The organism is Kribbella sp. NPDC050241 (assembly GCF_044459685.1).
Classification (GTDB): domain Bacteria; phylum Actinomycetota; class Actinomycetes; order Propionibacteriales; family Kribbellaceae; genus Kribbella.
Genome location: NZ_JBITJE010000007.1, coordinates 223944 through 280172 on the forward strand (window position 1 = coordinate 223944; position 56229 = coordinate 280172).

The window sequence follows — 56229 nt, forward strand, 5'->3', positions numbered from 1 at the left end:
ACGTACTCCTTGCGGTGCTGGATGTTGGGCAGCTCCTCGGGTGATCCGTACTCCGCCCAGGCGACGGCCCGGTCGTCGTCGTACACCAGCGCCGCGTGCGCGATCCCGTCGGCCACCAGACGTTGCTTGAGCGCCCGGTTCCCCTCGGCGGTCTGACCCTTCTCCGCGCAGTCGGGATGGAAATGCGTACACCAGCAACTGGCGAACATGCCCTTGTTCCGCTCGACGAGAGCGGCGAAGTCGTCGAACGTCTTCGGCGTGAGCGCCTTGATCCTGAAGTCGGACATGCCGACAACGTACCCCCGATTGCGGACGTTCTGCGTCCGGTAGCGCTGGACGAAATCCTGGGCCTCCCGTACTGGCGGCTCCGACTCACTCGCCTCCTGCCGGACTGACATCTGACGGATCGAGGGCCCCGTATTTCCGCACGGTCTCCGGCCATGCAAGTGACCACTATCGCGAACCTGAAAGGCGGCACCGGGAAGAGCACGACGCCTCGCCGGAGGCTCGGGGTAACCTCCGAGTTCGACATGTGCAGGGTCAAACCGGAAGGAGCCGATAGACGTCCGTGAAGCGGATGCCGACATTCCGGTCTTGTCGCTCTCGGATGGCGTGGTCACTCTCCGACCTTGGTCGAAAGATGACGCCGGGTTCATGGCGGAAGCGTTCGCCGATCCAGCGATCCGACGCTACAACGGGGCCCACGACCGACTCGGACGACCGGCTCCGCCGCTCTCGATCGAGGACGCTGAATCGATCATCGACGAGTTCGTGTCGAGCTGGCGGGCGTTCGGCGCGGCGGAGCCACCATCTGGTGTTGCCTTCGCGATCACGGACGCAGCCTCCGGTGACCTGGTCGGCTGCTGCGGCGTCGATGACTGGTCGAAGGAAGACGTAGCGCAGTTCGGCTACTGGATCGGGCCGAGCGCGCGAGGGCGTGGGTACGCGACGCGGGCGGTGGTTCTGCTCACACGGTGGTTGTTCGGGCTCGGCGCAGCTCGTGCCTTCCTGACGGTTGAGGCGGACAATGCAGCGTCAGCTGCGGTGGCGCGCCGAGCGGGGTTCGTGCACGAGGGAACGATGCGCGCACACAGCGTGTGGCAGGGCGAGCGCATCGACGTGATGTGGTTCGCGGCGCTGCCGCACGAATGGACGATGCGCGAGCCGGACGAACCAACGTGATGCGCAAGGCGATCGGAGCCGATGGCCAGCCACTCCGGACGCTGGGATACTCCGATCTACATCAAGAACTGGACTGGATGAACGGCAGCGTATGAGAACCGTGTTGCGTCGAGTCGCGAAGAGGTTCGGCGGGTCCTTCGGGCTGGCTGTGGAGCATCCACTGCCGGACCAGATCAAGGATGTGCCGCCGGCTGAGCTGTCGCGCCTGATCGACAGGCGTATCGGTGATGGCCTGGGGACGGTTGGGCGGCCGCAGTGGGTTGCTGACAACTTCGCATCGATCGAGTACGTGCTACTGGTGCCGTACAGCTGGAACCGGGGCAGGATGTTGCGATGCAATGCAGTGGTCTTCCTGCCCGGGACGACCGTCGGACGATTTCCGATCGATCTCTCGCAGGAGGAGTACCGGGACTTGCCAACTCTGTCCGGGCGATCCGCGACGACCCGCCTGGGTGACGTCCTTCTCCACTACCCGATGCTGCCGCTGGACGAGGCAATCCGCTGAAGGCAGTCACTCAGGTCATGCGAGAGGCCGGTCTCCCAAGGGGAAACCGGCCTCTGATCTGCGGTGGAGCTTAGGGGATTCGAACCCCTGACCTCTTCCATGCCATGGAAGCGCGCTACCAACTGCGCCAAAGCCCCGCGGTGTCTTGCGACTCCGGAAGTTTAGCGGATACCGGGTGCCAAAGAAAAATCGGATAGCCCTCGCTCGCGGGCACCCCGGAAGCAGGCTGTACACAGGCGGATCCGGCCCGCAGGCGGCGGCTGAACCGCCTCAGGTCGCCGCCGGGCGGAGCCTCAAGTCTTCCAATTCGTACGCCGAGTCGGCAAGCCTGGCGCGGCCCGCGACAGTCGTCCATGCCAGCGGCGGGAGCAGCCCGAGTCCTTTTCAACTGACTACGACGAACTCGTTGACTGCGCTACGCCGGAGCGCCTGAGCGACACCGCTGCGGGCGGCCAGCAGGTGGCCGCCCGCAGCGGTATCAACTGACCGCGTTAGCTGGCCCGAGCGCAGTACGCCGAGGCACGCTGTCGGACCATCGGAGGCCGCTGAGACGAGTACCGCCGAGCAGCGACGTCCGACTGCCAGTCACCGGAGTCACCCGCCGAGTGTCCTACGCCGGAGGGCATCCCGCGGCGCCGACGAAGGCGGCCGACAAGGCAGCCGCCGCGGAGCGGTGTCCGATTTGCGTGTTCCAGACCTGATCAGCGTTGGGGGTCGTCGCTCATGACTGGTTCGGGGAGGGAGCCGGCGTTCCATTCCTCGATGCGCCAGCCGTTGTTGCGGCTCGGCAGAAGCGAGATCCAGTTGCAGTTGGCGAGGCCGCCGAACGCTGACCAGTGCGCCTGTGGGATGCCGAGGAACTGGCAGATGCCGACGCGGGCGGCGAAGCCGTGGGTGGTGATGACGATGGTGTCTTCCGAGGTGCCTTCGGCGGAGATCCGGGCCACGGCGGCGGAGAAGCGGTCGGCGACCTCTTCGCTGGTTTCGCCGGCGGTACCGCGGCGCTGGGTTTGGCCGGCGCGGACGCGGGCGAGGGCTTCGGGCTGGGTGGCGGCGATTTCGGCCGAGGTTTTGCCGGCCCAGTCGTCGACGTGGATCTCGCGGAGGGCTTCGTCGTACTCGATTTTGAGGCCGGTCAGCGCTGCCAGTTCGCCGGCGGTGGCGGCGGCGCGCTGGAGGTCGCTGGCGAAGAGGCGGGTCGGTGCGAGGGAGGCGAGCCGTGCGGCTGCCACGCGGGCCTGTTCGATGCCGACCTCATCGAGAGGGATGTCGGCCTGGCCTTGCATCTTGTCCTGCAGGTTCCACTCGGTCCGGCCGTGGCGCCAGACGATCAGTCGCCCCGCGCTCATTCAGCCGAAGGGATCGGGGACGGCAGCGGGATGGCGGGGCAGTCGCGCCAGAGACGCTCGAGGGAGTAGAAGCTGCGCTCTTCGTCGTGCTGGACGTGGATGACGATCTCGAGGTAGTCGAGCAGCACCCAGCGGCCTTCCCGGGCGCCTTCGCGGCGGACCGGCTTGGCGTCGAAGTCGACCCGCAGCTTCTCCTCGACCGCGTCGACGATGGCCCGCACCTGGCGGTCGTTGGACGCGGACGCGACCAGGAACGCGTCGGTGATGGCGAGTTGTTCCGACACGTCGAAGGCGAGGACGTTCTCGGCCTTCTTGTCGTGGGCGGCCTCGGCGGCCGCGGTGAGCAGCTCGATGGCACGATCGCTTGCTGGCATAGGTTCCTTCTAACGGTTGGTGTAGAGCTCGCGCTTGGCGATGTACTGGACGATGCCGTCCGGGACGAGGTACCAGGTCGGGTTGCCCTTGGCGACCCGGGCCCGGCATTCGGTCGAGGAGATCGCCAGCGCCGGCACCTCGAGCAGTGTGATCCGATCCATCGGGAGCTTGTCCAGGGGCAGCTCGAGGCTTTCGGTCCCGGGCCGGGTGCAGCCGACGAACTGCGCCAGCTTGAACATCTCGTCCACGTCGCGCCAGGTGAGGATCTGGGCGAGCGCGTCGGCACCGGTGATGAAGAACAGCTCCGCGTCCGGGTACAGCGCCGACAGGTCGCGCAGGGTGTCGATCGTGTACGTCGGCCCCGGCCGGTCGATGTCGACCCGGCTGACCGAGAACCGCGGGTTCGACGCCGTCGCGATGACCGTCATCAGGTACCGGTCCTCGGCCGGGGAGACCGCCCGGTCGGTCTTCTGCCACGGCTGGCCGGTCGGGACGAAGATCACCTCGTCCAGGTCGAAGTACGCCTGCACCTCGCTGGCCGCGACCAGGTGGCCATGATGGATCGGGTCGAACGTGCCACCCATCACGCCCAGGCGACGGACCCGCTCGACGGAAGCCATATCAGCCAGTTCTCAGCCGCTCAGGAGTGCGGCCGGCCCTTGCCCATGATGACGGTGACGAGGAGCAGCAGGACCAGTACGAACAGGGCGAACCCGCCGTACCACCACTGCGAGATGTGCTTGGCCTCGGAGCCGGCCTCTTCGACGGCCGCCAGCAGCGGCAGGATGTGCGATTGCATGCCCCAGAGCCTATCTCGTGGCCGGACACAGAAGCGCGACCGGTGGCCCCATCGGCCGGCCGGTCGCGCGGAGGACGTCAGCTGTGGCGGATGTGACGGGTCAGCAGCCGGCGCCACGTGGACGGTACGGCGTGCGCACGCCGAGCCCGCGCGGCGGCGCGCTGGCGCTCGTCGATGTGGGCACGGGCAACTTCGGGGGTGATCATGATTCCTTCACTGGGTTGTACGGCGGGGTCGTGGCGGGCTGGCCTCGACACTTCAAATTGTACGGCGTGAGTTACGCTCACACAAACGAATTAAAGGCAGATCAAGTGATGTGCCTACGAATCTGCGGTGAACGGGAGGTTCGCGCCATGGACGCGATCGATCGGCAGCTGATCGAGGCACTCCGCCTGAACGGCCGGTCCAGCTGGGCCGAGCTGGGCCGCGTGGTCGGTCTGTCCGGCCCGAGCGTGCAGGAACGGGTCCGGCGGCTGGAGGAACGCGGCGTACTGCTCGGGTACCGCGCAGTGGTCGCCCCCGAGCACGTCGGGCTCGGGACGAGCGCGCTGATCGGGCTGTTCCAGCGCGACGACGTGGAGACCGACGACATCGTCGACCAGGTCCGGGAGATCGAGGCGGTCGAGGACTGCTGGTTCGTCGCAGGCGACCAGGAGCTGGTGGTGAAGGTCCGGGTCGCCGATGTCACCCACCTCGAGGCGGTCGTGGGCACGCTGCGCCGAGTGAACGGCGTGGTCAGGACCCGGACGACTGTCGTGCTGTCGACCCGATGGGAAGGGCGTCCCGCGCCGCTGCCCGAGTGAGCAGCAGTACGACGGCCGCACCCAAGGCAAGCGCCGCCGCGACCGGGTAGAGCAGGTCGGGAACGTGCTGATAGGCCGCACCACCGAGAGCGGGCGCCAGGAACATGCCACTGATGGACGCGGCAGCGTACAGGCTGGAGTAGCGCCCGACCATGCCTTCCGGAGCCGCATCGGCGACGTGAGCCGTGGCAGTCGGCTTGTAGAGCATCTCCCCCGCTGTGATGACCACCATCGCAAGCGTCGCCCCGACCAGCGCCGGCCAGACGCCCAGCACTGCCAGCCCCAGACCCACGAGCGCGAAGCCGACTGCGATCACCCGAGTCGACCGATGTGCGCGTAGACGTACGGCGAGCGGCGCCTCGCAGCACACGATGACGGCAGAGCTCAAGCCGATCAGCAGTCCGTAGGCGACTGCCGGCGTACCAGCGTCCCGGAGCAGCAGCGGCATGGTGGCGAACAACTGCCGATACACGGTGTCGATGACGACGATCGCCGCCAGCAGAATCAGCACCTGCCTGTCCCGAAGCAGGACCCGCCAAAGTCCACGAGCGACAGCCGAACCAGCACGCGACGCCTGCGGCACCCAGCGCCAGATGACCGCCGCCAGCACGAGACTGGTGACGGCGTCGATCACGAACACCAGCGAGAAGTTGTACGCCGCCAGCAACCCTCCCAGTGGAGGCCCGATCGTGAACCCGGCGTTGCTCGCCGTCCGCGACAACGCGATCCCCTCGCGCCGACGCTCAGCCGGAAGCGCGGTCGCGACCAGCGCACTCATGTTGGGCCGACCCGCTCCACCGAAGAGGCCAGCCAGCATCCCAACCACGATCAGCAGCGCGCCTGGCACGAACGGCATGGCCAAGCAACAGATCGACCAGGCCAGCTGGCTGCCCACCGCGGCCCGGCGGAGGCCGAAGCGGTCGCCGAACCAGCCACCGCCCAGATTGCCACCGAGCAACCCCACGCCGTACGCCGCCGCGGCGAAGCCGGCCTGCTGCGCGGACATGCCGCGATCCTCGACCAGGTACAGCGTCAGGTAGATCCACGCCAGCGCGCCCGCCGCGCTGACCAGTTGCCCGACCATCACAGCCTTGAGCCACGCCGGCAGCTCAGCGATCCGACGCCAGTACATGCTGCCCCCAGGTAGCACAGGTAGAGTGAGTTCCTAACGGGAACTTAGTCGGCCAGCTAGCGTGGTGGCAACCGGATTGGGGGTCGACGTGCGGCGGAGCAGCTTCTCTCCCGAGCCCGACTGTGCGATCGCGCAGTCCCTCGGTGTGATCGGCGACGGCTGGGAGCTGCTGATCGTGCGCGACCTCGCTCGCGGCCTCGACCGCTTCGACCAACTCGCCGACTCGCTGCACATCTCCCGTAAGGTCCTGACCGAGCGGCTCACCGGCCTGCTCGAGAGCGGGATCGTCGAGCGAACGGCGTACCAGGACCGCCCGACGCGCTACGCCTACCGCCTTACCCCGCGCGGCCGCGCGCTGCTGCCGGTGCTGGTTGCGCTGCAGGACTGGGGTGACCGCTGGCTGCTCGGGGACGGTTCGCTCACCGGCACGAACGACGCCGACGAGCCTCCCGCGCACCGGATCCACGAACTGGTGGGCCGGCGCGTCCCCGAGATCGCTCTGCCCTCTGTTAGCGGTACGACGATCGACGTGGTGGACACGGATGCCCGCGCGACTGTGCTGTTCGGCTACCCGGCGACCGGTCGGCCGACTCCGTTGCCGGAAGGCTGGGGCGATATCGCCGGTGCGAACGGCTGCACGCTGGAGAACCGCCTCTTCGCCGCCCGGTACGACGAATTCGTCGCGAGGGGAATCACTGTGCGCGGAGTCAGCACCCAACGCACCGACGAACAGCAGGCGTTCGCCAAGGCCGAGGAGATCCAGCACGTTCTGCTGTCCGACCTGGAGCTGGAATTGACCGCGGCCCTCCGGCTGCCGACCTTCCGCGCGGGCGGGTACGAGCGACTCAAGCGCGTCGTACTCGTGATCGGAGCCGACCGCGTGGTGACAGCCGCGCGATACCCGGTGACGGACATCGCCGACGCGGTCGATTGGGCCTTCAGGACCGCTTGAAGAACGTCTTCAGCTCGTCGGCCACGCGACCGACCGCCTGAGCACTGCCGCCTGGGTTGATCCCACCCGGGTCACTGGACCCACCATGGTCGAGGCCGTCGAACTCGACTCGCCGGCAGTGTGGAAGAACCTTCTCCAGCGTGTCCCGCCAAGGCTTCAACGCAGCGAGCCCCTTGCTGCCACCCATCAGCAGCACGTCCGCCGACACCTCGCGGAACGCCTCGAACGTCCCAGCCAACTCGGCGATCAGCGCGCCTTCGTAGTGAATGGTCGGCGCGAGCTTGCGCATCGTGATGGCGTCCGCCCCAGCCTGCCGCTCGTCCTTGACCAGCATCTTCTCGGTGATCCGCGTCATCAGCCGCCGCGGCACGACCTTCAGGAATGCCGGCGCCAACTGCAACCCGTACATGCTCGTCACCATCGCACCGGCAAGATTGCCCTCAGCAACCTCTCGGTCGAAGCGGATCAGCCACTCCCGATGCGGCGTGGGATTGTCGACAATCGCAGGCTCATACAATGCGACCTTCCGCAGGCCCGGCAGCGTGCGCGCCGCCTCCAGCACAACGGCGCCGCCGGCGCTGACACCAAAGGCGAACTCGGCACCCGCCGCGGTCAGGACCGCCTCAAGATCCTCGACCTCGGTACGGACGGTGTGGTCCGGCCGATGCGGACCGGACAACCCTCGTCCGCGGCGATCCGGGAGGTAGACCGTGAAGTCGCCGGCCAACGCCCCGGCGAGCAACGTGTGACTACGGGCGGACTCCATGCTGCCGTGCAGTACGACGACCGCCGGTCCCTGCCCGGTCTTCCAGTAGCCGATCTCGGTGCCGTCGCGGGACTCGACCGCGCCTTGGGTCAGTTCTGCTGTTCTCATGACTCGATAGTCACATATTCTCTAGTTTCATTGCAACTAGTATCTCTGACCCCGTAAGCTGACGGCGTGACCTTCCGACGCTCCCCCCTCGCGCTCGCGATCCTCGGCCTGCTGGAGAACGGCCCACTGCACCCGTACGGGATCCAGCGGCTGATCAAGCAGTGGGGCAAAGACCAGGTCGTCAACGTCGGCCAACGGACCAGCCTCTACCGGATGATCGTCCGGCTGGAGGACGCCGGACTGATCACGGCCGGCGCGACCGAGCGGGACGAGCGCTATCCCGAGCGGACCGTCTACCACCTCACCGAGGACGGGCGGACAGTCTGCCGGGAGTGGCTGGCCGAGATCCTGACCACGCCGCGCAACGAGTTCCCCGAGTTCCCGGCGGGACTGTCGTTCGTGATGCTGGTGCCGCCGGAGACCGCCGGCGAGCTGCTGGCGCAACGGCGGGACCACCTGACCAAGCGTGTGGCGGAGCTCGACGCCGAGCTGACCCTGGAGGTCGAGGGCGCGCCGATCCCCCGGTTCGCGCTGCTCGAGACCGAGTACCAGCGGGCCGTCACGGTGGCCGAGGCGGACTGGATCGACGGGATCCTCGAGGACCTGCGCAGCGGGAGCCTGACCTGGACGCCCGGACCGGCATGACGGTCGACGTCTGGTGGGCCCGGATCGACCAGGCCCGCGACGAGTTCGCCGCAGATCTGGACGAGGTCGAGCGGGAGCGGCTGGCGGCGTACACACAGCCGGACGCACGGGCCCGGTTCCTGCTCGGGTGCACGATGGTACGGCGGTTGCTCGCGGCACGGTTCTCGATGCCTGCAGCAAATATCCGGCTGGACCGCACCTGCCCGCGCTGCGGCAAGCCGCACGGAAAGGTACGCGCCGACGGCGTCGAGCTGTCCGTCACCCACGCCGGCGACCTGGTCGGTGTTGCGATCGGTGACCGGCCGGTCGGGATCGATGTGGAGAAGGTCGACCCGCACCTGGACATCGACGGTCTCGCGCAGGTGGCGCTGACTCCTGACGAGATTCACGAACTGAGCGGCGTCGATGGACGCGAGAAGGTGCACGCATTCCTCACGTACTGGACGCGCAGGGAGGCTGCGGTGAAGGCGACCGGTGAGGGATTGCCAGCCAAGCCGCGCAAGATCACAGCGGGAATCCAACTCGAGGAGCTGGACGTGGATCCCGACCACGTGGCGGCTCTGGCGGTGGTGTCCGCCGAGCCGCCCGTCGTGAGGACGTTCAGGTTCGGATCTGACCCTCGCCGGTGACGACGTACTTGGTCGAGGTCATCTCGGGCAGGCCCATCGGGCCTCGGGCGTGCAGCTTCTGGGTGGAGATGCCGATCTCGGCGCCGAAGCCGAACTCGGCGCCGTCGGTGAACCGCGTGCTGGCGTTGACCACGACCGCGGCCGAGTCGACCGCCTGCACGAACCGGCGCGCGGCGGCCTGCGAACGCGTGATGATCGCATCGGTGTGGCCGGAGCTGTAGCGGCGGATGTGCTGCACCGCGGACTCGAGCGAGTCGACCACCGCGGCGGACAGGTCGAGCGAGTTGTACTCCGCGCCGAAGTCCTCCTCCGTCGCCGCGACAACATCCTTGCCCGCAGCAACCACAGCGGGATCGCCGTGCACGGTCACGCCCGCTTCGGCCAGCGCAGGCAGGGCTTGCGCCAGGAAGTCCGAGGCCACCGCCGAGTGCACCAGCAGGGATTCGGCCGCGTTGCAGACACTCGGACGCTGAGTCTTCGCGTTGAGCAGGATCGTCAGCGCCAGGTCGAGGTCGGCGTCGGAGTCCACATAGACGTGGCAGTTGCCGACTCCAGTCTCGATCACCGGCACGGTCGACTCGCTGACCACGGTCTGGATCAGGCCGGCGCCACCGCGCGGAATCAGCACGTCGACCAGCCCACGCGCCTGCATGAGCTCCTTCACCGCGGCCCGCTCAGTCGGCACACCCTGGACCACGTCCGCGGGTAATCCGGCCGAAGCGGCGGCGGACCGCAGTACGGCGATGATCGCGTCGTTGGACGCGGCGGCCGAGGACGAACCGCGCAGCAGCACCGCGTTGCCCGACTTGAGGCAGATGCCGGCCGCGTCGGCGGTCACGTTCGGGCGCGCCTCGTAGATGATCCCGACGACGCCGAACGGCACGCGGACCTGGCGAAGCTCCAACCCGTTCGGCAGTGTGTAGCCGCGGACGACCTCACCGACCGGGTCGGTCAGTCCGGCAAGCTGCTCCAGCCCCGCGGCCATCGCGTCCACCCGGCCCGGGTCCAGCGCCAGCCGATCCACCGTGGACTCCGGCGTACCAGCCTCACGGGCCGACGCGACGTCCTTCGCGTTCGCCGCGACGATCACATCCGTGTTCGCCCGCAACGCCGCCGCCATCGCCTGCAGCGCCGCATCCTTCGTCGCCCGCGAAGCCTCGGCCAACGCGTACGACGCTTCCCGCGCCCGCCTGGCCAGCTCGATGATCTCGCTCATGGTTCATCCTAGATTGATCGGTTCACAGGAGGACCAGGTCGTCTCGGTGGACGACCTCGCGTTCGTAGGCCGCTCCGAGTTCCCGCGCGAGGTCGCGCGTCGATCGGCCCAGCAGGTCAGGGAGTTCGGCCGCGTCGTAGTTGACCAGGCCGCGCGCGATGACCGCCCCGGAAGGCGACACGAGGTCGACCGGATCGCCGGCCGAGAACGTGCCTTCGACCTTCGAGATGCCGGCCGGCAGGAGCGACGTACGGCGCTCTGTCACCGCTCGTACGGCGCCCTCGTCCAGGTGGAGCCGGCCCTGACCCGAGGTGGCGTGGGCGAGCCAGAGCAGACGGGTCTTGCGACGACGGCCGGTGGGGTGGAAGAGGGTTCCGACGGGCAGGCCCTTCAGCGCCTCCCCCACGCGACCGGCAGACGTGAGGACGACCGGAATCCCTGCCTCCGTGGCGATCGCGGCCGCCTCGACCTTCGTCTGCATGCCACCGGTGCCCACACTCGACGACCCGGTACGACCGATCCGCAACGGCGCCAGGTCAGCGGGACCACGAACGTCGGTGACCATCGACGTCCCCGGCTTGCGCGGATCCCCGTCGTACAACCCGTCGACGTCGGACAACAGCAGCAGCAGATTGGCGTGCACGAGGTGACTGGTCAGCGCGGCGAGCCGGTCGTTGTCGCCGAACCGGATCTCCGTGGTGGCGACTGTGTCGTTCTCGTTGACGATCGGTACGACGCCCAGCTCGAGCAGCCGCGCGAACGTCCGGTAGGCGTTGCGGTAGTGGCTCCGCCGGGTCACGTCGTCGACCGTGAGCAGCACCTGGCCGACCCGCAGGCCATGCGCCGCGAAAGCGTCGCTGTAGCGGGCCATCAGCAGCCCCTGCCCGACCGATGCCGCCGCCTGCTGCGTCGCCAGGTCACGCGGTCGCGACCGCAGGCCCATCGGGGTCAGGCCCGCGGCGATCGCGCCGGACGAGACAAGTACGACCTCGGTCCCCTCCACCCGTCGCGCCGCGATGGCGTCGACGAGCAGCCGGAGCCGTTCGAGGTCGATCTTGCCGCGCTGGGTCAGCGACGACGAGCCGACCTTCACGACGATCCGCGTGGCCTCGACGACCTCCGCGCGTTCCTTCATGAAATCAACCGTTCTGGTCGAGTTCCTTCTGCAGTTCGAGCTCGCGCGCTTCCTTGCGCGCCAGCTTCGCCGCAGCTTCAGCTGCTCGTTTGGACTCGGCCGGGGACAGGTCCACCTCGTCCTCGACCCAGCCCGCGCCGTACTCCGACAGGTCGGTCGTCGACTCCCCCGCCCGGTGGGCGTGGTACTCGGTGTCCTTCGTCCGCCGCCGTTGGACCGCGGGACGCGGCTCCTCCAGCCGGTGGTCCTCGCCGCGCCGGGCCAGAATCTCGGCGCCGGCCTGGACCTCGGGCGCGAAGTCGAACACGATCGCGTTCGGCCCGTCGCCGATGACGACCGCGTCGCCCTCCATCGCGCCGCGCTCCAGGAGTTCCTTCTCCACTCCGAGCCGGTTCAGCCGGTCGGCCAGGTAGCCGGTCGCCTCCGCGTTCGCGAAGTCGGTCTGCTTGACCCAGCGCTCGGGCTTCTCGCCCTGCACCAGCCAGCCACCGTCGTCCGGCAACTTCTTCACCTTGAACTCGGGCCCGCCCTGCACCTGCGGCCGGATCACGATCCGCGTGGTGTCTGGCTTCTCCTCCTCGGCACGCCGCCGCATGACGATCTCCGCCATCGCGAACTTCAGGGCTTCCAGACCCTCGTGCGAAGCGGTCGAGATCGGGAACACCCGCAGCCCGCGCTGCTCCAGCTCGGCCTGCACCATCTCCGCGATCTCGCGGGCGTCCGGTACGTCGATCTTGTTCAGGGCAACGAGTCGCGGCCGGTCCTCCAGACCGCCGTGCGCCTGCAGCTCCGCCTCGATCGTGTCCAGGTCACTCAGCGGGTCCCGGCCAGGCTCGTACGTCGCACAGTCGATGACGTGCACGAGCGCCGCACACCGCTCCACGTGCCGCAGGAAGTCGTGGCCGAGTCCGCGGCCCTCGCTCGCACCCTCGATCAGCCCGGGTACGTCGGCCACGGTGAACGTCGTGTCGCCCGCGACGACGACCCCCAGGTTCGGGATCAGGGTGGTGAACGGGTAGTCGGCGATCTTCGGCCGGGCTCGGCTGATCGACGCGACCAGCGACGACTTGCCGGCGCTCGGGAACCCGACCAGGCCGATGTCCGCGACCACCTTGAGCTCGAGGACGAGCGTCCGCTCCTCGCCGTCCTCACCGAGCAACGCGAAACCGGGCGCCTTGCGGGCGCTGCTGGCGAGCGCCGCGTTGCCGAGACCACCCTTGCCACCCTGCGCCGCGACGAACTCCGCACCGGGCCCGACGAGATCCGCGAGTACGACGCCGTCCGCCGTACTGATGACCGTGCCGTCGGGGACGCCGAGAACCACGTCGCCGCCGTTGCTGCCGGCCTGGTGGTCACCCTTGCCCTGGGCACCGTTCGTCGCGGTGCGGTGGCTGGAGCGGTGGTAGTCGACCAGCGTGGTCACGTCCTGGTCGACGCGCAGGATCACGCTGCCGCCGTCACCGCCGTTGCCGCCGTCCGGACCGCCGAGGGGTTTGAACTTCTCCCGGTGCACCGAGGCGCAGCCGTTTCCGCCGCGGCCCGCGGTGACATGCACCGTGACCCGGTCGACAAAGCTGGGAATCGCCATCGGTGTTCTCTACTTCCTATTGGGTGTTACTTACACAGCAGAAGGGCGGGTCCGCGGTATTCCGCGACCCGCCCTTCTCAGAGCTCGTGAAACGTCCGGGTGGCGGTGTTACTCCGCCGGGGCCGGGACGATGTTGACGACGCGGCGACCGCGCCGGGTGCCGAACTCCACCTTGCCCTCGGCCAGCGCGAACAGCGTGTCGTCGCCGCCACGGCCGACCAGGTTGCCCGGGTGGAAGTGCGTGCCCCGCTGGCGGACGATGATCTCGCCGGCGTTGACCAGCTGACCGCCGTACCGCTTCACACCGAGGCGCTGCGCGTTGGAGTCGCGACCGTTGCGGGTCGACGCCGCTCCCTTTTTGTGTGCCATGTCTGGATCAGCTCACTTCTTCTTAGCGTCGATCGCGGTGACCTTGACCTGGGTGTAGTGCTGACGGTGCCCCTGGCGCTTGCGGTAACCGGTCTTGTTCTTGTACTTGAGGATGTGGATCTTGGGACCCTTGGTACGACCCAGGACCTCGGCCGAAACGGCCACCTTGGCCAGCGCCGCGGCATCGGTCGTCACGGTGTCGCCGTCAACGACCATGACCGCCGGGAGGGACACGGTGTCGCCCACCTCGTCCGTCAGGCTGTCGATCTCGATGACATCGCCGACGGCGACCTTCTGCTGGGTGCCGCCACTGCGCACGATCGCGTACACCGTGGATCTCACTCTCTGCTGGTTCGGAAAACTTACGGGGGCCTGCACAGACCTCTAGCGGCCCACACAAACATGGCACGCGGAACGCGCGCCGAAGCTCAAGTTTACGGCTCGGCTCACAGACGGGTCAAACCGGGTCAACTCCCCGTGGAGACGAGCTCCGTGGCGTCGCTGGTCGCACCGGCCTCGGTGTTACCAGCATCACCCTCGGTCGCTGCCTTGCCACGGCCCCGGCTGCTCCGCCGGCGCCTGCTGCTCCCGTTCTTCGCAACCTCAGCCGGAGCCGCCTCAGCCGAAGCCGCCTCGGCGCCCACCGTCGTGGTCGACTCAGCCGTCTCGGTCGGGAATCCGGTCGCCTCCGGGCTCACCGGTACGTCGTCCGCTCCGGAGGCCGGGTAGCCGGTCGGAGTCTCCGTCGTACCGCCCTCGTCGGCCTTCTTCGCGTCGAGCGCTGAAGCAGCGGCGATCTGGGCCAGTCGCTGGGCGGCGTCGGCGTTGTGCTGCGAGGTGTCCTCGGCCGGCTGCTCGTCCTCGGCGCGGCCCTTGCCCCGCCTGCGGCGCGAGCTCTTGCGGCCACCGTCGTCAGCCTGCGCGGCCGCGGGCTTGTTGTTGTCCTGGCCGTTGCCGTTGCGGCTGTCCCGGCGACGGGACTCCTTCGGCTCGTCGTGCAGGATCAGGCCGCGGCCACCGCAGTGGTCACAGTTCTCGCTGAACGCCTCGAGCAGACCGGTGCCGATCCGCTTCCGGGTCATCTGGACCAGGCCGAGCGAGGTGACCTCGGCCACCTGGTGCTTGGTCCGGTCCCGGCCCAGGCACTCGACCAGTCGGCGCAGCACCAGGTCGCGGTTCGACTCCAGCACCATGTCGATGAAGTCGATCACGATGATGCCGCCGATGTCGCGGAGCCGGAGCTGCCGGACGATCTCCTCGGCCGCCTCCAGGTTGTTCTTGGTGACGGTCTCCTCGAGGTTGCCGCCGGAGCCGGTGAACTTGCCGGTGTTCACGTCGACGACCGTCATCGCCTCGGTCCGGTCGATGATCAGCGAACCACCGGACGGCAGCCACACCTTGCGGTCCAGCGCCTTCTTGATCTGCTCGTCGATCCGGAAGTTCGAGAAGACGTCGCCGTCGCCGGTCCACTTCTCCACCCGGTCGGCCAGATGCGGGGCGACGTCGGAGACGTACTCGCGCACCTGGTCGTAGGCGTCGTCACCGGAGATCACCAGCTTGGTGAAGTCCTCGGTGAACAGGTCGCGGACGACCCGGATCAGCAGGTCCGGCTCACCGTGCAGCAACTGCGGGGCCTGGCCGCTCTTCGACTTCTTGTCGATGTCGTTCCAGTACTTCTGCAGGCGGCTGACGTCAGCGGTCAGCTCCTCCTCGGACGCGCCCTCGGCCGCGGTCCGGACGATCACGCCCGCCTCGTCGGGGACGATGTCCTTGAGGATGGTCTTCAGGCGGTTCCGCTCGGTGTCGGGCAGTTTGCGGCTGATGCCGCCGTTGCCGCCACGCGGTACGTAGACGACGTACCGGCCGGGCAGGCTGATCTGGTTGGTCAGCCGGGCGCCCTTGTGACCGATCGGGTCCTTGGTCACCTGGACCAGGACCGCCTGGCCGGACTTGAGCACCTGCTCGATCTTGCGCGGGCCATTGGCCCCGCCGAGCGTGGCCCAGTCGACCTCACCGGCGTACAGGACGGCGTTGCGGCCCTTGCCGATATCGATGAACGCGGCCTCCATGCTGGGCAGCACGTTCTGCACCCGGCCGAGGTACACGTTGCCGATCAGCGAGACCTGCTCCTCCTGGGCGACGTAGTGCTCGACCAGGACGTTGTCCTCGGAGACGGCGATCTGGGTCAGGTCACCCCGGGCGCGGATCACCATGGTCCGCTCGACCGACTCGCGCCGGGCCAGGAACTCGGCCTCGGTGACGATCGGCGCGCGGCGGCGGCCGGCCGCCCGGCCCTCGCGGCGGCGCTGCTTCTTCGCCTCCAGCCGGGTCGAGCCCTCGACCGCGGTGATCTCGTTCGCGGTGTTCTTGCTGCGCGGCTCGCGCACCCGGACGACGGTCTCGTCGGGGTCGTCGGGCGACGTGGCGCCCTCCTCGCCCTTGCGGCGGCGACGGCGACGACGGCGCCGGGACGAACTGCCCGAGCCTTCCTCCTCGCCGTCGGCGGAGGCGTCCTGCTCGTCGTCGGAGCCGGACTCGGCGTCCTGCTCGTCGGCTTCGTCGTCGTCGGACTGCTCGTCCGAGCTGTCCTCGGCGCCATCGGCGTCACCGGACTTGCGGCGACGACGGCCACCGCGGCGACGACGGCGACGACGCGTGCCCTCGCCACCTTCCTCGCCGTCCTCGGACTGCGCGTCCGACTCCGGCTGGGCGTCCGCGGACTCGTCCCCGGCTGCCTTGTCCACCGGAACAGCGGTCTGCTCGGTGCTGGTCTCTTCGGCGGTGGCCTCACGCGCCTCCGCGTCACGACCGCGACGGCTGCGGCGGCGCCGCGTGGTCGTCGGCTGCTCGTCGGCACCCGACTCCGGAGTCGCCTCCGCGGCCTCCGGGGTCGCCTTGGCAGTCTCCTGAGTCGTCTTGGCAGTCTCCGGAGTGGTCTCAGGGGTCGCCTTGGCTGTCGCCTCCACCGGGCTGGTCGCCGCGGCCTGCGCGGGAGCCTGAGCCGGTACGTCGGTGGGCGCCTGGAACAGCACTGCCGCAGCGGCCGGAGCACGCCGGCGGGTACGACGCGTGGTCGGCTCCTCAACCGGGGTCTCGGCCTCTTCCTCAGCCTTCGGGAAGATCGTGCTGGGCGCCTCGTCGGAGGCAGTGGTCGTGGTCGCTGTCGTGGTCTTGGCACCGCGGCGGCGAGACGACCGCGTCGCGGCCGGCGCAGCATCGGCCGCGGCGCCGGACGGGTCCACGGCGTCGGCGACAGGGCCGTCGGTGACGGGCGAATCCGTGCTGGTCAGGTCGGTCGCGGCAGCCTTCCTCGAGGTGCGCTTCCGGGTGGTCTTCTTCGCCGGCGCCGGGGCGTTCTCCACGACCGGGCCCGCGTCGGCGGTGGTCGTGTCGGGCGCGGCGTTCTCGCTCTGCTCCGGGAACGTGTCCTGGGCAGCGGTCTTCTTCGCCGGGCGCTTGGCGGTGGTCTTCTTCGCGGCGGTCTTGGCCGCGGCCTTCTTCACCGGGGTCTTCTTGGCGGCAGCCTTCTTGGCGGCCGCCTTCTTCACCGGAGCCGGGTCGGCGGTCTCGCCGTCGGACTGGGTGGGAACCACCTCGGCGGCGGCCGTCTTGGCCGTGCGCTTGCGGGTGGTCGTCTTCTTCGCGGCAGCTTTCTTGGCGGTCCTGCCGGTGCTGGGCTGCTGGGCGGTGGCAGCCGTCTCGGCTGCCTCGGTAGTCGGCTCGTTGTCGAGCATGCGGTACGGGTCTCCTCAAGCCTTCCGGCGCAGCCTGCGACCCTGTTACGGGTCCGGCGCAGCCACTCCGAAAGACGGTCACGGTTCGCCGTGCGGCACATCGTCGGTGCCGGCGCGGCGGAAGCCTGCTGGATCCGCTCCGCCCGCGCTCAGGGCACAGAGGGAGCGGCGGCGTCGCCCTCCGCTGGATGCGTCTGGTGGGGACCTACCTGGCCGGTCGCGGTCGCCTGGGTGGCGTCGCGGTCACGAGCGAGCGGGTCGTCCACCGTGCCGGTGGCCGCGATGAGCGGGCCCTGGGCGAGCCTGGTCAGAAGAGCCGGGCCCGTCACCGGGAGCGTCGCTACCTCTAGCACGCCGGCGAGAACGTCGTCGGGTCTCACGGCCGGGGTTCCGTGCCGTAACACCACTTGCAGTATCGCACACGTCGCAACCGGCGCCGGTTCGTGCGCGACGGTGAGTCGCAGAACGGCACCCCGACAGTCGAACGAGCGAAGACCCCGTTTGGTCATGCGCTCGACCAGAACTTCCTCCCGGGCCAGGAACGCCTCCACCGCCTCGGCGGCTACCTCGGGATCCACCCCAGGCAACGCGATCCGCCACTCGCTCGCCTCCAGCCGCTCGGCCAGCGCTCCGGGGCCGGCGACAACCACCTCGAGTACGTCGAGCCCGGGCGGCAGCGCTTCGTCCAGCGCGGCCCGGACCTGCTCGGCGTCCCGCTCGTGTGTGAGCGAGATCTCCAGGTACTCCGCCTCGGACGCGGCTCCGGTCGGCGCGGCACCGGCGTACGAGATCTTCGGATGCGGGCTGAAGCCGTGCGAGAACGCCACCGGGAGCTCGGCGCGGCGGACGGCGCGCTCGAACGCCCGCTGGAAGTCGCGGTGTGAGGTGAATCGCAGCCGCCCGCGCTTGGCGAACCGGACCCGCAGTTTCTGGACCGCGGGAAGTTGCTGCGACGGCGGAGCTTGAACAGGTGTCACGCCCGCCATCCTCTCAGGACCCGATGGCGGGTTGTTTCACCGCTGACGGGTTAGAACCGGTCAGCGGTGAAACAACCCGCCAGACACCACCAGGGAATGCGCTTTCCGGGCTAGGGCTGGGCGGCGGACTTGCCGGTGAGGTAGAGGGCCCAGCCGAGGAGGCCGAAGGAGACCAGCATCAGCACGGTGCGTAGCAGGTTGAACGCGCGCCAGCGGGCCTCGTCGAAGGCTGCGCGGGCGGCGGCGACGTCGATGGTGGCCGGGTCACCGGCCGCCTTGAGGGCGTCGTTGAGCGGGACGTTGACCGCGATCGTCACGATGATCGTGATCAGGTTGAGGGCGAAGGCCACCGCGAGCCACGGCAGCGCCGGCTCCTTCAGGTTGAGCAGACCGGCCAGCAGCGTGAACACCGCCGAGCCGACGAAGCCGAGGAGCAGGAAGACCGGGTTGAGGATGGCCCGGTCGACCGCCTGGAACGCGCCGACGAAGGTCTTGTCGTCGGTCGTGGCCAGGCCGGGCATGAAGGCGTTCGAGTAGATCGCGTACACGCCCGCCATCAGCCCGGTGGTGATCGTGGCCGCCATCAGCGCCGCCACCCGCAGTCCGTTCATCTCTCTCCTCCAGTACGGCGGGAAGGCCCCGCACCGGAAAGCTATGGCACCGCGCAGCCCACGGACATGTCAGCGAATCTCACGTCCATGTCCGGGCAACTCACAACCGCGCGCACTGCCCGGAACGCGGCCCCGAGACCTGGTTGGGCGCCTGCAGATTCACCGGCGCCGGCGCGTTCCCCGAGCAACTCAGCGGCCCCTCGACCGTGTTCCCAGCCAGTACGGCGGCCTCCGTCGTACCTCCCCTGGTCACCGACACCGACCCGTTGACCGAGGACCCGACCGCGACCACGCTCCGGGTAACGCCGTCGGCGGTCACCGGTCCGGCCCCCGTGCTCCGCAGCAACTGGAGGTCGGCCGCCCTGTCGGCCCGGACCGGACCCGCGATGCGAGTGCCGGTGGCAACCAACGACGCGCCTGACTGGACCAGCACCGGGCCGTCGATCGTGGCATCGACCAGGCAGGTGACGCCGGATCCCACCACCAGTGGACCGTCGTGGACTCCGGTCACGGTCGACGTGCAGGCCGGTGCGGGCCGAAGGAGCGTGACCGCGAACTGGCGCGGCGTCCCGATGTTGCCGGTGGCATCGATGGCGCGGTACTCGACCTGGTGCCGGCCGTACCCGGGCGGTACGTCGTCCCACGGCACCACCCGCGGTACCCCGAGCTTGCCGTAGACGAGCTGGTCGATCTCCGTCCCCTCGGCGGTGAACCGGAACGGCGCGGACGCGTCCGTCGGCCAGCCGAAGTAGTTGTACCAACCGTCCCCGTCGACCCGGAACTCAGGAACGACGTACCCCGCGCTGTCGTCCGTGGCGGCCAGACCCATGGTGAACGCGTCGTTGTAGATGTACTCCGGGCCGGTCGGCTTCTGCACGGTCAGCAACGGCTTCGACAGCGTGGACTTCACCACCGGCTCGACCCCGTCGACAGACCAGGTCAGCGTCTCGTCGCCGACGCTCGCGGTCAGCGTGTGCCGCCCGGTCAGGTGTAGCGGCTCGAGGTCGAAGTCCCGGTCATTGCCCGGGTTCGCGACCGACGTACCGTCGAGCCGCCACGTGATCGACGGCTGCTCGGTCGAAGGCTGCGTCGTCTCGGCGTACACCACCTCGTCGGCGCTCACCGGATGCTCGGTCGACGTCGACCCGGTGAACGTCACCGGCTCCGCCGCCGGGGACGCCGTCATCGTGGTGTTCACGCTCCAGGAGCGGGTCGCAGTCGGTCGTACGGCGGGATCCCGGATGTACTCGGTGGGGTCGACGACCTTCGCGGTCAGCGTGTGCCGACCGGGCGTGAGGTCGAGGGCCGCGAGGTCGACGGCACGGGCGTTCGCGGTCGGGAGCGCCGTACCGTCCAAGGTCCAGGTGACGTCGAGCTCGTGGCTCAGCGGGTGCAGGGTCTGCAGCCAGACGACCTGGTCACCGGCCACCTGACCGACCGGCGTGCTGTCCTGGAAGAGGTTGGTCCGGGACGAGATCCGCTGCGTCATCCGCTCCCGGGAGACCTGGTCGAAGTAGTAGCCGAGCGCCTTCATCATCGAGTGCCTGCTGGGTCGCCAGACTCCGGACCCGGCGTACATGCCGCCCTCGTACCGGCCGATCGTGCCGCCGGACTCTGACGGCTCACCGAGCCAGCGGTACCACTTCTTCTGCTGGTCCCGCAGCTGCTGCTCGGTCAGCAAGGTGTGGTGGATCGAGGACGGCTCCGGTCCTTCGTACGGCGCACCACGCTCACCGCGGGCGTAGTAGTCGTACTCGTCCTGGAGGCCGCCGAGCGAGTGGCCGAGCTCGTGCGGAGTGATCAGTGCGGAGAGCGCGTTGCCGCCGGACGCGGTCGCGTAGGTGCCACCGGCGCCGCCGTAAGTGGCACTGTTGCCGATAGCAAGGATCTGGCGGTTGGCGCCGGTCGTGCCGGGGACCAGGTCGGCGTACTGGGTCGCGGCGTCGGAGTCGACGGTGAGCAGGCGCTGGACGCTGCCCGGGTTGCAGCCGCCCCAGAAGCCCATCTGCAGTGGGGTGTCGACCTGCGGTGAGGTGAGGTCCGGGTCGCAGTCGACGCCGCTCTCGGGCGAGGTGATCTCGACGGCGTACACGTTGAAGTAGTCGCGGTACGACTTGAACGGCTCGATGCTCCACAGGATGTTGAGGTGCTTGTCCACCTGCTCGCGGAACTTCGGCAGCTCGGCGGCGGTGTAGCCGTCGCCCATCACCACCAGGTTGAACCGGGACGTCGCCGGACCGGTGACCTGGATCGGGACGACGGTCGCCGAGGCCTCCGTCGTACTGGCTCCGGCCGCCGTCGGCAGGCCCGCGAACACCGACGCGACCACGCCGAGAACTGCCACGAATCGTCTGGTCCGCATGACCCCTCCCAGTGTGGGCGACACTGCCGTCAGCAGCTTACGAACCGGCGGCGATCCGTGTCAGGAGTTCCCGCGCGGCGACTTGCGGGCCAACCGGGCCGCGGTGCGGCATCATGAGGGGTCGGGGAACTGTGAGGAAAGGACATCGATGACGGAACCGGCGCAGGCGCCGCGGTCCGAGCCGGACCGCGGACCACACGCGGTCGACGCCGGTGACGGTGACGGCAAGGGCATCTACTGGGTGCTGAAGAACGTGCTGGTCGGTCCGCCGGTCAGGCGGATCTTCCGGCCGATCGTCGTCGGCGCCGAGAACATCCCGGACCTCGGTCCGGCGATCATCGCCAGCAACCACCTCTCGTACTCCGACTGGATCTTCATGCCGCTGGTGCTTCGCCGGCGGGTCACCTTCGTCGCGAAGTCCGACTACTTCACCGGCGCCGGGATCAAGGGCCGGTTCCAGCGCGGCTTCTTCAAGGGCACCGGCCAGGTGCCGATCGACCGGTCCGGCGGGTCCGCGTCCGAGGGCGCGATGCGGGCCGGGATGAAGGTGCTGGAGCGCGGCGAGGTGTTCGGCATCTACCCCGAGGGCACCCGCTCCCACGACGGCCGGCTGTACAAGGGCCGCACCGGCGTCGCCCGGCTGGCGCTGGAGGCCAAGGTTCCGGTGATCCCGTGTGGCGTGATCGGCACCGACGTGGTCGCCCCGCCCGGCAAGGTGGTCGCCTCGTTCGCCTCCCCCACGATCAAGTTCGGCCATCCGCTGGACTTCTCCCGCTACGAGGGGATGGAGAGCGACCGGCTGATCCTGCGCGCGGTCACCGACGAGATCATGTACAAGATCATGGAGTTGTCCGGCCAGGAGTACATCGACATGTACGCCACGAAGGCCAAGCAACTGGAGGGCCGCGCGACGACCGGCGCACCGAAGAAGGTCCGCAAGTCGGACACCTGATCCGCTTGCTGAGATGACCTGGGTCTAGGCTGGTAGACCGTGGACGGACCGATCGCATACCAGGGTGAGCCAGGCGCCAACTCGGCGATGGCGTGCACCGAGATGTTCCCCGACCGCGAGCAGCTGCCCTGTACGACGTTCGAGGACGCGCTCGAGGCGGTCAGCAGCGGCCGGGCCGGGCTGGCGATGATCCCGGTGGACAACTCGATCGCCGGCCGGGTGGCAGACATCCACCACCTGCTGCCGGAGTCCGGGCTGCACATCGTCGGCGAGCACTTCCTGCCGATCCACTTCCAGTTGCTCGCCGTCCCCGGGGCGTCGATCGACGGGATCCGGACGGTTCGAAGCCACGTGCACGCGCTCGGCCAGTGCCGCAAGATCATCCGCGAGCACGGCTGGTCCACCGTGGTCGCCGACGACACCGCCGGCGCCGCCCGCGAGGTCGCCGAACTGGCCGATCCGACGGTCGCCGCGCTGTCCCCGCGGGCAGCAGCCGACCTCTACGACCTGGCGACGTTGGCGAGCGACGTCGAGGACGAGCACCACAACACCACCCGGTTCCTGGTGCTCTCCCGGGAGCCCGAGGTACCTCCGGTCGGCTCCGGGCCGATCATCACCAGCTTCGTCTACCGGGTCCGGAACGTCTCGGCCGCGCTCTACAAGGCGCTCGGCGGGTTCGCCACCAACAACGTCAACATGACGAAGCTGGAGTCCTACCAGCTCGGTGGGATGTTCTTCGCGACCCAGTTCTACGCCGACATCGAGGGCCACCCGGACGACCCGAACGTCGCTCTGGCGCTCGAGGAGCTCGCGTTCTTCTCGGTCGAGGTCCGCATCCTCGGCGTCTACCCCTCGCACCCGTTCCGCGCCCAGATCGCCGAACCGGCCGCGAACCGGGCACTGCGTCCGCACCACTAGTCGGCGCTCCGGCCACCCGGCGGCTCCCGTAGGGTTCCCAGGTGCGCATCGTGACGGTCGACGGCCGGGACCCAGACATCTTCAAGCAGTTCTTCGCGGTGAAGGACGCCGTACGCCGCGAGGAGCTCGAGTTCCCCGTGGGTCTCGGGATGGAGGAGGCCCGGGTCCTGATGACCGGCGACCACTCCGACCTCCGGGCGGACGGCCTGGCGCTGGTGGACGGTGACGCCTGGCTGGGGATCGCGTGGCTCGACTGGTGGCTGCTCGACAACACCGACACGGTCGACGTGGAGTTCGCGGTCGATCCGGCGTACCGGCGGCGCGGGGTCGCGTCGCGCCTGTTGGAGGCAGTGATCGAACGGGCCCAGGCCGAAGGCCGGCGGATGCTGACCGGGATCAACGTGGCCGGCGATCCGGTGACCGGTGAGAGCCCTGGTACGGCGTTCGCCTCGGCGCGCGGGTTCGTCCGCAAGCACGCGGAGCTGCACCAGGTCCTCGAGCTGCCGCTGTCCGAGGCGCAGTTGGCCTCGGTGGAGCGGCCGGTCCCCGGTTACGAGATCGTGCAATGGGGTGAGCACACGCCTGACGAGTGGCTCGAGCAGTTCGCCGAGCTGATCAGCGGGATGTACGCCGACGTACCGCACGGCGACCGTACGGTCGAGGCGACCCGGTGGACGCCCGAGCTCGTCCGCGAGGCCGAGGCCCGCCGCGTAGCTCAAGGCCGCTTCACCTACACCACTGCCGCCGTCCACACCGACTCAGGCGCGTTGGCGGCGTACACCCAGATGGGCGGCACGCCCGAGCGACCCGACCGCCTCAGCCAGTACGACACGTACGTCCACCCGCCGCACCGCGGCCGCCGCCTTGGCATCGCCGTCAAACTCCCCAACCTCCGCTCCCTCCAGTCTCGCCTGACCCACCCGGCCGTCCTGCACACCTGGAACGCCCCGGAGAACACCCCGATGATCACCGTCAACGAGAAACTGGGCTTCCGCCCCACCGCCCAGCGAACCGCCTGGGAACGCCGGCTCTAGCTGAACTCGGCCGGGAGTTGACAGCGGCGGATGGCCCGAGATGTGCGGACCTGCAGGCCATCACAATGGGCGGCAGCGACGTCGCTTCAGCCGCTGGACGTCCTGGTCCGAGCCATTGTGATGGCCTGGCGGTCCGCAATCTGCGACCACCTCATGCCCGACGGCGGCTGATCACCAGGGCGTTCAGGCGCCAGTGCTTGGCCGCGTCGCCCGACAGTTCGAGATCGGTCACGCCACCTGGCACAGTGAAGTTCAGCCAGGTGAACTCGCCGGTGCCGAGCGTCGGGCTGGCCGCCAGCCGGGTGGAGCCCGATCCGACGTACGTCGGATCGGAGGGTTGGGTGGCGTCGCCGACGAGGAGCCAGATGTCGTGCTCGCCCTCCGGCACTGCGATCCGGAGGACCCGGGGACTCGTGTCGTTGACGAAATCGCGTCGAAGGTCGTCGAGGACGGCACGATCGCGGGACATCGGGCCCGTGCCGACCCAGCCGAAGCGGGCCGTTGCGTCCCACGCCGATGCTTGGGACAGACGCTGATATCCAGGCTGCAAGGGACTCGCATCCGTCCCTGCATCCAGCGCCAGCACCGCGGTGTCGCCTGGTGGCGCTGTCAACACCACGTCGGTGCGGCTGCGGTCGGTCACCTCACCACCCACTGCGGCCTCGACGTCCAGCGCGAGCACGGCGGGGTCCGGGCCGGCGACGACGATCACGGCGAGCTGCGCGATCGTGTCGGCCGCCAGGGACGCAGTGGTCTCCTGGGAGGTCCATCCGGCCGGGACCGCCACTCGGGCGGTCGCCTCCACGGGTGCATCGGTGGTGTTGGCCAGCGTGACCGTCACGGTGTTCTCCTGGCCGCAGAGCATCGGCGAAGGAGCCGCGACGTCTGTCACCACCAGCGGCGGCAACTCGGCTGCCAGGTCCGGGATCACCAACGCGACCAGATGCCAGTGCTGATTGGGTACGCCGCTCAGCTCCAGGTCGACGTCTCGCCCGGCCGACCCACCGTCGAGGGTCACGCGAATCCAGCCATACAGCCCGCCCAGCAGGAACTCGCTCTGCGCCAGCAGCTTGCCGTCGGAGCGGATGAACGTCGGCCAGCAGTCCGCGTTCGGGTCACCGATCAGCAGGTAGGCATCCGACTGGCCGGGCGGGACGCTCAGCCGAAGTACCCGAGCAGCGGTGTCGTTGACGAAATCGCGCCGGAGTACGTCGAGCCGAGCACGATCGCGCGACTGCGGCGCCGTACCGATCCAGCCGAAGCCTTTGCCCGCATCCCACAGATCCGAAGGCGACAACCGTTGGTAGCCCGCGAGGACCGGACTCGACGCCGCACCCGCATCCAGCGCCAGCCGGCACCGAGCCCCGACCGGTGCCACCAGGACCTGCGTCCTCGTCCCGAGCACCGGCATACTCCCAACCGAGGCATCGAGATCAATCGTCGCGATCTGCGGCGTCAGCGGCGGAGTGACGGGCACCGAGAACGACGCGAACTCGCGCGGAGGCAGCGCAACGGTCCCCTCACTGCTGGTCCAGCCGCTCGCCGGGGCGACCCGAGCGGAAAGCTCCACCGAACGAGGCGACGCGTTGCCGGCACTCAGCGCCAGCAGATTGGGCCAGCCACCCAGCAGCAAACCGTCGCCGTCCTGCCGTAACTGCGCCCAGGACCGCGACTTGTCGAGCACTCGACCGGCCTCGAAGTAGTAGCTGACGATCGAGTCCCGCCACAGCCGGGCTTGCAGCACCTGCTGGTTGAACCGCTCCAGCGTCGTGGCGAAGCGGCTCCGATCCACCCGCGACTGCAGCGATCGCCACGCCGTACGGAGGCGACCCGCGTCCTCCATCCCGTCGAAGTGCGAGTCGTAGATGTGCTGGATCACCGTCTTCCCGGAGTGCAGGCGGTGGCTGTACGAGACGTGGTGCAAGAACAGCAGCAGCTCATCGGGACACTCGGCCAGCGACTCGTACTGCTGCGACACAGGCGGGTGGTAGAGCCCGGTGAAACCGACGCCGGTCGCCACGGTGCGGTCGAACCCGGTCCCCTCGCGATCGGCCTTGTTCCATGGCGCATTCCCCGCCGGGCTCGGCGTGAAGTGATCCCCGGCGATCATGAACCCGACCCCGAGCGGCGAGGTGTAGTCCTCGTAGATCTCGCGAGACTCCAGCAGCATCGAGGTCAGCGTCCGGACCACCCGATCGTCCGACCCGAACGTCATCCGCACCCACTCCTCGGCGACGTCCTCCGCAGCGAGAGCGGGATTCCACACCAGCCGCGCATACCCGTGGGTGTTGGCCGCCGCCAGTGGATGCCTGGTCCAGTTGCGATCCGACCCGAAGTTCATCACCCCCGCCGCACCCTCGACGATGCGGGCAACCGTCGTACCGCGGCCGGCCGCGTAGGTGTCGAAGCCGTAGACCTCCTTCCACTCCGGCACCAGGTAGCACAGATGCGTCGACTGCCCGGTGTACTCCTGCGTGATCTGCAACTCGGCCATCGTCCGCGTCCGTGGCATCGCACCGAACAGCGGATGCACCGGCTCCCGCACCTGGAAGTCGATCGGCCCGTTCTTGATCTGTACGACGACATTGGCCGCGAACTGCCCGTCGAGCGGCTGGAACGTCAGGTACGACTTGCTCGCCCATGTCACCGGGTCGAAGTCGTGGATGAACGCCCGCCACATCACGATCCCGCCGTACGGGCGAACGGCCTCGGCGAGCTGGTTGGCGCCGTCGGCATGGGTCCGGCCGTACGTGATCGGACCGGGCTGCCCCTCAGAGTCGGCCTTGACCAGGAAACCACCGAGGTCCGGGATCACGTCGTAGATCTCACGAGCCTTGTCCCGCCACCAGGCCTTCACGCCGTCGTCGAACGGATCGGCCGTGGCCAGCCCGCCGAGCACGATCGGGGCGGCGAAGTTCGCGGACAGGTAGAGGCTGACGCCCCACGACCGCAGCACCGCCGCCAGTCCGGCCAGCTTCGGCAGCATCTCGGTCGACAGGAACGCCGGGTCCGCGTTGACGTTGTTGACCACGGTGCCGTTGAGTCCGACCGATGCAAGGATCCGTGCGTAGTCGAGATCCCGCGGCCCGGTCTCGGGCAGCTTGTCCCATTCGAAGATCGACTCTCCGGCGTACCCGCGTTCCACACTGCGGTCGAGGTTGTCCCAGTGATTGACCAGACGCAGTGTGTTGACCGGGCGTTCCTGGAGGTCCAGATGGGTGAAGCGGCGTTCGGTCTGCAGCAGTCGCAAGAGGTGGAAGGCGCCGTACAGGACGCCTCGCTCGCCCTCGCTCGCGACGATGGTGGCGTTGCCGCGGGTGCGAACGACGTACCCCTCGGGACCGAGGCGGCGGAGTTCGGCCCGGTCGACGGACGCGGCGATGTACTCCGAGGTGCTGGGCGTGCCGATGACGACTGCGCCGTCGTGCTTCGGTGCCGCGAGGCGAGGGACTGCGCGCGCCGTGACGGCCGAAAGTCCTTGGACCAGTTCAGTTGCCGCCGAGTCGAGTACGTCGTGGCTGGGTGCCACGACATGAGTGAACGCACGGCGGTACTCCGGCAGCCGGGACGGGCCTGCCTTGCGATAGCGCAGCCAGAGCTCGCGGCCGTCCTCGTCGGGAAGACCGGTGGCGGCGGACGCGATCGCCGGATCGATCAAGCCGGCGGCGACGAGTGCTCCGCCGGTCAGCAACACCTGTCGACGCGTGAACTCCATGCTCGATGTCCTTCCGGGGCGGGCGGTCAGGAACCGGTTCCTGACCGTAGGTTCGGCGTCGGCCCCAGTCAAGGGTGGAGGATCATGAAACACCTTTCATGGCAAGGATTCCTGGGCCAGGAGCTGTCCCATACCCAGCTGGCGCGGTAGGTTTTCAGGAACCGGTTCCTGATCATGAGGAGGATGGGTGCGCCGGACCAGGCAGGTGACGATCCTGAGCGTCGCGGCGGCTGCGGGCGTCTCGAAGTCGACCGTGTCCAGGGTCATGAACGGCACCCCCACCGTCGATCCGGAGATCGTCACCCGGGTCCGCGACGTCGCCACCCGGCTGGGCTACCGCCCGAGCGGGACCGCGCAGAACCTCTCCCGCGGCCGGACCGGCATCGTCGGCGTCTTGGTCCCCGACCTGGCCAACCCACTGTTCGCCGCCATCCTCAAGGGCATCTCGGCCGAGGCCGAGAAGGCCGGCTACCGCACCCTGGTCGCCGACGCCAACGAGCAGCCCGGCGAAGAGATCCGCCACCTGCACGAGCTCGCCCGCCAGAGCGACGGCCTCATCCTCTGCGGTCCCCGGATGAGTACGCCGGACCTGGCCGGACTGGCCGAGCTCGACGAACCGATCGTGGTGGTCAACCGCAAGCCGGCCCGCAGCCTGTTCCCCTCGGTCACCGTCGACAGTCAGGAGGCGGTCGATGCGCTCTGCCGTCATCTCGACGCTCTCGGTCACACCCGGCTCTGCTACCTCGCCGGTCCCGCCGAGGCCGCGGCGGAGACCGATCGCTGGTCAGCCTTGCAGTCGTCGATCCGGAGCCGGACCAAACTCCTCCGGATCCCTGCCGGCGCCATGCTGGACGACGGCCACGCCGCCGCCGACGAGGCCCTCGCCACGGGTGCCACCTGCCTGATCGGCTTCAACGACCTGGTCGCGCTCGGCGCACTCGCCCGGCTGCAGGAGCTCGGGTTCGCGGTCCCTGACCGGGTGTCCGTGGCCGGTTTCGACGACATCGTCTACGCCCGCTACACCTCCCCCGGCCTGACCACGATCGCGATGCCCCAGACCGAGTTCGGCCAGGAGGCGTGGCGCCTGCTCTCCCCCTTCCTGCAGGGCCGCAAAGGCCGTCGTACCCGGACCCTCCAGGCCCGGCTCGTCATCCGGCCCAGCACGGGTCCCGCTCCGATGCGGGGATAGCCGGTCACCGGCGTTAGGCTGGTAGGCGCTCTGACCCCGACCGGAAGTACTCGATGAGCGTCGAATCCCTGTTCCCGCGCCTGGAGGCGCTGCTGCCCAGCGTGCAGAAGCCGATCCAGTACGTCGGAGGCGAGCTGAACTCGGTCAGCAAGGACTGGGACTCGGTCAGCGTCCGGTGGGCCCTGATGTACCCGGACGCCTACGAGGTCGGCCTGCCCAACCAGGGCGTCCAGATCCTCTACGAGGTGCTGAACGAGCGCGACCACATCCTGGCCGAGCGGACGTACTCCGTCTGGCCGGACATGGAGAAGGTGATGCGGGACAACGACATCCCGCAGTTCACTCTGGACAGCCACCGCCCGGTCCGGGCCTTCGATGTGTTCGGGCTGTCGTTCTCCACCGAGCTCGGCTACACCAACATGCTGACCGCGCTCGACCTGGCCGGGATCCCGCTGTACGCCGCGGACCGGACCGACGAGGACCCGATCGTGCTGGCCGGCGGGCACGCCGCGTTCAACCCGGAGCCGATCGCGGACTTCATCGACGCCGCCGTACTCGGTGACGGCGAGGAGATCGTGCTGGCGATCTCGGACGTGATCCGGGAGTGGAAGGACGAGGGCAGCCCGGGCGGGCGCGACGAGGTGCTGATGCGCCTGGCCGCCTCCGGTGGCGTCTACATCCCGAAGTTCTTCACGGTCGAGTACCTCGCCGACGGCCGGATCAAGCGCGTCGCGCCGAACCGTCCGGGCGTCCCGTGGCGGACGGCCAAGCACACCGTGATGGACCTGGACGCCTGGCCGTACCCGAAGAAGCCGCTGGTCCCGCTGGCCGAGACCGTGCACGAGCGTTACTCGGTGGAGATCTTCCGCGGCTGCACCCGCGGCTGCCGGTTCTGCCAGGCGGGCATGATCACCCGGCCCGTGCGTGAGCGCAGCATCACCACGATCGGGGACATGGTCGAGAACGGGCTGAAGCAGTCCGGGTTCGAGGAGGTCGGGCTGCTCAGCCTCTCGTCGGCAGACCACAGCGAGATCGCCGACGTGGCCAAGGGCCTCGGCGACCGGTACGAGGGCAGCAACGTCTCGCTTTCGTTGCCTTCGACAAGGGTCGACGCGTTCAACATCACGCTGGCCAACGAGTTCTCCCGCAACGGCCGGCGCAGCGGCCTGACGTTCGCCCCGGAAGGCGGGTCGGACCGGATGCGCAAGGTGATCAACAAGATGGTCACCGAGGAGGACCTGATCCGTACCGTGGCAGCGGCGTACGGGCACGGCTGGAGGCAGGTGAAGCTGTACTTCATGTGCGGCCTCCCGACCGAGACCGACGAGGACGTGCTGGCGATCGCCGACCTGGCCAAGAAGGTGATCGCGACCGGGCGCGAGGTGTCCGGCCGGCGCGACATCCGGTGCACGGTGTCGATCGGCGGGTTCGTGCCAAAGCCGCACACGCCGTTCCAGTGGGCCTCGCAGCTAGGCGCCGAGGAGACCGACGCGCGGCTGTCCAAGCTCGCCGCCGCGATCCGCTCCGACAAGGGCTACGCCAAGGCGATCGGCTTCCGGTACCACGACGGCAAGCCCGGCATCATCGAGGGCCTGCTGTCCCGCGGCGACCGCCGGGTCGGCCGCATCATCGAGCAGGTCTGGCGCGACGGCGGCCGGTTCGACGGTTGGAGCGAGCACTTCTCCTACGACCGCTGGGTCGAGTCCGCCGACAAGGCGCTGGCCGGCGAGCCGGTCGACCTCGCCTGGTACACCACCCGCGAGCGCGAGTACGCCGAAGTCCTGCCCTGGGATCACCTGGACTCGGGCCTGGACCGCGACTGGCTGTGGGAGGACTGGCAGGACTCGCTCGAGGAGGACGGCGCGATCGAGGTCGAGGACTGCCGCTGGACCCCCTGCTTCGACTGCGGCGTCTGCCCCCAGATGGGCACCGAAATCCAGGTCGGCCCAACCGGCAAGAAGCTCCTACCGCTCTCGGTGCTCTAGTGTCCTGCTAGCGGCATGATCGTCGTACGGCGGTGATGCTCGAAGACGACCGAACTGCGGATGTCGGCGATCTCCTGGCGCTTGGCCAGAGCGAGGACGAGGTCACGCAGTGCCTGGGTGTCCTTGACGGCGACGTGAGCAAGGAAGTCGGAGCCGCCGGAGACCATGAACATCGCCAGGGTCTCGGGCAACTGGTTCACGTAGTCCTGGAAGGCGGTGGCGACGGCCATTGCCTGTGGGCGGAGCTTGATCGAGATGATCGCCTGGGTGGAGCGGTCGATGGCCTTCAGGTCGACCTCGGCGTGGTAGCCGATGATCACGCCGCGGTCGCGCAGGCCGCGGATCCGCTCCAGGCAGGTGGACGGGGCGATGCCGAGCTCGGCCGCCATGTCGCGGTTGGTCCGGCGGGCATCGTTCTGCAGCATCCGCAGGAGCGCCGTATCAAGTTCGTCCATGACAGGCAGTTTCGCAGATCTGCCGAACGACGTTCGGAACCGATCGCGAACAGCCGCACACGAAGCTAGGTTTGCCGCCGTGCTGACGAACAAGATGGTCGTGGTCATCGCGGCCGAGGCGCCGATCGGCGTCGCCCTGAACACCGCTGCCCTGCTCGGCGTCGGACTCGGCCACCACCACGATCAGGTGGTCGGCCCGGACACCGAGGATGCCGCCGGCAACCCGCACACAGGCATGTGCGCCTACCCGATCCCGGTACTGCGGGCCTCCGCCGAGCAACTGCACGACCTCCGGACCGCGGCGGCCGCGCGGGACGACGTCACCGTGCACGACATGCACCAGATCGCCCAGCGGGCACGGACCTACGAGCAGATGTCCACCACGCTCAGCGGCACCAAGCCCGACGACGTCGAATACCTCGGCCTCGCCCTCTTCGGCCCCCGCCAAACCGTCGACTCACTCACCGGTGCCCTGGCGTTGTACCGCTGACGACCTTGAGCACCGAGCAACCACTAACGACCCGCCGATGTGGTCGACCCGCGCACAAGGTCGCATCGTGCGGTCGCGTCCGTAGTGTGGGGGCATGCGACTCAACTACGAGGTGACGGGTCCCGACGACGCGCCGGTGGTCCTGCTGGGATCGTCGCTCGGGGCGACGCAGGCGATGTGGGCGCCGCAGCTCGAGGTCCTGGCGCAGCGGTTCCGGGTGGTGACCTTCGACCACCGCGGCCACGGCGGGTCCGACGTACCGCTCGGGCCGTACACGATCGACGACCTCGGCGGTGACGTGGTCGAGCTGCTCAACACGCTCCTCGTGGAGCAGGCGTCGTACGTCGGTATCTCACTCGGCGGCGCGGTGGGGCTGTGGCTGGCCCAGAACGCGCCGGACCGGTTCAATCGCTTCGCGCTGATCTGCCCGCCGGCCAACCCGGCCGAGAACAAGCAGATGTGGGCCGACCGCGCGGCTCAGGTCCGTGCCGAAGGCACCCAGGCGATCGCCGACGCGACGCTCAGCCGCTGGTTCCTGCCGGAGTTCACCGCGACTGCTCCGGTCCGCCAGATGCTGCTCGACAGTCCTGACGAGGGGTACGCCGCCTGCTGCGAGGCACTCGGCAGCACCAACCTGGTCCCCGGCCTGTCGGACATCACCGCGCCGGTGCTCCTCGTCACCGCCGAGTCGGACACCTCGATCCCGCCGGAGACCGTCGTACCCCTGGCCGGTCAGATCCCCGGCGCGCACCTCGAAATCATCCAGAACGCGGCCCACCTGGTGACCTACTCCCACCCGGAGGTCATCAATCCGCTGCTGCTGACGCACCTGACCTGACGCCTGGGCTCGTCGCCGAGCCCAGGCGCCGCTGGATTCAGTTGCAGTAGTACGCCGGGTTGGGCGATGTCTCGGTCTGGTCCTGCCAATGGGCGACACCGACGTAGTAGCCGCAGCCGGTGCCCTCGTCGAACCAGGCGCCTCCGCCGGAGTACGCGTACGTCTCGGCGACCGTGGTGAACGGTCCGGACGCGCTCGGGCCCTTCTGCAACTCGACCCTGACCTCAGTGACGCTGGTCGAACAACCCTCCAGGCCGACGGCGACGTACAGCATCAGCGCGCTGTAGCCGACGCTCGGCGCGGTCACCAGGTCGCAGGCCTGCGTCCCAGTGGTCGATGCTTGGGCCGGCGTCCCGGCCATCAGACCCGCCACAACCGCCCCCGACATCACGGCAGCACCAAGAAGCTTCCGCATCTGCGTTCCCTCCGGTTGGAAATTACAGAGGGTCAGCAGACTAGGTCACTCGGTTACCGAGGTCGACCCTTTCGACGCCGCTGAAAGAAGCAGCTCACTGAGCAGGAGTTGGTCAGCGCTGCTCAGAACGAGGTCCGCAGCCGAGACCGCGGCCGGCGTGACGTACGGGTTGGGGATGGCGACCGCGAACATGCCGGCCAGCTGCGCCGCCGCGACACCATGCGCGGTGTCCTCGACCGCGATCGCTTCCGCCCCCGGTACGCCGAGGCGCCGCAGGGCCAGCTCGTAGATCGCCGGATCGGGCTTGTGGGTGCTGACCTCGTCTCCGGTGACGATCAGGTCGAAGAGGTCGATCGCTCCGACCCGCTCCAGATGACCGCGCACCCACGGGCTCGGTGAGCTGCTGGCGATCCCGACCCGCAGGCCGAACTCGCGCGCCGTCGTCACCCAGTCGAGGATCCCCGGCCGGAAGTCGAGCTCGGAGTGCATCCGCTCGCGATGCGCCATCCTCCGGGCGTGACTGGCCTCCCGGTCGAATCCGGCGCCGACGGCCGCGGCGAGCAGCGCGTACCGGGTCTCGGAGGTGTCGCCACCGTGGCCCGGCCAGAAGTCCTCGAGATCCAGCTCGAGCCCGTGGTGCGCCCATTCGGCCTGCCAGCTCTGCACCGACGTGGACTCGGTGTCCATCAGCAGACCGTCGAAGTCGAACACCACGGCGCGCACGCCGACCGGCACGAGGCGCGCCGCCAGGCGGTGAATCTGCAGCTGGCTCAACCCGAGGCCGGAGAGGTACGCACGGATGCCGCCGAGGCGGGAGTCAAGGTGGTCGAGTGATCCGAGAATGGTCTCCGGCCTGGTCCGCGACCGCTCAGGACCGTCCTGCAGGCCCAGCAGGACCTCACTGATGGCGTAGTCCTCGGCGATCACGTCGCGAGGTACGCCGACCAGCTCGAGCAGCAGCGCGGCGAGCTGTCCGGTGCGATCCTTGCCCGCCTGGCAGTGCACGACCACCGGTCGGTCCGCCGGGGCATCCGCGACCGCCCGGAAGATCTTGCCGATGTGGGCGGAGTTGCGACTCAGGCCGTTGGAGTAGACATCGACGAGCCGCGACTCAGCGGCCGGATTCCGCGACTCATCGGCGACCGGGTCGATCCAGGGGATCCGCCGGTACGCCGGGGTGCCGTCGAGCGGATGTGGTCTCGTCAGCTCGCGGTCGCTGCGCACGTCGAGGACCAAGCCGGCTCCGACCGAGTCCAACGCGCTCCGGCCCGCGGAGTCCAGATCGTCGGGTGACTCCGACCGGAACACTGCCCGCTCGCGAGTCGCAACGCCGTACCTCGTCGGCAGTCCACCTAGATCACGCGCGTTCGGGCTCCACACGGGCGTCAGTTTAGGACAACGCCTCCTAGGGACTCGAAGTCGTGCCAGGTGCCGTCGAAAGCCTTGTGGTGCAGGGCGGAGTCCATGCCGACCGCGAAGACGTCCAGCCGGCCCGGGCCCCATGAGACCACCGAACCGGCTGGTCTTGGCCGGGCGAGCGTGGTCGCGGGTTCGAGCCAACCGGCCAGGGCGGCGATGTTCATGCGGAGGATCTCGGCCGCCAACGACCAGTTCAGGAAGTTGAGCGTGTCGTTCGCCGAGTGGATGTGGCCGTTCGCGCTGTCCGCGCCCTCGATCGACAACACCGCCGGGATCCCGGCGTCGATGAACGGCACATGATCGCTCGCGAACGGGTTGAGCGACGTCTCGACCTTCAGCCCGGTGTACGTCGCTGCCGCCGTCGCCAGGTCCGCGATCTGGCTCGACGAAACCGGAGCGCCTTCGAGCAGGACTGTCGGCACGACCGTGTTCTTGCTCGCGATCATGTCCATGTTGAGGACGGCCCGGATCCGGGCTCGTTCGGCCGGCGGCAGCGCGGCGACGTACTGCTTGCTGCCGAACAGCCCCTCCTCCTCACCGCCGAACAGGATCAGCCGTACGTCGTGCCGCCAGGACCGGGTCGACAGCAACCGGCCGAGTTCGAGCACGCCCGCGGAACCACTCCCGTTGTCGTCCGCACCGGGTGCGGTGGCGGCCGGCCCGCCGGCGATGTTGATCGAGTCGAGGTGTGCCGTGATCAGGACCAGGCCACCACCGCCGGTGCCGGGCCGGTCGCCGATCAGGTTCTGCGAGTGTCCGGCGCCGACCGTGATCTGGGTCCGGGTCACTCCGTAGCCGAGGGCAACCATTTTCGCGGCGGCGAAGTCCACCGCGGTGGTGAACGACGTACTCAGCGAGTGCCGCGTCGGCAGACTCGCCAGCCAGGTCAGATCGTCCTGGTACGACGCCGGTGACAGTTGCGCGACCAGGTCCACGATCGATGGATCCACCCTCGCCGCAGCCGGCGTCGGATTGTCGACAACCGTCGTACCGGCGCGGAGTGGTTCGATCCGCCAGCAGTTGTTGGAGCGGCGGCGCGGTCTGTCGGCGGACGAGATCACCAGGTGCCGGCCGTGGTCGAGCAACGGCGCGACGTCCGGGTAGTCGTCCTGGAAACTCCGGCCCACCTGGGTGACGAGCAGCAGGCCGGGTGCGGTCCGGGAGGCCCGGCCGAGGCGTTGGCCGGCCGGAACCCAGAGGAGAGTCTTGTCGCCGAACCGGGCCGAGTGCGCGCCATCGGCGGCATCGACGGTCGGTACGACGAGATAACGCACGGGTGCAGTGGTCATGTCAGTCCTGCCAGATGATCTCGAGACGATCGGGCTCGGCCGCGATGATCCGGGCGGTCCCGCCGGCGGAGCGGGTGATCAGTCCGTCGGCGCTCCAGTGCCCGCCCGGTCTGGGCTCGGGCGCGTCGCCGCGGCCGAACGCGTACTCCACCATCGTGCCGTCCGGCCGGAACTCCACCCCCCGCCGGCCGCGGGCCGGCGGGAAGGCGAAGTCGTCCCGGCGGTAGACGCTGATCCCGTCGTGGTCCTCCTCGAACGAGTGCGTCCACCGCCCCTTGCTGTGTCCGGTCAGCGCAGCACCGCCTGTTCGATGGTTGCCCCTGGCATCGTTCCGGACGGCGGCATCGACTCGGGCACGGTCGAAGGGACCGTCACCCGGAAGTCGCTGATCACGCCGCCGAGCGGCTCGTAGCTGGTGACGCCCGGTCCCCAGTTCGAGCCGTCCCACCACTTGTGGTAAAGCTGCTTGTCGGTGCCGGTGACGAACACGTCGAGCCGGTTCGGGGCCCACGAGACGACGCGCGGCTCGTCGGTGCACAGGCCGCCCATGTACTCGTAGCCGGTGACCGACGGTCCCCAGGCGGACCCGTCCCACCACTTGTGGTATAGCGCGGAGTCCGTACCGAGCACGAACACGTCCAGCCGGTTCGCGTCCCACGAGACCACGGTCGGGGCCGTCATACAGACGCCGCCCATGTACTCCCAGCCCGACCAGGCCGAGCCGTCCCACCACTTGTGGTACAGCGCCGAGTCGGTGCTGATGACGAACATGTCCAGGCGGTTCTCGCCCCAGGCGACGACCCGCGGCGGTGAAGCGCAGACACCACCGAGGTACTCGTAGCTGGTGGCCGACGGTCCCCAGTTCGAGCCGTCCCACCACTTGTGGTAGACCGCGTTGTCGGTGCCGAGCACGAACACGTCCAGCCGATCGCTGCCCCAGGCAACGACTTCGGGCGGGCTCATGCAGACGCCGCCGAGATACTCGTAATCGGTGACACTCGGTCCCCAGTTCGAGCCGTCCCACCACTTGTGGTAGAGCGCGCGGTCGGTGCCGAGGACGAAGGCATCCAGCCGGTTCGGCCCCCAGGTCGCCAACCGCGGCGGGCTCATGCAGACGCCGCCGAGGTACTCGTAACCGGTGACACTCGGTCCCCAGTTCGAGCCGTCCCACCACTTGTGGTGCAGCGCGTGATCGGTACTGAGGACGAACGCGTCCAGCCGGTCCGGGCTCCAGGACGCGACTTCAGGAGCACTCATGCAGACACCACCCATGTATTCGTAACCGGCGACGGACGGTCCCCAGGACGATCCGTCCCACCACTTGTGATACATCGCCAGATCGGTGCCGAGCACGAACGCGTCCAGCCGGTTCGCGCCCCACGACACCACCGAGCCGGCGGGTTCCGGCGTACCGGAGGCGCCGGCATAGACCGGCAGGTTCATCCGGACGGTGTCGAGGCAGGCTTCCATCCGGGTGGCCTGGTCGTTGGTGAACATGACCATGCCGCGGTCGTCGGTGTAGTCCATGTAGTCGTAGAACAGATCCCCGTTCGGACCGTTGCTGCACGTCACGTGCGGGAACGTCGGTACGCCGAAGTTCGGGCCGGCCGCGTTCGGGGTGTCGGCGCACTCGTCGCTGCCGCTGCAGCCACTGCCGTCGTCGCCCCAGATGTGGAACAGGTTCAGGTAGTGCCCGACCTCGTGGGTCGTGGTCCGGCCCAGATCGAACGGTGCGGCCGCCGTACCGTTGGTGCCGAACCCGCTGTGCAGGATGACCACGCCGTCGGTGTTCGCCGGGCCGCCCGGGAACTGGGCGTACCCGAGCAGGCCGCCGCCGAGCTGGCAGACCCAGATGTTCAGGTACCGGTCCGTCGGCCACGGGTCGATGCCGCCGGTCGACGACTTCTTCACCTTGTCGTCGGTGCCGAAGGACGCCGTACTCGTCTGGGTCCGGGTGACACCGGTGGTCGGGTTGCCGTTCGGGTCCACGGTGGCGAGGTAGAACTCGATCCGGGAGTCCGCGATCAGGCCGGTGAACGCGGCCGGAACGATGCCGATGTCGGAGTTCGTCGCCCGGAAGTCCCGGTTCAGTACGTCGATCTGGCTGTCGACCTGGGCTTGCGAAATGTTCTGCGCGGCGGTGTTCCAGACCACGTGCACCACGCACGGGATCCGCGCTATACCGGTGAACCGCTGCGGACCGGCGACGTACAGCGACGTCGCGTTCTCGATCGCCGACCGGGCGGCGGCGTACTCGGGTGAGGTCGACAGCAGCCGCCGGTGCACGTCCATCACACCGCACTGCCGTCGAGTCGGGGATTCGGTCCGCCCGTCCGTGCCGCTCATACCGGCACCACCGGCTGAACCGCCACCACTCATGCCCGCGCCACCGGGTGCACCGGTGCCACCGCTCATGCCCACTCCACCGGCCTGGCCGCCACCGCTCATACCGGCACCGCCCGCCGATCCGCCACTGCCCATGCCTCCGGCTCCCGCCGAACCCGGCGCAGAGTCCATACCCGTCATCGGCATTCCGCTCGCCGGCTGGCCGTTGGCACCCTGACCGGCTGCTGCCTCGCCCGGCATCCGGTAGTCGTCGTCGCGGTGCTTACCCGCTCGACCGTTGGCCTTCCTCGGCATCTCTCCCCCTTCCAACGGGGGCGCACGAGCAGGTCGGGACCGCACACGATCCCGGACCGAGAAGGTCTTCCCCCAGCCCGCCCTCCGATCGAAGGCGGTCTGTCCCGCCTTCCCCCACCGAACAGTCGGCCCCCAAGTCTCTGTTCTGGATTCACCTTGCTCCCCTCACCGCCCGCGCACAAGCCTTCGCCCGCCGGGTAGTGAACTCCACCGGAAACCCAGCGCTTGTTGGAGAATTGCTTGAAGCCTCAAGAGGGGAACACCATGCGCCGAGAGCTGTCCATCCCGTTCGACGTCCGGGGTCACCGCGGCCTGATCTCGGTCCGCATCGTGCCCAACGACGACCCGTGGGCGTCGGGCCATCAACTCGTCGTGCCGGACCTGAATGCCGAGGCGTTCCGCGGCTTTCCTTTGTGTACGGCGAGTCTGCGGTACCACGGCTCCGGCATCAAAGCGATCATGGGCTGGATCCAGCTGATCACCCGGGACTTCGACGGCGACATCTCGGTCGACCGCGCCCCGAACCTCAACCCGGCCGATCCGTTCTACGCCTACGGCTACCTGCCGACGTTCTTCGATGCCCCGGCCAATCCGGACCACCCGGACGGCACGTGGCGCGCCGACACCTTCCTCGTTGTCGTGCCCGACGTGATCCACTCGCGCACCGTCGCCCCGGTCGCCGCGTTCACGTGGGGCTACCGGCTCGAATCCGGTCGCCCGACGCTGCTCGACGTCACTCCGCTCGCTTCGGCGAGGTGGTCAGGCCATCGGTCCGTCCTCGAGGCCGCCCACCCGACCTGGACCTTCGGCTGAGTGCGCCGTCCGGTCCTGCAAGTCGGCCGGCATCCAGGTCCGCCGGCCATCGGGCCAGCCGGCCTCTCCGGGTCAGCCGGCCTCTCGGCCAGTCGACCTCTCCGGGTCAGCCGGCCTCTCGGCCAGCCGGCCTCTCAGGTCAGCTGGCTTTGAGGACCTGCTGGGCTTTGGTGACGGCGGCTTCGGTGGCGGCCTCGAACTCCAAGCCCTGTCCGGCCAGCACGCCGACCGAGACGATGACGTCCTTCACGCCGGTGATCGCGGCCGTGTACTCCAAGCCGCGCTTCGGGCCGCTCGTGCCGGTCAGGCGGAATGCGAACGGGCCGGTGCCGGCCTTCGGCGCGGAGATCTCCTCGACCTTCATCGACGTGCTGCTCTCGCCCTCGACCTTGAGCGAGACCTTCGAGCAGGACGAGACCGCGTCCTCGTAGGTCTCGCGCAGGTCCGCGACCTTCGCCGCCGTACCCATCGAGTCCAGGCCGAAGTCGATGTACGGACCCTCCTGGCCGCCGGAGAACGAGCGGGTGACGCTCGTCTTCGCACCAGGCGCCTTGGTGGCGTTGAGGTACTTCACCAGCGTCTTGCACTTGCTCGTCGGCGACGAGAACGGCTTCGAGGTGTCCTCGGGGTCTTCCTTCTCCTGCGAGAACCCGGTCGGCAGGTCGCTCAGCGCGAGCAGGGCCCGGGTCAGCTCGGCGGACGAGCGGGTGACCGGACCGGTCGGTTTCCCACTCGGTGCCGAGGGAGTCACGCTCGGTGCCGGTGTGGTCCCGGCGGGAGTCGAGGATGCTGCTGCGTTCTTCTTGTCGTCTCCACCGCAGGCGGTGAGCGACAGGCTGAGGGCAGCGGCGAGGGCAAGCGGGAGCGACACGAACCTGGTCATGGACCTTCCAAACCCTGTCAGAACCGTGGGCCGAGCGCGCCCACCGGTGGCCGAGCAGGCAGCAGCGTACCTGACGCGTCAGCCCGGTCGGTGCCGTGTCAGGTCGTGTCTGGGCGGGTCGTGTCTGGGCGGGTCGATCAGAACCGGTGCGAGCGGAGGTGGATGTTCTCCAGCAGCCCGACCGCGAGCAGGCCGGCGAACATCGACGATCCGCCGTAGGAGACGAACGGCAGCGGCAGACCCGTGACCGGCATGATCCCGAGCGTCATCCCGATGTTCTCGAACGCCTGGAACGCGAACCAGCAGACGATGCCGGTCGCCACCAGCCGGCCGAACGCGTCCCGCGCGTTGATCGCGATCCGCAGCCCGCGGAACAGCACCAGCGCGAACAGCGCGATGATCGCACCGGCCCCGATCAGGCCGAGCTCCTCCCCCGCCACGGTGAAGACGAAGTCGGTGTGCTGCTCGGGCACGAACGCGTTCTGGGTCTGGCTGCCGTGGAACAGCCCTTGGCCGAAGACCCCGCCGTTGCCGATCGCGATCCGGGCCTGGTTGACGTTGTAGCCGATGCCCTGCGGATCCTGCGACGGGTCCGCGAACGCGACGAACCGGGCCAGCTGGTAGTCCTTCAGCACCTGCAGCTTGATCGCCACCGAGGCCACCACGACGCCCGCGGTGATCAGCCCGAGCATCCAGCGCTTCGGTACGCCGGACACCGCGATGATCCCGAACACGATCGCCCCCAGCACCATCACCGTGCCGAGGTCGGGCTGCAGCATGACCAGGATCACGGGTATGCAGGCGACCGCGACCGCCTGCGCGACGTCGATGGTCCGGGCGGTCTCGTTGTGGTCGGTCTCGCCCTTCTCCGCGATCAGCAGGGCCATTCCGACGATCACCGCGAGCTTGGCGAACTCGCTCGGCTGGATCGACATCCACGGCAGCTGGATCCATGACCGCGAGCCGTTGATCACCGCGCCGACCCCGGGCACCAGGACCAGGATCAGCCCGACGATCGAGGCGGCGTACAGGACCGGGGCGAGGATGCGGACTCGGCGATGGTCGGTGACAGCGGCGCCGACCGCAAGCACCAGGCCGATGGCGAAGTTCAGCGCATGCCGGGCGAGGAACGCGTACTGGTTGCCGTCGGTCAGCGAGGTACGGGCGTGCGTCGCGGACCAGATCAGTACGGCGCCGATCGCCGACAGCGCGACGACACCGAGGACAAGGATCCAGTCCACCTGCCACACCGTCGACCGGCGGTCCATCCGCGGCCGGGTCCGGATCGGGCTCAGCAGTGCCATGTCGAGGCCCTCACTGACCCGGGGTCTGCTGGCCGGCCGGCGGGGCCGGCTTGATGTTGTAGACGGTCTCGTAGATCTTGCGGACCGCGTCACCACCGGCGCCCGAACCCGTACCGGCCTGGCTCAGCATCATCACCACGGCATACCGATCCGTGTACGACGCGAGCCACGAGGTCGTCTGCTTGCCGTAGACCTCAGCCGTACCGGTCTTGGCCCGGACCGGGATCTGGTCGACCGGGAACCCGTTGAACTTCCAGGCCGCCGTACCGGACTTGACCGTCTCCTGGAGGGCCTTGTCGATGTAGCGCAGGGTCGACGACGGCACCGGCAGCTTCGCCTTCACCGTGGGCTTGATCTCGTGCTTCTTGCCGTTCGCACCGATCCACGACTGCACCACCCGCGGCTCGTACAGCGTGCCGCCGTTGGACAGCGCCGCGTAGACCGAGGCCAGCTGCAGTGGCGTGAGGGTGGTGTCGCCCTGGCCGATGGCGAAGTTCACCGCGTCACCGGCACGGTACTTGTAGCCATCGACGCAGAACTCGCGGGAGAACTGCTTCAGGAACGCCGACGTCCCGGCCGGCGGGTTCTGCGCCAGCTTGCAGTAGTAGTCCTTCTGCGAGTCGTAGTACTCCTTCTTCCACTTGCGGTCGGCGATCCGGCCGCTGACCTCACCGGGCAGGTCGACGCCGGTCGGCGTACCGAGGCCGAACTTCTTCGCCATCTCCACCAGCGGGTCGTGGGTGTTCACGTCGGTGGAGTTGCCGCCCTCCTTCTGCCAGAGCGCATAGGCGATCCGGTAGAAGAACGTGTCGCAGGACAGCGCCAGCGCCTGGTCGAAGCCGATCATCCCGTACGACGCGGACTCGTAGTTCTTGAACCGGCGGTTGCCGACCTCGAAGTACGAGGAGCAGTCGAGCCGGGTCTTCGGGCTGTACCCGGCGCCCATCGCGGCGGCGGTGGTGATCGGCTTGAACGTCGACCCCGGTGCGAGCTGACCCTGCAGGGCGCGGGAGACCAGCGGGGTGCCGGACTTCGTCGAGTACAGCGCGTCCAGCTCGCGCTGGGTGATGCCGCCGACCCAGACACCCGGGTCGTAGGTCGGGTAGCTGGCCATCGCGACGACCCGGCCGGTCTTGGTGTCCAGCACGACCGCGGCACCGGAGTCGGCGACGTACTTGCGCTTGGTGACCGGGTCGGTCTGCTTGCGCGCGGTCATGATCGCGCTCTTGAGCTGGGTCTCGACAGAGGCCTGGATCCGCGCGTCGATGCTGGTCACCAGCGTGGCGCCCGGGACCGGCGCGGTCTGCTTCTGGATGCCGGTCGTGTACCCGACCGCGTCGACGATGACGTCCTTGACGCCAGGGGTGCCGCGCAGGAGATTGTCGTAGGTGCGCTCGACGCCGGCCCGGCCGACGAGGTCCGACCGGTGCGGGACCGAGTCCTGACCGGCCTTGTCCAGAGCCTCCAGCTCCTCGGTGGTGATCGGCGACAGGTAACCGAGGAGGTGGGCCGCGTTCACCTTGTACGGCTCGGGGTAGGCGCGCAGGGTCTGCGACTCGGCGGCGACGCCGGGGAAGTCCTCGCGGCGCTCCATCACCTCGATCGCGACCTGCTCGCTGACGTCCTTCGCCACCGGGATCGGCTGGTACGGCGTGCCGTTCCAGCAGGCGGGTGGTTTCGACGCGCCAGGCTCACCGCAGAGCATCGTGCGCGCCTTGAGGTCCTTCGGCTTCTGGCGGAGCACCTTCGCCAGGCGGGCGAGCACCGCGTTCTGCTGGCTGTCCGGCAGCTTCGCCAGCACCGACCGGTCGACCGTGATCACCAGCGAGACGCGGTTGCCGACCAGAGTGCGGCCGGCGGCGTCCACGATCGTGCCGCGCGGCGCCGGCACCAGGACCTGACGGGTGTGGTTCTGCGTGGCGGCCTGGGTGTAGTCGTCGTTGGACATCACCTGCATGTACCAGAGCCGGGCGAACAACGTGCACAGCAAGGAGAAGACCAGCACGCCGATCACGAACAACCGCAACCGGGCCTTCAGCGGTGCCTCGAAGCCGTCGAAGCTCATGGCAGAACCCGGCGGCGCTCGCGGGCGGGGAGCACGCGGCCCAGGATCCACATGACCAGGGGGATGACGACGATCGCGCCGACGACGTCGTACCCGGCGGCGATGCCGAGGCGGACACCGAACTCGCCCCAGTCGACCGACGGATCGTGCAGCAGCGAGCCGGTTGCACAGTAGATGAACAGCGACACGGCAGTGCCCAGCACCACGGTCAGCGCGACCCCCAGCGGACCGACCGGGCCGGTCGACGTCTCGCGACGGATCAGACCGGCCAGGTACCCGGCGATCGCGAGCGCCAGCGCCCACCGCCCGGCGGTGTGATCAGCGGGAGGTACGACGTCGAGCAGCAGACCACCGGCGAACCCGGCGATCGCTCCCCACTCCGGCCCGCGGGACAGAGCGAGCGCGATCACCACGATCAGCACGAGGTCGCAGGTCACGCCGGCGACCGCGATGTTCGTCAGCACAGAGGTCTGCACGGTGACGGCCACCATCAGGAACAGGGCGGCCAACCCGATGCGCAGTGCGATCACGTCAGTTCACCTTCCCTCTGTGGTCGACACCTTCGGCGAAGGCGTTGGTTTGAGCTGGGCGCGCGGCGGCCGGGCCGGTGGTCCGGTCACCACGCCGACCGTGTCGATCCGGGTCGGATCGACGTACGGCCTGATCGTCGCGGTGGACCCGAGGGCGCCCTCGGTCTCCGTCACCGAGGTGACGATGCCGATCGGCACCCCCGGCACGTACGGCGCGTTGTCGCTGGAGCCCCAGGTGACGATCTTGTCCCCCGCCTTGGGCCGCGCCTTCAGGTCGACGAGGTGGTAGTCGAGCAGGCCCGCGACGTCGCCGCGGCCGGAGACGAAGCCGAGCGCCATCGAGGCGTTCAGCCGGCCGCCCACGGTCGACTTCCGGTCGCCGATCAGCAGCACGGTCGCGGTCGCCTGGGTGGTCCGCACCACCCTTCCGACCAGACCGTTCCCGTTCAGCACGGTCATGTCGACGTGCACGCCATCCGCCGTACCGGCGTCGATCGTGACCGTGTGGTTGAAGCTCTGGGCGCTGCCGATCCCGATCACCCGGGCAGGTGTCATGGTGAACGCGGGCGCGAGCTTGAGCAGTTTGTCCAGCTCGGCGGCCCGGTTGCGGGCGTAGTCGGAGGAGTTCAGGTCCCGGGTGAGCGACTCGTTGTCCTTCTTCAGTTTTTCGTTCTCGTCCCTCAACCTATCCATTTCGGCGAACCGGTCGCGGAGGTTGTCCACAGGCTGCCGGGCCGAGCTGGCGGTCGACTCGAGCGGACCGAACACGCCTGCCGCGGCCTCCCGCAACGGCTCCACCGGGGAACCGGCCGAGCGCCGGGCATCGAGCACCATCAGCGTGAAGCAGGCCAGGATGACCAGGACCAGTACGGTCCGGCGCCGGCGGATCTCCCGCGGCATACCGGCCGAACGAACCAGGCCCCTGGCGGGGGTGCCGAGGTCTTTGAGCATGGGTCAGCGTCCCTCGGGCGTCAGCGCCGGTTGTCGGTGACCAGGATGCGGTTCAGGGTCTCGATGTTGTCGACGCACTTGCCGGCGCCGAGCACGACGGCGTCCAGTGGGTTCTCGGCGACGTGGATCGGGATGCCGGTCTCGTGCCGCAGCCGCTCGTCCATCCCCTTCAGCAGCGCACCGCCGCCGGTCAGCACGATGCCGCGGTCGACGATGTCGCCGGCCAGCTCCGGCGGGGTCTTGTCCAGGGTGGCCTTGACCGCGTCGACGATCGCGGTGATCGGCTCCTCGATCGCCTGCCGGATGTTCGAGGACGAGACCTTCACGGTCCGCGGCAGGCCGGAGACCATGTCCCGGCCGCGGATCTCGCTGTCCGGACCGTCCGTGGTCGGGAACGCCGATCCGATCGTCATCTTGATCTGCTCGGAGGTGGCCTCGCCGAGCAGCAGCGAGTACTCCTTCTTGCAGTAGTTCACGACCGCCTTGTCGATCGCGTCGCCGGCGACCCGGATCGACTGGCTGGTGACGATGCCGCCGAACGAGATGACCGCGACCTCCGTCGTACCGCCGCCGATGTCGACGACCATGTTGCCGGTGGCGTCGCGGACCTCGAGGTTGGAGCCGAGCGCGGCCGCCATCGGCTCCTCGATGATGTAGACCTTGCGGGCTCCGGCCATGTACCCGGCGTCGCGGACCGCGCGCTGCTCGACCGCGGTGATCCCGGACGGCACGCAGACCACGATCCGCGGCTTCGCGAAGTACCGGCGCCGGTGCACGCGCTGGATGAAGTACCGCAGCATCTGTTCGGCGGCGTCGAAGTCGGCGATGACGCCGTCCTTGAGCGGCCGGATCGCGGTGATGTTGCCGGGGGTCCGGCCGATCATCTTCTTCGCCTCGTGCCCGAACGCGACCGCCTCGCGCGGTTCGTCGGTCCGCGTCGCCACCACCGATGGCTCGTTCAGCACCACGCCGCGTCCGCGGACGTAGACCAGAGTGTTCGCCGTACCCAAATCGACCGCCATGTCGCGGCCGAGCATGCTGTTCGCCACCGCGGCACCTCCCACTCGGTCCCCGATCAGGCTAAACGCCGCCCGCGCTCACCCCATGGACCGACACGTTCCGTCCGCCCAGGCACGTATCGTATCCATTCCTGCACAAGCAGTCGGCAGCGGCCTCCGCCCCTGCCCCCAGTGTCACTCAGGGTAGGTCGGGGAACCAGATCTTGATCTCGCGCTCGGCCGATTCGGGCGAGTCCGAGCCGTGGACGAGGTTCTCGCGGTTGGAGAGTGAGAAGTCGCCGCGGATGGTGCCGGGGGCGGCCTTGCGGCCGTCGGTGGCGCCGTTGAGGAGGCGGACGACCTCGACCGCCTCGTCACCCTCGAGGACCAGGGCGACCAGCGGGCCGCTGGTGACGAAGTCCCGCAGGGGCGGGTAGAAGTCGCGCTCGACGTGCTCGGCGTAGTGCTGGTCCGCCTGCTCGCCGTCGATCGTGCGCTGGTCCATCGCGACGATCCGGAGCCCCTTGGCCTCGAACCGGCCGAGGATCTCGCCCACCAGGCCACGGCGAACCGTGTCGGGCTTCAGCAGGACCAGGGTGCGCTGCGACATCTGTCAACTCTCTCTCGAAGTAGTTCGGGCCGCTGAGCCTAGCCGTTTTACCCCTGCTGCGCCTGCTGGGCTTTCGCTTCGTCGATCCGGCGGCCGAGCACGAACGCCGCCACCCAGAAGCCCGCGAACGCCAGTCCGAGCACGAACATCACCGGTACGACGAAGCCGAGGCCGATTGCGCCGACCTGGACCACCGAGCCGAGGATGTAGCCCACCTGGTGGCGCAGCAGCCCGGCCGCGACGATCGCGAGGACGGCCAGCCCCAGACAGACGGACAGGGCCACCGCGGGCCGGACGTCGGCGACGGAGATCATCACCGGCGTGGCCAGCGCCAGCACCAGCGACTCGAACCCGAGCACGATCGAGGCGAGGGACCTCATTGGTCGGCCTGCTTCGGCTTGCGGACCAGCAGAGTGCGCGCCTCGCCCGCGGTGATGACAGACCCGGTGATCAGTACGCCGCCGGTCCCCATGGCGATCGCGTTCTCCTCGGCCAGCCGGATCGCGTCGTCGATCGCGTCGATCAGGTGCGGCCGGACCAGCACCCGGTCCTCACCGAACACCTCGATCGCCAACTCACCCAGTTCCTCGGCCGGCATCGAGCGCTCGACGAAGCTGTTCCGGGTGCACACGACCGTCTCCATGATCGGTTCGTACGCCTCCAGCAGGCCGTACACGTCCTTGTCCTTCATGCAGCCCAGTACGCCGATCAGCGGCTGGAACGCGAACGCCTCGGAGACGGTGGCCGCGGTCGCCTCGGCGCCGTGCGGGTTGTGCGCGGCGTCGACGATGATCGTCGGGCTGGTCCGGACGACCTCCATCCGGCCCGGGCTGGTGACCTGTGCGAAGCCGGCCTGCAGCAGTTCGGTGGTGACGCGGTCCTCGTGCTCCGGCCCGGCGCCGAGCAGCGCCTCGACGGCAGCGACCGCCGTGGCCGCGTTGTGCGCCTGGTACTCACCGTGCAGCGGGACGAAGATCTCCTCGTACTCACCGCCGAGTCCCTTGATCGAGATCACCTGCCCGCCGACCGCGAGCGAACGGCTGGTGAGGCCGAACTCGATCCCCTCCCGGGCGACCTGCGAACCGACCTCGGCGGCCTTGGTCAGCAGCACCTCGAAGACCTCCAGGCTCTGCTGCGACATCACCGTCGTACCGCCGGGCTTGATGATGCCCGCCTTGTCCCGGGCGATGGTGACCGGATCCGCGCCGAGGATGTGCGCGTGGTCGACCGCGACCGGGGTGATCACCGAGACGGTCCCGTCGGCGACGTTGGTCGAGTCCCAGGTGCCGCCCAGGCCGACCTCGATCACGGCCACGTCGACCGGGGCGTCGGCGAACACCGCGAACGCCATCGCGGTCATCACCTCGAAGAACGACAGCGGGTGCTCCTGCTCGGCGTCGACCACGTCCAGGTACGGCGCGATCTCGGCGTACGCCTCGGTGAAGCGCTCCTCGCTGATCGGCTCGCCGTCCAGCGTGATGCGCTCCCGGACGGACTCCAGGTGCGGACTGGTGAACCGGCCGGTCCGCAGCCCCGCCTCGCGGAGCAGGGTGTCGATCATCCGCGCGGTGGAGGTCTTGCCGTTGGTCCCGGTCAGGTGCACGACGGGGTAGGACTTCTGCGGGTCGCCGAGCAGCTCGACGAGCCGCTGGACCCGGTCCAGCGTGGGCTCGATCTTGTGCTCCGGCCAGCGCTGCTGGAGTCGTGCCGACACATCGGCGTAGGTGAGGTCGCTCATCAGGAGACCGAGTCTAGTGAGCCCTGTGGATAAAGCGGTCGGAGCACCCCTTGACAACCACTACGATTGTGCGCATGAGCCAGACGTCCCGCGTTCCAGACAAGCCCAGCCTCGAAGGACTCGAGGAGAAGTGGGCTGCCGTATGGAAGGAGCAGCAGACCTACGCCTTCGACCGCACCGCCGAGCGAGCCGATGTGTTCTCCATCGACACGCCCCCGCCGACGGTCTCGGGGTCCCTACACGTCGGGCACATCTTCAGCTACACCCATACCGATCTGGTCGCCCGCTTCCAGCGGATGCGCGGCAAGAAGGTCTTCTACCCGATCGGCTGGGACGACAACGGCCTGCCCACCGAGCGCCGAGTCCAGAACTACTACGGCGTCCGCTGCGACCCGACCCTGCCCTTCGACCCGGAGTTCACGCCGCCGGCGAAGCCTGACCCGAAGAAGCAGGTCTCGATCAGCCGGCAGAACTTCGTCGAACTGTGCGGTGGGCTCACCCACATCGACGAGCAGGCGTTCGAGGCGATGTGGCGGCAGGTCGGCCTCAGCGTCGACTGGTCGTACCTCTACACCACGATTTCCGAGGACAGCCGCCGTACGTCGCAGCGTGCCTTCCTGCGCAACTTCGCCCGTGGCGAGGCCTACCTGGCCGAGGCGCCGACGATGTGGGACGTCACGTTCCAGACCGCGGTCGCCCAGGCCGAGCTCGAGGCCCGGGAGTACGCCGGTGCCTATCACCGGATCGCGTTCCACGGCGCGGACGGCCCGATCTACATCGAGACCACCCGGCCCGAGCTGATCCCGGCCTGTGTCGCGCTGATCGCCCACCCCTCCGACGAGCGCTACAAGCACCTGTTCGGGACCACCGTGAAGACCCCGCTGTTCGGGGTCGAGGTCCCGGTCCTCGCGCACGAGGCCGCCGAGATGGACAAGGGCGCCGGAATCGCGATGTGCTGCACCTTCGGTGACCAGACCGACATCCTCTGGTGGCGCGAGCTGCAGCTGCCGGTCCGCACGGTCATCGGCCGTGACGGCCGTCTGCTGCGTGACACGCCGCCGTGGCTGGAGGGTTCGGAGCTGTACGCCGAGTTGGCCGGCAAGACCGTCTTCAGCGCTCGCGAGCTGATCGTCGCGAAGCTGCGCGAGAGCGGCGACCTGGACGGCGAGCCGAAGCCGACCCAGCGGATGGCGAACTTCTTCGAGAAGGGCGACAAGCCGCTCGAGATCGTCTCGACCCGGCAGTGGTACATCCGCAACGGCGGCCGGGACGCCGACCTGAAGCAGGAGTTCATCGAGCGCGGCAACGAGCTCGCCTGGGTCCCGGAGCACATGCGGCACCGGTACCTCAACTGGGTCGAGGGACTGAACGGCGACTGGCTGATCTCCCGCCAGCGCTTCTTCGGCGTCCCGTTCCCGGTCTGGTATCCGATCGACGCCGACGGCGAGCCGGACTACGACCACCCGCTGATGCCGAGCGAGGCCGAGCTGCCGATCGACCCGACCTCGCAGGCTCCGCGGGGGTACGACGAGAGCCAGCGCGGCAAGCCGGGCGGGTTCGAGGCCGATCCTGACGTGATGGACACCTGGGCCACCTCGTCGCTGAGCCCGCATATCGTCTGTGGCTGGGAGCGGGACGACGACCTGTTCGCCCGGACGTTCCCGATGGACCTGAACACACACGCCCACGAGATCATCCGGACCTGGCTGTTCTCCCGCATCGTCAGGGCGCATTTCGAGAACGGCACGCTCCCATGGGCGCGCTCGATGATCTCAGGCTTCGTCGTCGACCCGGACCGCAAGAAGATGTCCAAGTCCAAGGGCAACGCGGTCGTCCCGTCCGAGATTCTGAACAAGTTCGGCTCGGACGCGGTCCGGTGGCGGGCCGCGATGGCACGACCGGGGCTGGACTCGCCGTTCGACGAGTCGCAGATGAAGGTCGGCCGCCGGCTGGCGATCAAGGTCCTGAACGCGTCGAAGTTCGTGCTCAGCTTCGGCGCGTCGACGGTGGACCCGGCGGCGGTCACCGAGCCGGTCGATCTGGCGATGCTGCAGCAGCTGCGATCGGTTGTCACCGACGCGACCGCCGCCTTCGAGCGGTACGACTACACCGGTGCACTCGAGGTCACCGAACGGTTCTTCTGGACGTTCTGCGACGACTACGTCGAGCTGGTGAAGGAGCGCGCGTACGGCGGTCAGGGTGACGCCGGCGCAGCCTCGGCGAAGGCAGCGCTGGCAGTCGCGTTGTCGGTCCAGTTGCGGCTGCTCGCGCCGTACCTGCCGTTCGCGACCGAAGAGGTGTGGTCGTGGTGGCAGGAGGGTTCGATCCACCTGACCCGCTGGCCGGAGCCTGACGCCGACCTGACGGTCGCCGCGCAGGAGCCCGAGGTGCTGGATGCGGTCTCCGAGGTGCTTGCGGGCATCCGTGGGGCGAAGTCCGCTGCGCAGGTCTCGATGAAGACCGAGGTCAGCAAGGTCGAGGTCAGCGGCCCGGCCGCCCGGCTCACGCTGGCGGAGCGGGCGGAGCCCGACCTGCGGGCCGCGGGCCGGATCACCGGTGAGATTGTCTGGCATGCGGACGAATCCGACTCGGTCAGCGTGGTCGCGACGCTCTGAGTTGTACTTGGATGGTGCCCGTCTCCCGTCGGGGAGGCGGGCACCATTCGTTTGCAGTCAACGACTACGCTGCGGAATCGGGTTGTCCCGATATGACACCATCGGGCCGAACCGTGCGTCCTGCCAGTCCTGAGGAGCCTGTATGAGCGACCCCACCACCCCGGACCCCACGTCCAAGGCTTCTACCACCACGGCCGCCGACATGGCGGACACCGCAGAACTGGCCAAGGTCGAGGACCCGAAGCCCACGAAGGCCGATGCGGAGACGGCTGCTGCGAGTGAGAAGGCTGCGACGGGCGAGAAGGGTGATGCGCCTGCGAAGGCTGGGGCTGGAGAGAAGGTCGCGGCTGGGGAGAAGGTCGCGAAGAAGAAGTGGTGGCGGCGGATTCGCCGGGGTCCCTGGATGACTGTGGGCGGGATCCTGGTCGTGCTGCTGGTGCTGGCGCTGCTGGGCTACATCTGGGGCTTCGGGCCGCTCAACAGGCTGAACACAGCGCGCGGGATCACCCCGCCGGCCAAGCTCGCGGGTCTTGACCGGATCACGGATCAGGAAATCCGCGGACAGCTCCAACTGGACCAGACCCGCGAGGCGCTGAGCCGCATCAACGACGGGAAGCAGGCAACGGTCGAGGCGTACGGGAACCTCGACGGCAATCGGATGTTCGTGGTGATCGCCCTGCGCGGCAAGGTCGACATCGACAAGACCCTCGCCGACTCCGGTGCCACCCCCGACCAGATCAAGCGAGTCGGCCGCGCCACCTGCGTCGAGTCGGCCGGCAACCTGCCGACCCAGTGCTACCGCGGCTCCAACACGCTGACCGTGATTGCCCAGTCGGGCAACGACGGCGTGGCCGTCGACGCAGTAGCGCCGGTCGCCGAGGAAGCCTTCAACGCGATGAAGTGACCGGTCAGCTGAGCAATCCGGCGATCGCGATCATGATCGGAATCGACAGCAGCGTGCTCATCAGCACGGCACTCCGCGCGAGAGTCCGGCTGCTGCGGTAGTGAACGGCGTACACGTAGACGTTCTGGGCAGTCGGTAGTGCGGCCAGCAGGGTCGGCGCGAGGAGTGCGATGCCGTGCAGATCGAGCACCCACCGTCCGAAGACATACGCGGCGATCGGTTGCAGGACCGTCTTGAGCACGACGGCGAGTACGACGTCCCGCCGCAAGCTGATCGAGTCCTTGGTGCCGCCACTCAAGCTCAGCCCGTACGCCACCAACGCAACCGGCACGGCAGCAGCCGCCACGAGGTCGATCGGCCGCATCAGCAACGAAGGCAGCTGCACACCGAGCGCAGCCACCAGCAGCCCGAGCAGCGACGCCACGGTCAACGGATTCCGCAACGGCCGCGTCACCACGGCCCGCAACGACACCCGCCGCCCGGACCCCTGCCGATCACCGTCCAGTACGGCGAACGCCACCGGAGCCATCACCAGCAACTGGAACAACACGATCGGCGCAACCAACGCCCCGTCCCCCAGCACGTACGCCGCCACCGGTACGCCGAGGTTGCCCGCGTTCACGTACGACGACGCGAGGACACCGATCGTCGCCTGAGATCTCGTCCGCCGCCAGATCACCGCAGCGACCAGCAGAAACACCAACTGCACCACGAACAGACTGGCCACATTGGTCAGCAGGACGACCGAGAAGATCGCGTGCAGGTCCGCCCGCGCCACCGTCGTGAACAACAGCGCCGGCGTAGCCACGAAGAACGCCATCCGCGACAAAACCAACTCGTCCTGCGCCCGCAGTACGCCGATCAGTCCGACGACGTACCCCAGTACCGCAACAGACACCAAGGCGACGAAGGCACCGACGACAGCGGACATGGCGGTCAGGCACTCGAGGACGTTGGCACGTGCGGATCGTAGATGACAACGCATCCGCCGCCCCGGCCCCGCTCAGCCCTCGGACAGGTGACGAAACCGTTAACCTGTCAGATGCTGACGAGACAGCGCCTTGAGAGGAAAGATTCCACCACCGACGAACAGGATGGTGACCATGACTCTTTCCCCTCGAACTGTGCGTGGTGCGCTGGCGACCGTGGTCGCGGCGGCCGCCACGATCGGCGTCGCACTCCCCCTCAACGCGACCGCCGCCGGCAGTGGACTGCCGCTCGGCGACCCTGATCTGGCCGAGACCCGCAGCAGCCAGGAACTGGCGCCTGGCGTGACGCTGACCCGGATCGTGCGCGGGACCGAACCAGCGCCCGCCGACCAGATCAACACGACGACCCGGGGACCGTGGGTCGTCAGCGTGCTGACGATCGATCCCTTGAAGGCGAAGGGCCACCTGCAGGCGACGTACGGGCCGGACCTGGCGAGGGTCGAGAAGACCTCGGACCTGGTCCGGTCTGCGGGCGCGGTGGCCGGCGTCAACGCGTCGTTCTTCACCTTCACCGCTGATCCGCTGTACCCGGGCGACCCGGTCGGCCTCGGCATCTCCGACGGCAAGCTGCTGAGCGAGCCGCTGACCGACCCGGCCGAGGCCAACCTGCTGATCGATGCCAAGAGCAACAAGATGGTCGCCGGGCACCTGCAGTGGTCGGGCGAGGTGCGGAACCGCGCGACGCTCGCTACGCTGCCGCTCGAGTTCGTGAACCACCGGCCGGTGATCCCGGCCGACTGCGCGAGCCTGCCGGACCAGACCACCTGCGCGTCCCCGGGTGACGTCGTACTGTTCACGCCCGAGTTCGCCGCGGCGACTCCGGCCGGCGCGGGCGTCGAGGTCGTACTCGACCGGCGTGGATGCGTGGTCAGCACGGCGACGACGCGGGGCACGAGTCTGAAGGCCGGCCAGACGTCGCTGCAGGCGACCGGACAGGACACCGTCGCGCTGCTGAACGTGGCGTCGCGCGGATGCCTCGACCGCGACCTCAAGCTGTCGAACGAGGACGGCGACAAGGTCCCGCTGCGCAGCGGCCTGTACGGCGTGACCGGTCGCTACCGGCTGACGGCCACCGGCGAGATCGTCGTACCGGACGGGTCCGGTAGCTTCTTCGACCGGAACCCGCGGACGATCGCGGGCACGACGCCGGACGGAAAGATCGTGCTCGCGACGCTCGACGGGCGGCAGACCACGAGTGTCGGGACGACGATGGACGAGACGGCCGCGGTCGCGCAGTCGCTGGGGTTGCGGAACTCGATCAACCTGGACGGCGGCGGGTCGACCGCGATGGCGCTGCAGGACGGCACCCTGGTCAACCACCCGAGCGGTACCGGCGGCGCCGAGCGCGCGGTCGGCGACGCGATCGTCTTCGTCCCCAGCCACTGAGCCTCCTGACCACTGAGCATCCCGACCCCTGAGCATCCCGACCCCTGAGCATCCCGACCACTGAGAAGGCTCGCACGTTCGTGAGACGCTGAGCGGGTGCGACTACGGCTGCTGCTGTGCGCGACCGTCCTCCTCGGGACGGCCGGATGCGGCGGCGGCCAGGCCAAGGAACCGGCCACAACCGCACCCGCCAGCATCTCCGTGACCAGCCAGGCGTTCCGCGAGGGCGGTTCGATCCCGCGCAAGTACACCTGCGACGGCGACGACGTTTCACCGCCACTCGCCTGGAAGAACGTGCCGCAGAACGCCGGCGCCCTCGCCGTTGTGGTCGACGACCCGGACGCACCCCGCGGCACGTTCACTCACTGGGTCCTGCTCGACCTCGAGCCGACCACAACCTCCCTCGCAGAAGGCGAAACGCCGCCCGGTGCCAGGCAAGCGAAGAACTCGGCGGGCGGGGCCAAGTACTACGGCCCCTGCCCGCCGAGCGGCACACACCACTACCGCTTCACCATCTACGCCCTCTCCGAGGCAACCGCCCTCCCCAACGGCGCCGACCTCGAAGAAGCCCTCAACGCCATCGACGACAGAACCCTCACCCGCGGCCGCCTCACCGGACTGTTCTCCCGCTGAGCACCATCAGCGGACCCGCAGCGTGACGTCCACCGGCTTGGCCAGGTACGGCGTGTTCTCCCCGACCCAAACGCCCGCCGAGTAGACACCGGCCTTCAGACCAGCGGCGTTCACCCGCACCGTCACCGTGACGCTGCGGCCCGGAGCCAACGTCGTCGATGGACCCGTGACCGACATCCACGGCACATCCGTCTCGCCACACGCGCCGTACGTCGGCAGCTGTTCCGCCGAGTCGACCGGGATGAACCCGGACCTGGCCGATCCACCGATCCGGTTCAGCCCGCACGCGCTGCCACCGCGGTAGAGGACATGCCCGGACGGAGCCAGCGCGGACCACCGGTCGGTCGCCGGGTCGTAGGAGAACCCCTCGTTGGTGATGGCACCGGTCGTGCTGCCACCGGAGACCACGGTGGTGATCCCGCCGGAGACCAGCAGCCGTCCGTACGACTCGGTGTAGCCCATCCCCCACAGGTCGATCGGCAGATTGGCCTTCTTCGTCCACACGTTCGTGGCTGGGTCGTACGCGAACGTGCTCTGCGAGATGGCCCCACCACGCCGGATCCCGCCGGCGCAGTACACCTTGCCCTCGAGCACCCCACAGGCCCGATGCCCGCCCGGCTCCGGGTAGGCCGCGAGTACGTCCCAGGTGTTGGTGGCCGGGTCGTACCGCCGGACGTTCGTCGAGTCGCAGGCGTTCGAACATCCGCCGACCAGATACAGCTTCCCGTCCAGGACCGTCCGGCCCGCGGCCGCCTGAGCATCCGGCGCGTCGGCCAACCGTGTCCAGGTGTCGGTACGACGGTCGTAGCCGAAGGTGCTCTTCGACGGGACGAGGTCGGGACCCCAGCCGCCGCTGACATAGAAGGTGTCACCGATGAACGCCCCGGCCGCGTTCTCCCGGCCGTCCGGAAGATCCGCGATCGGCGACCACTCCTGCGTCGACGGGTTGTAGACATAGCCCTTCGCGGTGGTCAGCCGCCCGTCGACACCGCCGACGGAGTACACCAGCCCGCCGACCTCACCAACGGTGTTGTCCATGATCCGGGTCGGGTAGTGAGTCAGATCGACCCACGGCCCAGCCGCCGGCGCCCCAGCCCCCTGCCCCTTCGCATCCAGGCCATCACGCGCCAACGCCAGCGGCGAGTAGTCGCCCGGAACCCGGGCCACACTGTTGCTGCCAGCAATCAAGGCACTGTTGCCAGCGGCCACGACCTGCCGTTCGCCGAAGCTGATC

General features: G+C 68.8%; 53 protein-coding genes and 1 tRNA gene (2 of these 54 running past the window's edge). 18 read left to right on the plus strand and 36 right to left on the minus strand.

Going from position 1 to position 56229, the window contains the following annotated elements:
- Positions 1-287 carry the 5' portion of a GNAT family N-acetyltransferase gene (locus tag ACIBG5_RS30050; RefSeq protein WP_396394852.1) on the minus strand. The gene continues 301 nt to the left of window position 1, outside the view, so 287 of the gene's 588 nt are visible here — the first part of the coding sequence; its start codon is at positions 285-287; its stop codon lies beyond the left edge, outside the window.
- 325 nt (positions 288-612) lie between these two features.
- On the opposite strand from ACIBG5_RS30050, the gene ACIBG5_RS30055 reads away from it, so the two are divergent.
- The gene (locus ACIBG5_RS30055; RefSeq protein ID WP_396395016.1) at positions 613-1182 is read left to right on the plus strand and encodes a GNAT family N-acetyltransferase; all 570 of its coding nucleotides are present in this window, start codon (positions 613-615) and stop codon (positions 1180-1182) included.
- 91 nt (positions 1183-1273) lie between these two features.
- Complete coding sequence (locus ACIBG5_RS30060; RefSeq protein ID WP_396394853.1) at positions 1274-1687, plus strand: hypothetical protein; 414 nt, start codon at positions 1274-1276, stop codon at positions 1685-1687.
- A 64-nt stretch (positions 1688-1751) separates the two neighbouring features.
- On the opposite strand, the gene ACIBG5_RS30065 is transcribed toward ACIBG5_RS30060, so the two are convergent.
- The 6 genes from ACIBG5_RS30065 to ACIBG5_RS30090 all read right to left on the minus strand — a co-directional run bounded on the left by ACIBG5_RS30065 (position 1752) and on the right by ACIBG5_RS30090 (position 4416).
- Positions 1752-1824, minus strand: a tRNA-Ala gene (locus ACIBG5_RS30065).
- Between the two features lie 564 nt (positions 1825-2388).
- Positions 2389-3036 (minus strand): histidine phosphatase family protein, encoded by a 648-nt coding sequence (locus ACIBG5_RS30070; RefSeq protein WP_396394854.1) that lies wholly within the window; start codon positions 3034-3036, stop codon positions 2389-2391.
- Positions 3033-3410 carry a ribosome silencing factor gene (rsfS, locus tag ACIBG5_RS30075; RefSeq protein ID WP_131349814.1) on the minus strand — a complete coding sequence of 126 codons (378 nt, stop codon included), beginning with the start codon at positions 3408-3410 and terminating at the stop codon, positions 3033-3035. Before rsfS ends, ACIBG5_RS30070 begins: the two co-directional genes overlap by 4 nt.
- A gap of 9 nt (positions 3411-3419) precedes the next feature.
- Positions 3420-4031, minus strand: coding sequence for a nicotinate-nucleotide adenylyltransferase (nadD, locus tag ACIBG5_RS30080; protein WP_396394855.1), 612 nt, complete (start codon positions 4029-4031; stop codon positions 3420-3422).
- 20 nt (positions 4032-4051) lie between these two features.
- Positions 4052-4210, minus strand: coding sequence for a hypothetical protein (locus ACIBG5_RS30085; protein ID WP_396394856.1), 159 nt, complete (start codon positions 4208-4210; stop codon positions 4052-4054).
- Positions 4211-4287: 77 nt separating this feature from the next.
- Entirely contained in the window at positions 4288-4416 is a 129-nt protein-coding gene (locus ACIBG5_RS30090; protein ID WP_396394857.1) for a hypothetical protein, read from the minus strand.
- 147 nt (positions 4417-4563) lie between these two features.
- Here ACIBG5_RS30090 and ACIBG5_RS30095 point away from each other — a divergent pair, with 147 nt between their 5' ends.
- A complete protein-coding gene (locus ACIBG5_RS30095) occupies positions 4564-5013 on the plus strand; it encodes an Lrp/AsnC family transcriptional regulator (protein ID WP_131349810.1) in 450 nt (149 codons plus the stop codon).
- Here the strand turns inward: ACIBG5_RS30095 and ACIBG5_RS30100 are convergent.
- Complete coding sequence (locus tag ACIBG5_RS30100; RefSeq protein WP_396394858.1) at positions 4946-6145, minus strand: MFS transporter; 1200 nt, start codon at positions 6143-6145, stop codon at positions 4946-4948. The genes ACIBG5_RS30095 and ACIBG5_RS30100 overlap by 68 nt on opposite strands.
- 64 nt (positions 6146-6209) lie before the next feature.
- Between ACIBG5_RS30100 and ACIBG5_RS30105 the strand changes: the two genes are divergently transcribed.
- Complete coding sequence (locus ACIBG5_RS30105; RefSeq protein ID WP_396394859.1) at positions 6210-7097, plus strand: winged helix-turn-helix transcriptional regulator; 888 nt, start codon at positions 6210-6212, stop codon at positions 7095-7097.
- Here the strand turns inward: ACIBG5_RS30105 and ACIBG5_RS30110 are convergent.
- Positions 7084-7971 (minus strand): alpha/beta fold hydrolase, encoded by an 888-nt coding sequence (locus tag ACIBG5_RS30110; RefSeq protein ID WP_396394860.1) that lies wholly within the window; start codon positions 7969-7971, stop codon positions 7084-7086. The two genes, ACIBG5_RS30105 and ACIBG5_RS30110, sit on opposite strands and share 14 nt — an antisense overlap.
- A gap of 66 nt (positions 7972-8037) precedes the next feature.
- Between ACIBG5_RS30110 and ACIBG5_RS30115 the strand changes: the two genes are divergently transcribed.
- Complete coding sequence (locus tag ACIBG5_RS30115; RefSeq protein WP_396394861.1) at positions 8038-8616, plus strand: PadR family transcriptional regulator; 579 nt, start codon at positions 8038-8040, stop codon at positions 8614-8616.
- A complete protein-coding gene (locus ACIBG5_RS30120; RefSeq protein ID WP_396394862.1) occupies positions 8613-9245 on the plus strand; it encodes a 4'-phosphopantetheinyl transferase family protein in 633 nt (210 codons plus the stop codon). The genes ACIBG5_RS30115 and ACIBG5_RS30120 overlap by 4 nt, the downstream gene beginning before the upstream one ends.
- Here the strand turns inward: ACIBG5_RS30120 and ACIBG5_RS30125 are convergent.
- The 9 genes from ACIBG5_RS30125 to ACIBG5_RS30165 form a co-directional block, all read right to left on the minus strand.
- A complete protein-coding gene (locus ACIBG5_RS30125) occupies positions 9217-10461 on the minus strand; it encodes a glutamate-5-semialdehyde dehydrogenase (protein ID WP_396394864.1) in 1245 nt (414 codons plus the stop codon). The two genes, ACIBG5_RS30120 and ACIBG5_RS30125, sit on opposite strands and share 29 nt — an antisense overlap.
- 22 nt (positions 10462-10483) lie before the next feature.
- Positions 10484-11596, minus strand: coding sequence for a glutamate 5-kinase (proB, locus tag ACIBG5_RS30130; RefSeq protein WP_396394865.1), 1113 nt, complete (start codon positions 11594-11596; stop codon positions 10484-10486).
- A 4-nt stretch (positions 11597-11600) separates the two neighbouring features.
- Positions 11601-13184 carry a GTPase ObgE gene (gene obgE / locus ACIBG5_RS30135; protein WP_396394866.1) on the minus strand — a complete coding sequence of 528 codons (1584 nt, stop codon included), beginning with the start codon at positions 13182-13184 and terminating at the stop codon, positions 11601-11603.
- A gap of 108 nt (positions 13185-13292) precedes the next feature.
- Positions 13293-13553, minus strand: a complete 261-nt coding sequence (gene rpmA, locus ACIBG5_RS30140) for a 50S ribosomal protein L27 (RefSeq protein ID WP_132405181.1) — start codon at positions 13551-13553, stop codon at positions 13293-13295.
- A gap of 12 nt (positions 13554-13565) precedes the next feature.
- Positions 13566-13883: a 50S ribosomal protein L21 gene (rplU, locus tag ACIBG5_RS30145; RefSeq protein ID WP_131349790.1), complete on the minus strand. Its 318-nt coding sequence runs from the start codon at positions 13881-13883 to the stop codon at positions 13566-13568.
- A gap of 137 nt (positions 13884-14020) precedes the next feature.
- Entirely contained in the window at positions 14021-17287 is a 3267-nt protein-coding gene (locus ACIBG5_RS30150; RefSeq protein WP_396394867.1) for a ribonuclease E/G, read from the minus strand.
- Between the two features lie 149 nt (positions 17288-17436).
- Complete coding sequence (locus tag ACIBG5_RS30155; RefSeq protein WP_396394868.1) at positions 17437-18264, minus strand: TIGR03936 family radical SAM-associated protein; 828 nt, start codon at positions 18262-18264, stop codon at positions 17437-17439.
- A 110-nt stretch (positions 18265-18374) separates the two neighbouring features.
- Complete coding sequence (locus ACIBG5_RS30160; RefSeq protein WP_396394869.1) at positions 18375-18875, minus strand: DUF1772 domain-containing protein; 501 nt, start codon at positions 18873-18875, stop codon at positions 18375-18377.
- 100 nt (positions 18876-18975) lie between these two features.
- The gene (locus ACIBG5_RS30165) at positions 18976-21237 is read right to left on the minus strand and encodes a M64 family metallopeptidase (RefSeq protein WP_396394870.1); all 2262 of its coding nucleotides are present in this window, start codon (positions 21235-21237) and stop codon (positions 18976-18978) included.
- A gap of 148 nt (positions 21238-21385) precedes the next feature.
- Here ACIBG5_RS30165 and ACIBG5_RS30170 point away from each other — a divergent pair, with 148 nt between their 5' ends.
- From ACIBG5_RS30170 to ACIBG5_RS30180, 3 genes are read left to right on the plus strand one after another with little or no spacing between them, the layout of a single operon-like run.
- Complete coding sequence (locus ACIBG5_RS30170) at positions 21386-22189, plus strand: lysophospholipid acyltransferase family protein (protein WP_396394871.1); 804 nt, start codon at positions 21386-21388, stop codon at positions 22187-22189.
- Between the two features lie 39 nt (positions 22190-22228).
- Positions 22229-23107, plus strand: coding sequence for a prephenate dehydratase (locus ACIBG5_RS30175; RefSeq protein WP_396394872.1), 879 nt, complete (start codon positions 22229-22231; stop codon positions 23105-23107).
- A 41-nt stretch (positions 23108-23148) separates the two neighbouring features.
- Positions 23149-24141 (plus strand): GNAT family N-acetyltransferase, encoded by a 993-nt coding sequence (locus tag ACIBG5_RS30180; protein WP_396394874.1) that lies wholly within the window; start codon positions 23149-23151, stop codon positions 24139-24141.
- Positions 24142-24292: 151 nt separating this feature from the next.
- On the opposite strand, the gene ACIBG5_RS30185 is transcribed toward ACIBG5_RS30180, so the two are convergent.
- Complete coding sequence (locus ACIBG5_RS30185) at positions 24293-27856, minus strand: alpha-glucuronidase family glycosyl hydrolase (protein ID WP_396394875.1); 3564 nt, start codon at positions 27854-27856, stop codon at positions 24293-24295.
- A gap of 187 nt (positions 27857-28043) precedes the next feature.
- Here ACIBG5_RS30185 and ACIBG5_RS30190 point away from each other — a divergent pair, with 187 nt between their 5' ends.
- Both ACIBG5_RS30190 and ACIBG5_RS30195 read left to right on the plus strand, forming a co-directional pair.
- Positions 28044-29045 carry a LacI family DNA-binding transcriptional regulator gene (locus ACIBG5_RS30190; RefSeq protein ID WP_396394876.1) on the plus strand — a complete coding sequence of 334 codons (1002 nt, stop codon included), beginning with the start codon at positions 28044-28046 and terminating at the stop codon, positions 29043-29045.
- Between the two features lie 53 nt (positions 29046-29098).
- The gene (locus tag ACIBG5_RS30195; RefSeq protein WP_396394878.1) at positions 29099-31030 is read left to right on the plus strand and encodes a TIGR03960 family B12-binding radical SAM protein; all 1932 of its coding nucleotides are present in this window, start codon (positions 29099-29101) and stop codon (positions 31028-31030) included.
- On the opposite strand, the gene ACIBG5_RS30200 is transcribed toward ACIBG5_RS30195, so the two are convergent.
- On the minus strand, positions 31027-31485 hold the full coding sequence (locus ACIBG5_RS30200) for an Lrp/AsnC family transcriptional regulator (RefSeq protein ID WP_396394879.1): 459 nt from the start codon (positions 31483-31485) through the stop codon (positions 31027-31029). The genes ACIBG5_RS30195 and ACIBG5_RS30200 overlap by 4 nt on opposite strands.
- Before the next feature lie 79 nt (positions 31486-31564).
- Here ACIBG5_RS30200 and ACIBG5_RS30205 point away from each other — a divergent pair, with 79 nt between their 5' ends.
- Together ACIBG5_RS30205 and ACIBG5_RS30210 are read left to right on the plus strand one after the other, a co-directional pair.
- Entirely contained in the window at positions 31565-31975 is a 411-nt protein-coding gene (locus ACIBG5_RS30205) for a DUF2000 domain-containing protein (protein ID WP_396394880.1), read from the plus strand.
- A gap of 94 nt (positions 31976-32069) precedes the next feature.
- Entirely contained in the window at positions 32070-32813 is a 744-nt protein-coding gene (locus ACIBG5_RS30210) for an alpha/beta fold hydrolase (RefSeq protein ID WP_396394881.1), read from the plus strand.
- 37 nt (positions 32814-32850) lie between these two features.
- Here the strand turns inward: ACIBG5_RS30210 and ACIBG5_RS30215 are convergent, their stop codons facing one another.
- The 5 genes from ACIBG5_RS30215 to ACIBG5_RS30235 all read right to left on the minus strand — a co-directional run bounded on the left by ACIBG5_RS30215 (position 32851) and on the right by ACIBG5_RS30235 (position 38576).
- Complete coding sequence (locus tag ACIBG5_RS30215; protein WP_396394882.1) at positions 32851-33228, minus strand: hypothetical protein; 378 nt, start codon at positions 33226-33228, stop codon at positions 32851-32853.
- Between the two features lie 45 nt (positions 33229-33273).
- Positions 33274-34608, minus strand: coding sequence for an HAD-IA family hydrolase (locus ACIBG5_RS30220; RefSeq protein WP_396394883.1), 1335 nt, complete (start codon positions 34606-34608; stop codon positions 33274-33276).
- Between the two features lie 5 nt (positions 34609-34613).
- Positions 34614-35936, minus strand: coding sequence for a M20/M25/M40 family metallo-hydrolase (locus ACIBG5_RS30225; RefSeq protein ID WP_396394885.1), 1323 nt, complete (start codon positions 35934-35936; stop codon positions 34614-34616).
- Position 35937: 1 nt separating this feature from the next.
- Positions 35938-36090: a hypothetical protein gene (locus ACIBG5_RS30230; RefSeq protein WP_396394886.1), complete on the minus strand. Its 153-nt coding sequence runs from the start codon at positions 36088-36090 to the stop codon at positions 35938-35940.
- A 134-nt stretch (positions 36091-36224) separates the two neighbouring features.
- Positions 36225-38576 carry a M43 family zinc metalloprotease gene (locus tag ACIBG5_RS30235; RefSeq protein WP_396394887.1) on the minus strand — a complete coding sequence of 784 codons (2352 nt, stop codon included), beginning with the start codon at positions 38574-38576 and terminating at the stop codon, positions 36225-36227.
- Positions 38577-38840: 264 nt separating this feature from the next.
- Here ACIBG5_RS30235 and ACIBG5_RS30240 point away from each other — a divergent pair, with 264 nt between their 5' ends.
- The gene (locus ACIBG5_RS30240; RefSeq protein WP_396394888.1) at positions 38841-39389 is read left to right on the plus strand and encodes a hypothetical protein; all 549 of its coding nucleotides are present in this window, start codon (positions 38841-38843) and stop codon (positions 39387-39389) included.
- A 139-nt stretch (positions 39390-39528) separates the two neighbouring features.
- Here the strand turns inward: ACIBG5_RS30240 and ACIBG5_RS30245 are convergent, their stop codons facing one another.
- The 9 genes from ACIBG5_RS30245 to ACIBG5_RS30285 all read right to left on the minus strand — a co-directional run bounded on the left by ACIBG5_RS30245 (position 39529) and on the right by ACIBG5_RS30285 (position 48468).
- Positions 39529-40272 (minus strand): hypothetical protein, encoded by a 744-nt coding sequence (locus ACIBG5_RS30245; RefSeq protein WP_396394889.1) that lies wholly within the window; start codon positions 40270-40272, stop codon positions 39529-39531.
- Positions 40273-40409: 137 nt separating this feature from the next.
- The gene (gene rodA, locus ACIBG5_RS30250; protein WP_396394890.1) at positions 40410-41576 is read right to left on the minus strand and encodes a rod shape-determining protein RodA; all 1167 of its coding nucleotides are present in this window, start codon (positions 41574-41576) and stop codon (positions 40410-40412) included.
- Positions 41577-41586: 10 nt separating this feature from the next.
- Positions 41587-43641, minus strand: coding sequence for a penicillin-binding protein 2 (mrdA, locus tag ACIBG5_RS30255; protein WP_396394891.1), 2055 nt, complete (start codon positions 43639-43641; stop codon positions 41587-41589).
- Positions 43638-44171, minus strand: coding sequence for a rod shape-determining protein MreD (gene mreD, locus ACIBG5_RS30260; protein ID WP_396394892.1), 534 nt, complete (start codon positions 44169-44171; stop codon positions 43638-43640). The genes mrdA and mreD overlap by 4 nt, the downstream gene beginning before the upstream one ends.
- A gap of 6 nt (positions 44172-44177) precedes the next feature.
- On the minus strand, positions 44178-45122 hold the full coding sequence (gene mreC / locus ACIBG5_RS30265) for a rod shape-determining protein MreC (protein WP_396394893.1): 945 nt from the start codon (positions 45120-45122) through the stop codon (positions 44178-44180).
- Positions 45123-45142: 20 nt separating this feature from the next.
- Positions 45143-46159: a rod shape-determining protein gene (locus tag ACIBG5_RS30270; RefSeq protein ID WP_131352455.1), complete on the minus strand. Its 1017-nt coding sequence runs from the start codon at positions 46157-46159 to the stop codon at positions 45143-45145.
- A 160-nt stretch (positions 46160-46319) separates the two neighbouring features.
- The gene (ndk, locus tag ACIBG5_RS30275; protein ID WP_360453807.1) at positions 46320-46730 is read right to left on the minus strand and encodes a nucleoside-diphosphate kinase; all 411 of its coding nucleotides are present in this window, start codon (positions 46728-46730) and stop codon (positions 46320-46322) included.
- A 47-nt stretch (positions 46731-46777) separates the two neighbouring features.
- The gene (locus ACIBG5_RS30280) at positions 46778-47110 is read right to left on the minus strand and encodes a DUF4233 domain-containing protein (RefSeq protein ID WP_396394894.1); all 333 of its coding nucleotides are present in this window, start codon (positions 47108-47110) and stop codon (positions 46778-46780) included.
- The gene (locus ACIBG5_RS30285; protein WP_396394895.1) at positions 47107-48468 is read right to left on the minus strand and encodes a bifunctional folylpolyglutamate synthase/dihydrofolate synthase; all 1362 of its coding nucleotides are present in this window, start codon (positions 48466-48468) and stop codon (positions 47107-47109) included. The genes ACIBG5_RS30280 and ACIBG5_RS30285 overlap by 4 nt, the downstream gene beginning before the upstream one ends.
- 74 nt (positions 48469-48542) lie before the next feature.
- On the opposite strand from ACIBG5_RS30285, the gene valS reads away from it, so the two are divergent.
- Positions 48543-51083, plus strand: a complete 2541-nt coding sequence (gene valS, locus ACIBG5_RS30290) for a valine--tRNA ligase (protein WP_396394897.1) — start codon at positions 48543-48545, stop codon at positions 51081-51083.
- Positions 51084-51225: 142 nt separating this feature from the next.
- Complete coding sequence (locus tag ACIBG5_RS30295) at positions 51226-51987, plus strand: hypothetical protein (RefSeq protein WP_396394898.1); 762 nt, start codon at positions 51226-51228, stop codon at positions 51985-51987.
- Between the two features lie 4 nt (positions 51988-51991).
- Here the strand turns inward: ACIBG5_RS30295 and ACIBG5_RS30300 are convergent, their stop codons facing one another.
- A complete protein-coding gene (locus tag ACIBG5_RS30300; RefSeq protein ID WP_396394900.1) occupies positions 51992-52918 on the minus strand; it encodes an AEC family transporter in 927 nt (308 codons plus the stop codon).
- Positions 52919-53090: 172 nt separating this feature from the next.
- On the opposite strand from ACIBG5_RS30300, the gene ACIBG5_RS30305 reads away from it, so the two are divergent.
- Both ACIBG5_RS30305 and ACIBG5_RS30310 read left to right on the plus strand, forming a co-directional pair.
- Complete coding sequence (locus tag ACIBG5_RS30305) at positions 53091-54362, plus strand: phosphodiester glycosidase family protein (RefSeq protein WP_396394901.1); 1272 nt, start codon at positions 53091-53093, stop codon at positions 54360-54362.
- Between the two features lie 96 nt (positions 54363-54458).
- A complete protein-coding gene (locus ACIBG5_RS30310; protein ID WP_396394902.1) occupies positions 54459-54995 on the plus strand; it encodes a YbhB/YbcL family Raf kinase inhibitor-like protein in 537 nt (178 codons plus the stop codon).
- Positions 54996-55001: 6 nt separating this feature from the next.
- Here ACIBG5_RS30310 and ACIBG5_RS30315 read toward each other — a convergent pair whose 3' ends face one another.
- On the minus strand, positions 55002-56229 hold the end of the coding sequence (locus tag ACIBG5_RS30315) for a S8 family serine peptidase (protein WP_396394903.1). It continues 2795 nt past the right edge of the window; the window shows 1228 of its 4023 coding nt (coding positions 2796-4023); its start codon lies beyond the right edge, outside the window — the gene reads right to left on this strand; the stop codon is at positions 55002-55004.

Bases quoted from the DNA above. Each gene is read 5' to 3' on its own strand.
- ACIBG5_RS30060 (WP_396394853.1), top strand. From the start codon at position 1,274: ATGAGAACCGTGTTGCGTCGAGTCGCGAAGAGGTTCGGCGGGTCCTTC.
- ACIBG5_RS30070 (WP_396394854.1), bottom strand. From the start codon at position 3,036: ATGAGCGCGGGGCGACTGATCGTCTGGCGCCACGGCCGGACCGAGTGG.
- rsfS (WP_131349814.1), bottom strand. From the start codon at position 3,410: ATGCCAGCAAGCGATCGTGCCATCGAGCTGCTCACCGCGGCCGCCGAG.
- nadD (WP_396394855.1), bottom strand. From the start codon at position 4,031: ATGGCTTCCGTCGAGCGGGTCCGTCGCCTGGGCGTGATGGGTGGCACG.
- ACIBG5_RS30085 (WP_396394856.1), bottom strand. From the start codon at position 4,210: ATGCAATCGCACATCCTGCCGCTGCTGGCGGCCGTCGAAGAGGCCGGC.
- ACIBG5_RS30090 (WP_396394857.1), bottom strand. From the start codon at position 4,416: ATGATCACCCCCGAAGTTGCCCGTGCCCACATCGACGAGCGCCAGCGC.
- ACIBG5_RS30095 (WP_131349810.1), top strand. From the start codon at position 4,564: ATGGACGCGATCGATCGGCAGCTGATCGAGGCACTCCGCCTGAACGGC.
- ACIBG5_RS30100 (WP_396394858.1), bottom strand. From the start codon at position 6,145: ATGTACTGGCGTCGGATCGCTGAGCTGCCGGCGTGGCTCAAGGCTGTG.
- ACIBG5_RS30110 (WP_396394860.1), bottom strand. From the start codon at position 7,971: ATGAGAACAGCAGAACTGACCCAAGGCGCGGTCGAGTCCCGCGACGGC.
- ACIBG5_RS30120 (WP_396394862.1), top strand. From the start codon at position 8,613: ATGACGGTCGACGTCTGGTGGGCCCGGATCGACCAGGCCCGCGACGAG.
- ACIBG5_RS30125 (WP_396394864.1), bottom strand. From the start codon at position 10,461: ATGAGCGAGATCATCGAGCTGGCCAGGCGGGCGCGGGAAGCGTCGTAC.
- proB (WP_396394865.1), bottom strand. From the start codon at position 11,596: ATGAAGGAACGCGCGGAGGTCGTCGAGGCCACGCGGATCGTCGTGAAG.
- obgE (WP_396394866.1), bottom strand. From the start codon at position 13,184: ATGGCGATTCCCAGCTTTGTCGACCGGGTCACGGTGCATGTCACCGCG.
- rpmA (WP_132405181.1), bottom strand. From the start codon at position 13,553: ATGGCACACAAAAAGGGAGCGGCGTCGACCCGCAACGGTCGCGACTCC.
- ACIBG5_RS30150 (WP_396394867.1), bottom strand. From the start codon at position 17,287: ATGCTCGACAACGAGCCGACTACCGAGGCAGCCGAGACGGCTGCCACC.
- ACIBG5_RS30160 (WP_396394869.1), bottom strand. From the start codon at position 18,875: ATGAACGGACTGCGGGTGGCGGCGCTGATGGCGGCCACGATCACCACC.
- ACIBG5_RS30165 (WP_396394870.1), bottom strand. From the start codon at position 21,237: ATGCGGACCAGACGATTCGTGGCAGTTCTCGGCGTGGTCGCGTCGGTG.
- ACIBG5_RS30170 (WP_396394871.1), top strand. From the start codon at position 21,386: ATGACGGAACCGGCGCAGGCGCCGCGGTCCGAGCCGGACCGCGGACCA.
- ACIBG5_RS30185 (WP_396394875.1), bottom strand. From the start codon at position 27,856: ATGGAGTTCACGCGTCGACAGGTGTTGCTGACCGGCGGAGCACTCGTC.
- ACIBG5_RS30195 (WP_396394878.1), top strand. From the start codon at position 29,099: ATGAGCGTCGAATCCCTGTTCCCGCGCCTGGAGGCGCTGCTGCCCAGC.
- ACIBG5_RS30200 (WP_396394879.1), bottom strand. From the start codon at position 31,485: ATGGACGAACTTGATACGGCGCTCCTGCGGATGCTGCAGAACGATGCC.
- ACIBG5_RS30210 (WP_396394881.1), top strand. From the start codon at position 32,070: ATGCGACTCAACTACGAGGTGACGGGTCCCGACGACGCGCCGGTGGTC.
- ACIBG5_RS30215 (WP_396394882.1), bottom strand. From the start codon at position 33,228: ATGCGGAAGCTTCTTGGTGCTGCCGTGATGTCGGGGGCGGTTGTGGCG.
- ACIBG5_RS30225 (WP_396394885.1), bottom strand. From the start codon at position 35,936: ATGACCACTGCACCCGTGCGTTATCTCGTCGTACCGACCGTCGATGCC.
- ACIBG5_RS30230 (WP_396394886.1), bottom strand. From the start codon at position 36,090: ATGGTGGAGTACGCGTTCGGCCGCGGCGACGCGCCCGAGCCCAGACCG.
- ACIBG5_RS30235 (WP_396394887.1), bottom strand. From the start codon at position 38,576: ATGCCGAGGAAGGCCAACGGTCGAGCGGGTAAGCACCGCGACGACGAC.
- ACIBG5_RS30240 (WP_396394888.1), top strand. From the start codon at position 38,841: ATGCGCCGAGAGCTGTCCATCCCGTTCGACGTCCGGGGTCACCGCGGC.
- ACIBG5_RS30245 (WP_396394889.1), bottom strand. From the start codon at position 40,272: ATGACCAGGTTCGTGTCGCTCCCGCTTGCCCTCGCCGCTGCCCTCAGC.
- rodA (WP_396394890.1), bottom strand. From the start codon at position 41,576: ATGGCACTGCTGAGCCCGATCCGGACCCGGCCGCGGATGGACCGCCGG.
- mrdA (WP_396394891.1), bottom strand. From the start codon at position 43,641: ATGAGCTTCGACGGCTTCGAGGCACCGCTGAAGGCCCGGTTGCGGTTG.
- mreC (WP_396394893.1), bottom strand. From the start codon at position 45,122: ATGCTCAAAGACCTCGGCACCCCCGCCAGGGGCCTGGTTCGTTCGGCC.
- ACIBG5_RS30270 (WP_131352455.1), bottom strand. From the start codon at position 46,159: ATGCTCGGCCGCGACATGGCGGTCGATTTGGGTACGGCGAACACTCTG.
- ndk (WP_360453807.1), bottom strand. From the start codon at position 46,730: ATGTCGCAGCGCACCCTGGTCCTGCTGAAGCCCGACACGGTTCGCCGT.
- ACIBG5_RS30280 (WP_396394894.1), bottom strand. From the start codon at position 47,110: ATGAGGTCCCTCGCCTCGATCGTGCTCGGGTTCGAGTCGCTGGTGCTG.
- ACIBG5_RS30285 (WP_396394895.1), bottom strand. From the start codon at position 48,468: ATGAGCGACCTCACCTACGCCGATGTGTCGGCACGACTCCAGCAGCGC.
- valS (WP_396394897.1), top strand. From the start codon at position 48,543: ATGAGCCAGACGTCCCGCGTTCCAGACAAGCCCAGCCTCGAAGGACTC.
- ACIBG5_RS30295 (WP_396394898.1), top strand. From the start codon at position 51,226: ATGAGCGACCCCACCACCCCGGACCCCACGTCCAAGGCTTCTACCACC.
- ACIBG5_RS30300 (WP_396394900.1), bottom strand. From the start codon at position 52,918: ATGTCCGCTGTCGTCGGTGCCTTCGTCGCCTTGGTGTCTGTTGCGGTA.
- ACIBG5_RS30305 (WP_396394901.1), top strand. From the start codon at position 53,091: ATGACTCTTTCCCCTCGAACTGTGCGTGGTGCGCTGGCGACCGTGGTC.